The sequence below is a fragment of the Sphaerisporangium sp. NPDC051011 genome (genome assembly GCF_040653595.1).
Taxonomy (GTDB): domain Bacteria; phylum Actinomycetota; class Actinomycetes; order Streptosporangiales; family Streptosporangiaceae; genus Sphaerisporangium.
Window position 1 is genome coordinate 56924 of the sequence record NZ_JBFAGG010000006.1, and the last position, 56718, is coordinate 113641.

The 56718-nt window shown below is 68.2% G+C and carries 53 protein-coding genes (1 of these 53 running past the window's edge); 29 read left to right on the plus strand and 24 right to left on the minus strand.

The window, feature by feature from the left end:
* Positions 1-252: 252 nt before the first annotated feature.
* Positions 253-714 carry a PPOX class F420-dependent oxidoreductase gene (locus tag AB0H21_RS15435; protein ID WP_358516651.1) on the minus strand — a complete coding sequence of 154 codons (462 nt, stop codon included), beginning with the start codon at positions 712-714 and terminating at the stop codon, positions 253-255.
* Between the two features lie 1143 nt (positions 715-1857).
* On the opposite strand from AB0H21_RS15435, the gene AB0H21_RS15440 reads away from it, so the two are divergent.
* From AB0H21_RS15440 to AB0H21_RS15490, 11 genes are all read left to right on the plus strand, one after another.
* Positions 1858-2025 carry a hypothetical protein gene (locus AB0H21_RS15440; RefSeq protein WP_358516652.1) on the plus strand — a complete coding sequence of 56 codons (168 nt, stop codon included), beginning with the start codon at positions 1858-1860 and terminating at the stop codon, positions 2023-2025.
* Positions 2022-3566 (plus strand): mannitol dehydrogenase family protein, encoded by a 1545-nt coding sequence (locus AB0H21_RS15445; RefSeq protein WP_358516653.1) that lies wholly within the window; start codon positions 2022-2024, stop codon positions 3564-3566. Before AB0H21_RS15440 ends, AB0H21_RS15445 begins: the two co-directional genes overlap by 4 nt.
* 170 nt (positions 3567-3736) lie before the next feature.
* Entirely contained in the window at positions 3737-5650 is a 1914-nt protein-coding gene (locus AB0H21_RS15450; protein WP_358516654.1) for a hypothetical protein, read from the plus strand.
* Positions 5651-5717: 67 nt separating this feature from the next.
* Positions 5718-5966, plus strand: coding sequence for a hypothetical protein (locus tag AB0H21_RS15455; RefSeq protein WP_358516655.1), 249 nt, complete (start codon positions 5718-5720; stop codon positions 5964-5966).
* A gap of 522 nt (positions 5967-6488) precedes the next feature.
* Positions 6489-7796 (plus strand): ABC transporter substrate-binding protein, encoded by a 1308-nt coding sequence (locus AB0H21_RS15460; protein WP_358516656.1) that lies wholly within the window; start codon positions 6489-6491, stop codon positions 7794-7796.
* Positions 7796-8719, plus strand: coding sequence for a sugar ABC transporter permease (locus AB0H21_RS15465; protein WP_358516657.1), 924 nt, complete (start codon positions 7796-7798; stop codon positions 8717-8719). The genes AB0H21_RS15460 and AB0H21_RS15465 overlap by 1 nt, the downstream gene beginning before the upstream one ends.
* A complete protein-coding gene (locus AB0H21_RS15470; RefSeq protein ID WP_358516658.1) occupies positions 8716-9537 on the plus strand; it encodes a carbohydrate ABC transporter permease in 822 nt (273 codons plus the stop codon). The genes AB0H21_RS15465 and AB0H21_RS15470 overlap by 4 nt, the downstream gene beginning before the upstream one ends.
* The gene (locus tag AB0H21_RS15475; RefSeq protein ID WP_358516659.1) at positions 9534-11033 is read left to right on the plus strand and encodes a glycoside hydrolase family 13 protein; all 1500 of its coding nucleotides are present in this window, start codon (positions 9534-9536) and stop codon (positions 11031-11033) included. Before AB0H21_RS15470 ends, AB0H21_RS15475 begins: the two co-directional genes overlap by 4 nt.
* 80 nt (positions 11034-11113) lie before the next feature.
* Complete coding sequence (locus tag AB0H21_RS15480; protein WP_358516660.1) at positions 11114-12145, plus strand: LacI family DNA-binding transcriptional regulator; 1032 nt, start codon at positions 11114-11116, stop codon at positions 12143-12145.
* 283 nt (positions 12146-12428) lie between these two features.
* Positions 12429-12623 (plus strand): hypothetical protein, encoded by a 195-nt coding sequence (locus AB0H21_RS15485; protein ID WP_358516661.1) that lies wholly within the window; start codon positions 12429-12431, stop codon positions 12621-12623.
* A gap of 133 nt (positions 12624-12756) precedes the next feature.
* Positions 12757-13323 (plus strand): DUF4240 domain-containing protein, encoded by a 567-nt coding sequence (locus AB0H21_RS15490; RefSeq protein WP_358516662.1) that lies wholly within the window; start codon positions 12757-12759, stop codon positions 13321-13323.
* Between the two features lie 70 nt (positions 13324-13393).
* Here the strand turns inward: AB0H21_RS15490 and AB0H21_RS15495 are convergent, their stop codons facing one another.
* Both AB0H21_RS15495 and AB0H21_RS15500 read right to left on the minus strand, forming a co-directional pair.
* Positions 13394-13993, minus strand: coding sequence for a hypothetical protein (locus tag AB0H21_RS15495; RefSeq protein ID WP_358516663.1), 600 nt, complete (start codon positions 13991-13993; stop codon positions 13394-13396).
* Positions 13994-14206: 213 nt separating this feature from the next.
* Positions 14207-15382, minus strand: coding sequence for a macrolide family glycosyltransferase (locus AB0H21_RS15500; protein WP_358516664.1), 1176 nt, complete (start codon positions 15380-15382; stop codon positions 14207-14209).
* A gap of 316 nt (positions 15383-15698) precedes the next feature.
* Here AB0H21_RS15500 and AB0H21_RS15505 point away from each other — a divergent pair, with 316 nt between their 5' ends.
* Together AB0H21_RS15505 and AB0H21_RS15510 are read left to right on the plus strand one after the other, a co-directional pair.
* A complete protein-coding gene (locus AB0H21_RS15505; RefSeq protein ID WP_358516665.1) occupies positions 15699-16265 on the plus strand; it encodes a DUF4240 domain-containing protein in 567 nt (188 codons plus the stop codon).
* Positions 16266-16441: 176 nt separating this feature from the next.
* Positions 16442-17212, plus strand: coding sequence for a class I SAM-dependent methyltransferase (locus AB0H21_RS15510; protein WP_358516666.1), 771 nt, complete (start codon positions 16442-16444; stop codon positions 17210-17212).
* Between the two features lie 62 nt (positions 17213-17274).
* Here AB0H21_RS15510 and AB0H21_RS15515 read toward each other — a convergent pair whose 3' ends face one another.
* The 10 genes from AB0H21_RS15515 to AB0H21_RS15560 all read right to left on the minus strand — a co-directional run bounded on the left by AB0H21_RS15515 (position 17275) and on the right by AB0H21_RS15560 (position 29546).
* Positions 17275-18885, minus strand: a complete 1611-nt coding sequence (locus tag AB0H21_RS15515) for a GMC family oxidoreductase N-terminal domain-containing protein (RefSeq protein ID WP_358516667.1) — start codon at positions 18883-18885, stop codon at positions 17275-17277.
* Between the two features lie 14 nt (positions 18886-18899).
* Positions 18900-20072 (minus strand): dihydrodipicolinate synthase family protein, encoded by a 1173-nt coding sequence (locus tag AB0H21_RS15520; RefSeq protein ID WP_358516669.1) that lies wholly within the window; start codon positions 20070-20072, stop codon positions 18900-18902.
* Positions 20069-21676, minus strand: a complete 1608-nt coding sequence (locus AB0H21_RS15525) for a CoA-transferase (RefSeq protein WP_358516670.1) — start codon at positions 21674-21676, stop codon at positions 20069-20071. Before AB0H21_RS15525 ends, AB0H21_RS15520 begins: the two co-directional genes overlap by 4 nt.
* The gene (locus AB0H21_RS15530; protein ID WP_358516672.1) at positions 21676-22455 is read right to left on the minus strand and encodes an SDR family oxidoreductase; all 780 of its coding nucleotides are present in this window, start codon (positions 22453-22455) and stop codon (positions 21676-21678) included. The genes AB0H21_RS15525 and AB0H21_RS15530 overlap by 1 nt, the downstream gene beginning before the upstream one ends.
* Complete coding sequence (locus tag AB0H21_RS15535; protein ID WP_358516674.1) at positions 22452-24011, minus strand: aldehyde dehydrogenase family protein; 1560 nt, start codon at positions 24009-24011, stop codon at positions 22452-22454. The genes AB0H21_RS15530 and AB0H21_RS15535 overlap by 4 nt, the downstream gene beginning before the upstream one ends.
* Positions 24012-24018: 7 nt before the next feature.
* Complete coding sequence (locus tag AB0H21_RS15540) at positions 24019-24768, minus strand: enoyl-CoA hydratase/isomerase family protein (protein WP_358516676.1); 750 nt, start codon at positions 24766-24768, stop codon at positions 24019-24021.
* The gene (locus AB0H21_RS15545; protein WP_358516678.1) at positions 24768-25766 is read right to left on the minus strand and encodes an ABC transporter permease; all 999 of its coding nucleotides are present in this window, start codon (positions 25764-25766) and stop codon (positions 24768-24770) included. The genes AB0H21_RS15540 and AB0H21_RS15545 overlap by 1 nt, the downstream gene beginning before the upstream one ends.
* 16 nt (positions 25767-25782) lie before the next feature.
* Complete coding sequence (locus AB0H21_RS15550; RefSeq protein ID WP_358516680.1) at positions 25783-27270, minus strand: sugar ABC transporter ATP-binding protein; 1488 nt, start codon at positions 27268-27270, stop codon at positions 25783-25785.
* Positions 27271-27310: 40 nt separating this feature from the next.
* Positions 27311-28387 carry a substrate-binding domain-containing protein gene (locus AB0H21_RS15555; protein WP_358516681.1) on the minus strand — a complete coding sequence of 359 codons (1077 nt, stop codon included), beginning with the start codon at positions 28385-28387 and terminating at the stop codon, positions 27311-27313.
* 121 nt (positions 28388-28508) lie between these two features.
* Positions 28509-29546, minus strand: coding sequence for a LacI family DNA-binding transcriptional regulator (locus AB0H21_RS15560; protein WP_358516683.1), 1038 nt, complete (start codon positions 29544-29546; stop codon positions 28509-28511).
* 436 nt (positions 29547-29982) lie between these two features.
* Between AB0H21_RS15560 and AB0H21_RS15565 the strand changes: the two genes are divergently transcribed.
* Complete coding sequence (locus AB0H21_RS15565; protein WP_358516685.1) at positions 29983-31059, plus strand: RNA polymerase subunit sigma-70; 1077 nt, start codon at positions 29983-29985, stop codon at positions 31057-31059.
* Between the two features lie 245 nt (positions 31060-31304).
* On the opposite strand, the gene AB0H21_RS15570 is transcribed toward AB0H21_RS15565, so the two are convergent.
* Positions 31305-31889: a dihydrofolate reductase family protein gene (locus tag AB0H21_RS15570; protein ID WP_358516687.1), complete on the minus strand. Its 585-nt coding sequence runs from the start codon at positions 31887-31889 to the stop codon at positions 31305-31307.
* Positions 31890-32529: 640 nt separating this feature from the next.
* Here AB0H21_RS15570 and AB0H21_RS15575 point away from each other — a divergent pair.
* Both AB0H21_RS15575 and AB0H21_RS15580 read left to right on the plus strand, forming a co-directional pair.
* The gene (locus AB0H21_RS15575; protein ID WP_358516689.1) at positions 32530-33087 is read left to right on the plus strand and encodes a MarR family transcriptional regulator; all 558 of its coding nucleotides are present in this window, start codon (positions 32530-32532) and stop codon (positions 33085-33087) included.
* Entirely contained in the window at positions 33084-33464 is a 381-nt protein-coding gene (locus AB0H21_RS15580; RefSeq protein ID WP_358516691.1) for a hypothetical protein, read from the plus strand. The genes AB0H21_RS15575 and AB0H21_RS15580 overlap by 4 nt, the downstream gene beginning before the upstream one ends.
* A 281-nt stretch (positions 33465-33745) precedes the next feature.
* Here AB0H21_RS15580 and AB0H21_RS15585 read toward each other — a convergent pair whose 3' ends face one another.
* From AB0H21_RS15585 to AB0H21_RS15595, 3 genes are all read right to left on the minus strand, one after another.
* Positions 33746-34663, minus strand: a complete 918-nt coding sequence (locus AB0H21_RS15585) for a hypothetical protein (RefSeq protein ID WP_358516693.1) — start codon at positions 34661-34663, stop codon at positions 33746-33748.
* A gap of 147 nt (positions 34664-34810) precedes the next feature.
* The gene (locus AB0H21_RS15590; RefSeq protein ID WP_358516695.1) at positions 34811-35062 is read right to left on the minus strand and encodes a hypothetical protein; all 252 of its coding nucleotides are present in this window, start codon (positions 35060-35062) and stop codon (positions 34811-34813) included.
* A 104-nt stretch (positions 35063-35166) separates the two neighbouring features.
* Positions 35167-36135 (minus strand): DUF5937 family protein, encoded by a 969-nt coding sequence (locus AB0H21_RS15595; protein ID WP_358516697.1) that lies wholly within the window; start codon positions 36133-36135, stop codon positions 35167-35169.
* A 498-nt stretch (positions 36136-36633) separates the two neighbouring features.
* On the opposite strand from AB0H21_RS15595, the gene AB0H21_RS15600 reads away from it, so the two are divergent.
* Positions 36634-38154 carry an AMP-binding protein gene (locus AB0H21_RS15600; protein ID WP_358516699.1) on the plus strand — a complete coding sequence of 507 codons (1521 nt, stop codon included), beginning with the start codon at positions 36634-36636 and terminating at the stop codon, positions 38152-38154.
* Positions 38155-38248: 94 nt separating this feature from the next.
* Entirely contained in the window at positions 38249-39292 is a 1044-nt protein-coding gene (locus AB0H21_RS15605) for a hypothetical protein (RefSeq protein ID WP_358516700.1), read from the plus strand.
* A gap of 214 nt (positions 39293-39506) precedes the next feature.
* Here the strand turns inward: AB0H21_RS15605 and AB0H21_RS15610 are convergent, their stop codons facing one another.
* On the minus strand, positions 39507-40310 hold the full coding sequence (locus AB0H21_RS15610; RefSeq protein ID WP_358516702.1) for an NPP1 family protein: 804 nt from the start codon (positions 40308-40310) through the stop codon (positions 39507-39509).
* Between the two features lie 316 nt (positions 40311-40626).
* On the opposite strand from AB0H21_RS15610, the gene AB0H21_RS15615 reads away from it, so the two are divergent.
* A complete protein-coding gene (locus tag AB0H21_RS15615) occupies positions 40627-40833 on the plus strand; it encodes a GNAT family N-acetyltransferase (RefSeq protein ID WP_358517298.1) in 207 nt (68 codons plus the stop codon).
* Here AB0H21_RS15615 and AB0H21_RS15620 read toward each other — a convergent pair.
* Both AB0H21_RS15620 and AB0H21_RS15625 read right to left on the minus strand, forming a co-directional pair.
* Positions 40741-41133: a PIN domain-containing protein gene (locus AB0H21_RS15620; RefSeq protein ID WP_358517300.1), complete on the minus strand. Its 393-nt coding sequence runs from the start codon at positions 41131-41133 to the stop codon at positions 40741-40743. The genes AB0H21_RS15615 and AB0H21_RS15620 overlap by 93 nt on opposite strands.
* Positions 41133-41396 (minus strand): CopG family transcriptional regulator, encoded by a 264-nt coding sequence (locus AB0H21_RS15625; RefSeq protein ID WP_358516704.1) that lies wholly within the window; start codon positions 41394-41396, stop codon positions 41133-41135. Before AB0H21_RS15625 ends, AB0H21_RS15620 begins: the two co-directional genes overlap by 1 nt.
* Before the next feature lie 241 nt (positions 41397-41637).
* Here AB0H21_RS15625 and AB0H21_RS15630 point away from each other — a divergent pair, with 241 nt between their 5' ends.
* Positions 41638-42063, plus strand: a complete 426-nt coding sequence (locus AB0H21_RS15630) for an Lsr2 family protein (protein ID WP_358516706.1) — start codon at positions 41638-41640, stop codon at positions 42061-42063.
* A gap of 998 nt (positions 42064-43061) precedes the next feature.
* Here the strand turns inward: AB0H21_RS15630 and AB0H21_RS15635 are convergent.
* Positions 43062-43931 carry a DUF6192 family protein gene (locus AB0H21_RS15635; RefSeq protein ID WP_358516708.1) on the minus strand — a complete coding sequence of 290 codons (870 nt, stop codon included), beginning with the start codon at positions 43929-43931 and terminating at the stop codon, positions 43062-43064.
* Positions 43932-44740: 809 nt separating this feature from the next.
* Between AB0H21_RS15635 and AB0H21_RS15640 the strand changes: the two genes are divergently transcribed.
* From AB0H21_RS15640 to AB0H21_RS15650, 3 genes are all read left to right on the plus strand, one after another.
* Positions 44741-45529 carry a GNAT family N-acetyltransferase gene (locus AB0H21_RS15640; protein ID WP_358516709.1) on the plus strand — a complete coding sequence of 263 codons (789 nt, stop codon included), beginning with the start codon at positions 44741-44743 and terminating at the stop codon, positions 45527-45529.
* On the plus strand, positions 45513-46856 hold the full coding sequence (locus AB0H21_RS15645; RefSeq protein WP_358516711.1) for a M20/M25/M40 family metallo-hydrolase: 1344 nt from the start codon (positions 45513-45515) through the stop codon (positions 46854-46856). Before AB0H21_RS15640 ends, AB0H21_RS15645 begins: the two co-directional genes overlap by 17 nt.
* A 402-nt stretch (positions 46857-47258) precedes the next feature.
* On the plus strand, positions 47259-48062 hold the full coding sequence (locus AB0H21_RS15650; protein ID WP_358516713.1) for a DMT family transporter: 804 nt from the start codon (positions 47259-47261) through the stop codon (positions 48060-48062).
* A 118-nt stretch (positions 48063-48180) separates the two neighbouring features.
* On the opposite strand, the gene AB0H21_RS15655 is transcribed toward AB0H21_RS15650, so the two are convergent.
* A complete protein-coding gene (locus AB0H21_RS15655; RefSeq protein ID WP_358516714.1) occupies positions 48181-48621 on the minus strand; it encodes a glycosyltransferase in 441 nt (146 codons plus the stop codon).
* Between the two features lie 83 nt (positions 48622-48704).
* Between AB0H21_RS15655 and fxlM the strand changes: the two genes are divergently transcribed.
* Together fxlM and AB0H21_RS15665 are read left to right on the plus strand one after the other, a co-directional pair.
* The gene (gene fxlM, locus AB0H21_RS15660; protein WP_358516716.1) at positions 48705-49913 is read left to right on the plus strand and encodes a methyltransferase, FxLD system; all 1209 of its coding nucleotides are present in this window, start codon (positions 48705-48707) and stop codon (positions 49911-49913) included.
* 86 nt (positions 49914-49999) lie between these two features.
* Complete coding sequence (locus AB0H21_RS15665) at positions 50000-50140, plus strand: hypothetical protein (protein WP_358516718.1); 141 nt, start codon at positions 50000-50002, stop codon at positions 50138-50140.
* A gap of 189 nt (positions 50141-50329) precedes the next feature.
* Here AB0H21_RS15665 and AB0H21_RS15670 read toward each other — a convergent pair whose 3' ends face one another.
* Both AB0H21_RS15670 and AB0H21_RS15675 read right to left on the minus strand, forming a co-directional pair.
* Complete coding sequence (locus AB0H21_RS15670; RefSeq protein WP_358516719.1) at positions 50330-50947, minus strand: hypothetical protein; 618 nt, start codon at positions 50945-50947, stop codon at positions 50330-50332.
* Between the two features lie 388 nt (positions 50948-51335).
* The gene (locus tag AB0H21_RS15675) at positions 51336-52709 is read right to left on the minus strand and encodes an XRE family transcriptional regulator (protein ID WP_358516721.1); all 1374 of its coding nucleotides are present in this window, start codon (positions 52707-52709) and stop codon (positions 51336-51338) included.
* Positions 52710-53271: 562 nt separating this feature from the next.
* Between AB0H21_RS15675 and AB0H21_RS15680 the strand changes: the two genes are divergently transcribed.
* The 4 genes from AB0H21_RS15680 to AB0H21_RS15695 all read left to right on the plus strand — a co-directional run.
* Positions 53272-54411 (plus strand): sugar-transfer associated ATP-grasp domain-containing protein, encoded by a 1140-nt coding sequence (locus tag AB0H21_RS15680; protein WP_358516723.1) that lies wholly within the window; start codon positions 53272-53274, stop codon positions 54409-54411.
* Positions 54408-55298: a hypothetical protein gene (locus AB0H21_RS15685; RefSeq protein ID WP_358516725.1), complete on the plus strand. Its 891-nt coding sequence runs from the start codon at positions 54408-54410 to the stop codon at positions 55296-55298. The genes AB0H21_RS15680 and AB0H21_RS15685 overlap by 4 nt, the downstream gene beginning before the upstream one ends.
* A gap of 92 nt (positions 55299-55390) precedes the next feature.
* On the plus strand, positions 55391-56020 hold the full coding sequence (locus AB0H21_RS15690; RefSeq protein ID WP_358516726.1) for a 2OG-Fe(II) oxygenase: 630 nt from the start codon (positions 55391-55393) through the stop codon (positions 56018-56020).
* A 43-nt stretch (positions 56021-56063) separates the two neighbouring features.
* On the plus strand, positions 56064-56718 hold the 5' portion of the coding sequence (locus AB0H21_RS15695; protein WP_358516728.1) for a phosphotransferase. Its footprint extends 308 nt past the window's final position; 655 of the gene's 963 nt are visible here — the first part of the coding sequence; its start codon is at positions 56064-56066; the stop codon falls past the right edge of the window.

Sequence of the window (56718 nt, forward strand, 5' to 3'; positions counted from 1 at the left end):
TACTCATAGGAAAGTTTCCTATAAGTTTTTCGGATCGTAGAGCCCGCCGTGCGCGGCGTCAATGCACGATCACGCATCGACGCCTCCGTCCAAGATCCCTGCCTCGACGGGAAGCCTTCGCCTACGCTCCCGCCGAGCGGGATCCGGGGGAACCCGTCATCGGGGGCGCCCCGGGGGACCCGTAAGACCTCCCCGGTAAGGACACGCGCTACCTCCCGCGGGAGGGCGCGCCCGCGTCCCGCGGGGAACCGGTCAGGCCAGGCGTGCCGGGAAGCCGCCCGTGGCGATCGGGCCCCAGCTCACCGGGGTCACGCGCAGCAGCGACTTACCCTGGCGCTCCATGGCCGCGCGGTACTCGTCCCAGTCCGGGTGCTCGCCCGCGATCACCCGGTAGTACTCCACCAGCGGCTCCAGCGCCTCCGGCATGTCCAGAACCTCGCAGGTGCCGTCGATCTGCACCCAGGCCCCGCCGAAGTCATCGGAGAGGATCACCACGCTGACGTTCGGGTCGCGGCGCGCGTTCACGGCCTTGGCGCGCTCAGGATAGGTGGACACCACGACGCGGCCCTCGCCGTCCACCCCGCAGGTGACCGGCGACGCCTGCACGCCGCCGTCCCGCCGACGCGTGATCAGGATCGCCTGGTGACGGTCGCGCGCGAAGTCGAGAAGCTGCTCACGGCCGACCACGTCCGTGGTCGCGATCTTCGGACTCATGCCCTCACTGTACGACGTCCCCCCACACCGCCCCGCGTGCCCGCCACCTCGCGCAGGCAGGTGGTGGTCGGCGGCGCTCGCCCACGGGGTGAACAACGCTACATCCGCGCTGATCATGACCTCGCTGCCGGCCCCCGGCGCGGCGATCGACACCGTGAACGGCTCAGCCATGGGCCGGCCTGGATGGATCGTCTACGGCACGGTGGTCCTCGTCGGGTTCGCGCTCATCCGCCGTCGTGCCCTCGTCACCGGTCGCCAACCCCGAACCCCAGCCGGCGCTTCTCGGAGTTCTTGGATCGAGCCGCTTGACCATGCCGTTGGGGCATAGAACAGACTACCGGCGTGAACTTTGCTGATGGAAATCGCCTGAACCGCGGCCCGCGTGGGCCCCTCTCAACGCCGCGTGCGCGGCCATCTCCGACCCCTGGTCCCACGTGATCGACCTGATCAGCTGGGAGGGCACGTCCTTGACCGTGTCGATCAACGCGCCGCACACCATGTCGGACGTTCGCCCGAACGGAAGCGGGACAATCAGAGCGAAACGGCTCCTGTGTTCTCACCAATGACGAGGTCCCCCTCCCAAAGTCCGGGAATCTGCCGATCTGCCACCTCGGCAGGCCGGTCGTCGATGGAGCACATCCCGACAATCCGGACTCCCGGCGATCTCTTACGGCCGCGGGGCTTTCGCTGTGCACGACCCGACCACAACTCGACGCCGAGCCGTCCCTGCTCCCCCTTGGGCAAGGCGTACATCCAGGTGTAAATCGCCTCGTGCGACACCGTGTCCGCCGCCGCTTCGCAGGCCCGCTCGTACTTGAGACGCCCGGCGATCTGATCGAGGGACCATTATTCGCCAGATTCAAGGCGAAGCACCGCGAAATCTCCTCCCGGTCGGCCATCGTCAGCGAGCGACGCCGCTTCCCCACGGACCACTCCCTCACGGATCTGTCCGTCGAGACCGCCAAGGTCAAAGCCCAACGAGGGCAGGACGCCTACTCCTCCAGGTAAGTCCCTGACCCGCCGAACTTCCGAAAGGTCCGATTGCCTTCACCGCTTGGGATCAAACTCCGCGGTCTCGATCAACTATGGCGACGTGCAGGACAACGTGGACGGAGCCCCCTCGCGAATCTCCTCACGGCGACCGTGGCGCGCACCAAGCCGCGGTTCCTCACGAGCTTCGCCGACGCCCGGGGGCAGGTTCTCGCCATCCTCTCGGCGGCCTCGACCATTGCGATCCTTCCCGTCGTGGCGGCGGGCTGGATCGCGCAGAAACAACGTGTCCGTGGACTCGCGATGGGAGCGATCAAATGACACAGCAGAACCAGAAGACGAAAACCTCGCCCCTGTCGCAAAGCGCGCTGGCGGAGGTCGCGGCGTCACACCCGGAGGTGGAGCTGCCCGGATACGATCGCGCCTCGGTCCGCGCCGGGATCGTCCACTTCGGTGTCGGAGGCTTCCACCGCGCGCACCAGGCCCTGGTCGTCGACGAGCTGCTCAAAAAGGGCGCGGGTCAGGAATGGGGCATCGTCGGCGTGGGCGTGCTGCCGGGGGACGTCGCCATGCGCGACGCTCTCTCGGCGCAGGACGGCCTGTACACCCTGGTGCGGAAGCACCCCGATGGACGCGTGGACGCTCGCGTGATCGGCAGCATCATCGACTACCTGTTCGCGCCGGACGACCCGGAAAGGGTGATCGAGCTTCTCGCGGATCCGGGGGTCCGCATCGTCTCGCTCACCATCACGGAGGGTGGGTACAGCTTCGACCAGGTCACCGGCGCGTTCGACTCGTCGACGCCCGCCATCCAGGCCGACCTTGCGCCGGGCGCGGTCCCGCAGACGGTCTTCGGGCTGGTGCTCGAAGCGCTCGCGCGTCGTCGCGAGCGTGGCATCGGGCCCTTCACGATCATGTCCTGCGACAACATCCAGGGGAACGGGGACAAGGCCCGGACCGTGTTCTCGGCCTTCGCGTCGCTCCGCGATCCCGAGATCGGGCGCTGGGTGATCGACCAGGTCGCCTTCCCCAACTCCATGGTCGACCGCATCACGCCTGTCACCACCGACGAGGATCGCCGGCTCGTGGAGCACGAGTTCGGTATCGCCGATCGGTGGCCGGTCGTCGCCGAGCCCTTCTTCCAGTGGGTGCTCGAAGATCGATTCCCCGGGGGGCGTCCGCCGTTCGACACGGCCGGCGTGCAACTGGTCGAGGACGTCGAGCCCTATGAGCTGATGAAGCTCCGGCTGCTCAACGCGAGCCATCAGGGCATGGCGTACTTCGGGTACCTCAGTGGTCATCGGTACGCGCACGAGGCGACGGCGGACCCCGCGATCGAGTCCTTCCTCCGGGACTATATGGACCGGGAGGCGACGCCGACGCTCCGTCCTGTTCCCGGCGTCGACCTCGATGCCTACAAGACGACCCTCATCGAGCGCTTCGCCAATCCCGCGATCCGGGACACGCTGGCCCGGTTGTGCGCCGAATCCAGCGACCGCATCCCGAAGTGGCTGCTCCCCGTGATCAGGGAGCAGTTGCGCGCAGGCGGCGATATTCGTCGCTCCGCGGCGATCGTCGCCAGCTGGGCCCGGTACGCCGAGGGGGTGGACGAGCAAGGCGAGCCCATCGACGTGGTCGATCGCGATGCGGACGAGCTGGTCCGCATCGCGCGCACACAGCGCGAGAACCCGATCGCCTTCATCGCGAACAGGAAGTACTTCGGCGATCTCGCCGAGGATGATCGCTTCCGCGAGGCCTATCTCGAGGCCCTGGAATCGCTCATCGAACGAGGTGCGGCGGCGACCGTCCGTGCACTCGTGGAAGACGGGTCCCGAGGCGAGAACGCGAGTATCGGCGACTGAGCGGTGACCCGCCGGATCCGACCGACCCCACGGACCCGTGCGGTACTGCGAATAGTACCGCAGCTTTTGGCAGGTCCTAAGAGAAGTAGGCAGGTAAAACGTCACTGACACCTTGCGTGTCGGTAAGCGGCTAGTTGTTTCAACTAGCAGTTGACCCAGGAAGGTAAATCATGGAACGGGTAGAAGAGCGTATTCCTGCGGAGGCGGGAGGAGCTTTTGCGAAGAGCAAGGTCCTCTCGGTGAAGAATCCTGCGTCTGTGCTGGTCATCGCATTGATTCTCTGCCTTGTCGGCGGGGTGGGAGCAAGCTTGATCAAGACGGTGGGGAATTCTGTCACCGTAAAGCAAATAAGCTGGGAAACGCCGTCGGGCCATCTGCTGGCCGGTCAACTCTTTATCCCCAAAAATGCAACGGCCGACACTCCCGCGCCCGCAGTCGTGGCGGCTCATGGTGGGAGCCTCAACAGCGAATATCCGGATCAGTACTATATTGAGTTGTCTCGCAGAGGGTATGTGGTCTATTCCATCGACATGTACGGTCATGGACGTTCAGAGGCCACGGAACCTCAATACATGTACAACGGCCTTTACGAGGGTGTTCAATATCTGGCCACGTTGCCTTACGTGAATCAATCCGGTATCGGCATCACCGGAAACTCAAATGGTGCGTTCGCCGTAGACATGGCAGTGATGCTGGACAGTGCAGCCGAGAAACCGCTGATCACTTCCGCATTGTATGTGGTCAATGATCCTACAATGGTCGAAGGCCAGGCGTTCGGTGCATTTCTTCAAGAATCGAACAAGAAATATTTCAATGTGTTCGGCAGCCGGGATGTCGGGCTCATCACGGCACAGTACGACGTGACGTTCAACCGCGTTGTGCGTGAGGACGGAACAGTCAGTGCTCCCCGCGATTATCTACACCAGCACGTTGTCCAGTCTTTCTTGAACTTCGGCAAGGACCCCAGTGGGCTTGAAGAGCGGGACAGCCATACTATTTACAAGGAAAATATCGGTGGCAGAGAGGCCATCAGAGTCCTCTACGATGAGCCGATAATCCATCCTTGGAGTCTTATGGATTCAGGCGTGGCAAGCGATAGCCTTGAGTTCTTCGACAAATCCTTGCCGGCCCCCGAACCCATCGCCTATGACAATCAGATCTGGCAGTGGAAAACGTTCTTCAGCGTTATCGGTATTATTGGCCTGTTCATGTTCTTGGTAAGCTTCATTCTCGTCATGCTGAGAACCAAAGCCTTTAGGGTATTGAAGGCGGAGGGGCCGGTACAGATCAGAGAGGTTGGCCTCGGGGGAAAGATCTGGTTGTGGACAGGGATGTCTGTGGCTGCGCTGTTCGGCGGGATCTCCTTTGAGATCGTCTACTGGGTATCCGCCATTCACAAGCCGAGCTTCTTCACTCAGGGGGCATCGTTCTCCATGGGCGCATGGGCGCTGGCCTGCGCTCTTTTCATACTCCTCATCTTGTTCGTGAACTATCGCACATACGCCAAGAAAAATGGTCTTGACCTGCGGGAACAGGGCGTTGTTCTTGCGAAGGGTACGGTTTGGAAGACCGTATCGCTTGGCGTGCTCGCGACTGCGTCCACATACGCCATCGTTTTTCTCGTTGACTATTTCTTTAGAACCGACTTCCACTTCTGGACGGTTCTATGGTTTAACACCTTCCAGGCCGACAAGATTCTTGAATCCCTAAAGTACCTACCCTTCCTTCTGGTCTTCTATATTACCCTTTCCATCGCCACCAATGTCTTCAACTACATTCGCATCGGCAAAAGGGAGTGGGTCAACCTCCTGATAAATGTGGTTTTCAACACCCTCGGTGCACTTTTGCTCGTTGCCTTTGTGTACATCTTCTTTGTTGTCACCGGGAATACGCCTTTGGACGAAATGGGCATTGCCGTCTTTACTCCGGTCAACGCGGCAATCATTGTGATTGCCATTGTTCCCATTGCAACGATCATCACTCGGCTGGTCTACAAGGCAACCCGCAACCCGTATCTCCCGGCCATCGCGGTGTCTATCATCGTGACCGTCATGACATGCACCAGAGCCTTGACTTTGTTGTGAATGGGCTCTTCGCAGTTGTCGGTGTAGTTGGGGTGCGCGGCGTTCGCCGGGTAGGGGTCACGCCCAAGTGACGGCCCTGCCGGTCGCCTTCGGCGCGATCGGGCTGTCGCTGTGGGTCGGCCTCATCGGGTCCCGCTCGATGCCGCTGGTCAAGGCGCTCCTCCCCACCGGTGCGACGACGCAGCTGAGCATCAACGCCTGGAACGGCGGTGTGCCGCTCGGCGGGAACCCCTCGTTTGCGCTTCCCACGCTCGGCTGGATCCTCGTGGCACTGATCATGGTAAGGCTGACCTTCCACTGGGAACCCCGTCGATGAGTGAAGGACACGATGCGGCGCCAACGTGGGGTCCCCGCCTCGCTGGGCTTCCCCCGGGGCGTGGACACCCGGTTTCATGCGGCCGGTTCGGTCACCCGGTCAATCGTCACCCGGGAGTAGACGAGGACGAAATCGGCGCCGCCGAGGGTGACCTTGTCACCGAAGTTGGTGATCGACACGGCGGCGTTCTGGCGGGTGAAGGCGGTCGTGAGGCAGGGCAGGTAGCCCTCGCGGTCGGTCCGGTCCGCCGATGCCGGCGGCCGCGGGGATCCCCAGATCCCGAAGGCGGCGGCGGTGTCGCGGCCGTCGCGGATCTGGAAGCCGCCGTCCAGGCGGGTTGTTTAACGCTACAATCGATCGCTCATGATCAACCTCACGAGTTAACCCTGTCAAGAGGTGAGCTCCACGGCGGTGGCGCATAACTCCTGGGTAACGCTGCCAAGCTCGCTCTTGACGGGCCAGCCCATCTCCAGGTTTCTTGTTTTAGCGCTAAAACAGCGTGTAGGGATCAAGGAGATCACCATGCGGAACCCCCCAGCGTCCAGGCGACTGTTGGCCGCCGGCGTCGTGGCCTTGGGCCTGGCGGCAGCGGGCTGCGGCAGCCCCTCTGCCCCGGCCGCCGACGGCGCCCCCACCCCCACCCCCGCGCAGGATCGCGGCCCGATCACCCTGGCGTCCTCCAAGGACACCACCGGCACCGTACAGGCGCAGCTGGACCGCTGGAACACCGACCACCCGGCGGAGAAGGTCACGCTCGTCGAGCTGCCCGAGAGCGCCGACCAGCAGCGCCAGCTGTTCATCCAGAACGCCCAGACCAAGTCCGACGCCTACACCGTCCTCAACATGGATGTGGTGTGGACGGCGGAGTTCGCCGCCAACCGGTGGATCGACGAACTGCCCGCCGACAAGGTCCCGACCGGGAAGATGATCCCCGCGGTCGTCGAGACGGGCACGTACTTCAACAAGCTCTACGCCGTCCCCTACAACACCAACGGCGGCCTGCTGTTCTACCGCAAGGATCTCCTGGACGCCGCGCACGTCCAGCCGCCGACCACCTGGGCGGAGATGAAGGACGCCTGCGCCAAGGTCAAGGCGCTGCCCCAGGGCAAGGACCTGTCGTGCTACGCGGGCCAGTTCGACAAGTACGAGGGCCTGACCGTCAACTTCGCCGAGGCCGTGGACTCGGCCGGAGGCTCCATCGTCGACGCCGAAGGCAAGCCGACGGTCGACACCGACGAGGCCCGGAAGGGGCTGGCGTTCCTGGCCGACTCCTTCAAGGACGGCACGATCGCCAAGTCCGCCATCTCCTTCAAGGAGGAGGAGGGCCGCCGCGATTTCCAGGCCGGCAAGCTGATCTTCCACCGGCAGTGGCCGTATCAGTGGGATCTGGCCAACAAGAGCGACGGCTCCAGCAAGGTGGCGGGCAAGTTCGGCGTCGCGCCACTGCCCGGCCTCACCGGCCCCGGCAAGTCGAGCTTGGGCGGGCTGAACCTGGCCGTCAGCGCGTTCGCCAAGCACAAGGCGACCGCGCTGGACTTCATCAGCTTCTTCGCCAGTGAGGACAACGCCCGCAAGAACCTGGAGGCCTCCTCGGCCGCCCCACCCTACGCCGACCTCTACACCGACTCCGAACTGGTGAAGAAGTACCCCTACCTGCCGGTGCTACGCGACTCCATCAACACTGCCGCGCCCCGGCCGCGGGTCGTCGCCTACGGCGACTTCACCGCCGTCATCCAGGAGAACGCCTACGCGGCGATCAGCGGCACCAAGCCGGTGGACCAGGCGCTGACCGACATGCAGGCCGGTCTGCTCAAGGTGGTCTCGAAGTAGTGACGCACACCCTGCCGCGTCCTGTGCCCGGCCTGTCCCGGAACAAGCGCAGGGCGCGGGAGGGACGACTGGCCCTGCTGTTCGTCTCTCCCTCGCTGATCGCGCTGCTCCTGGTCGTCGGCTATCCCATCCTGGCCGCACTGCGCATGTCGTTCGAGGTGTCCAGCACCCGCATCGACCCGGCCACCGGATTCAAGGTCACCAGCACCCAGTTCGGCCTGGCCAACTACGCGGTCGCCGACGGCCGCTTCCTGAACGCCCTGTGGAACACCACCACCTTCACCGTCGTGTCGGTCGCGATCGAGGTCGTCATCGGCGTCGCGATGGCACTGATCATGAGCCAGGATCTGCGCGGACGGGGTCTGATCCGCGCCTCCATCTTGGTGCCCTGGGCCATCCCCACCGCGGTGTCGGCGCTGCTGTGGCGGTGGATCTTCGCGCCGAGCGGCGTCGCGAACGCGGTGCTGTCCGCCGACGTGGTGTGGACCGGTAACGGGTTCTCCTCCTGGGTCGCGGTGGTGGTGGCCGACACCTGGAAGACGGCCCCGTTCATCGGCCTGCTCGTCCTGGCCGGCCTCCAGGCGATTCCACGGGAGGTCTACGAGGCCGCCCGGGTCGACGGATCCAAGCCGTTCACCACGTTCTGGCGGATCACCGTGCCGATGGTGCGGCCGGTACTCGCTGTCGCGGTGCTCTTCCGGATCCTGGACGTCCTGAGAATGTTCGACCTGCCATATGTGCTGGTCGGTCCGCGCAAGGATTCGGTGGAGACACTGTCGATGCTCGCCTACGACGAGATGAGCAACCTGCGCTTCGGTCCCGCCTCGGCCTACGCCGCCATCTTGTTCGTTTACGTCGTTGCCGTCGCCTTCGCGTTCGTCCGGTTGTTCGGCGCGGACGTGACCCGCCGGGGGGCCTCATGAACCGTCAGCGTCTCTTGCGGCCCACGGGCGCCGTCGCGCTCGTGGCCTACTGCCTGGCGCCCTTCGCCTGGATGGTGATCTCCAGCCTGCGCCGGCCGGCCGACCAGTTCTCCAACAGCCCGATCCCCTCCCCGGCCTCGCTGGAGAACTACCGGGCGGCCTTCGACCCCTCCAACGGATTCGCAAAGGCTCTGCTCAACAGCGTCGTCGTCGCGGGCATCACCACGATCGCGGTCCTCGTCATGGCCGTGCTGACCTCTTATGCGATCGCCCGCCTGGAGTTCCGGTTCAAAGGACTGATCCTGGCGACGATCATCGGCACCGCCATGTTCCCCGGCATCACCATCCTGGTCCCGATGCTCGAGGCGTTCATCTCGGTGGGCTGGATCAACACCTACCAGGCGATGATCCTGCCCACGATCAGCTTCACGCTGCCGCTGGCGATCTGGACCCTCACCGCCTTCTTCCGTCAGATGCCCATGGAGCTGGAGAAGGCCGCCCAAGTGGACGGATGCGGCCCGTTCCAGGCGTTCTACCGGATCATCCTGCCGCTGGCGGCGCCCGGTGTGTTCACCACGGCGATCTTGACGTTCATCGCCGCGTGGAACGAATTCATGATCGCCGCCAGCGTCGTCAACCGCAAGGACAACATGACCGCCAACGTCATCCTCTCCCTTTTCACCGGCCAGTACGGATTCGACCAGCCGTTCGGCACCCAGATGGCCGCCGGGACGGTGCTGACCCTTCCCCTGGTCGTCCTCGTCTTGATCTGCCAGCGGCGCATCGTGGACGGCCTGACCGCAGGAGGAGTCAAGTGAGCCCCTGGTGGACCAACGCCGTCATCTACCAGGTCTACCTGCGCAGCTTCGCCGACTCCGACGGCGACGGCATCGGCGACCTGGACGGCGTCCGCAGCAGACTGCCCTACCTGCACGACCTGGGCGTCGATGGCATCTGGCTGACCCCCTTCTACACCTCGCCCATGAACGACGGCGGCTACGACATCACCGACCACCGCGACGTCGACCCCGTCTTCGGAACGCTGGCCGACTTCGACGCCCTGCTGGCCGACGCCCACGCCCTGAACCTGCGCATCATCATCGACCTGGTTCCCAACCACACCTCCGACACCCATCCCTGGTTCCACTCCCACGACCGGCGCAAGCGCTACATCTTCCGGCCCGGCCGCGATGGCGGCCCGCCCAACGACTGGGAGTCGGTGTTCGGCGGCCCCGCATGGAGCCCGGCCCCCGACGGCGACGACTGGTACCTGCACCTGTTCGACGCCACGCAGCCCGACCTCGACTGGCACAACCCCGAGGTCGCGGACGAGTACGCCGACATCCTGCGATACTGGCTCGATCGCGGCGTCGACGGGGTCCGCATCGACGTCGCTCACGGCCTCTTCAAGGCCGACGGCCTGCCCGACGTCGGATACGCCGGCCAGGACCATCGCCTGGACGTCCTGCCGTTTTTCGACCAGGACGGCGTCCATGACGTCTACCGTCGCTGGCGCAAGATCCTCGACTCCTATCCCGGGGACCGGATCGGCGTCGCCGAGGCCTGGGCGCCCACCGCCGATCGGCTGGCGCTCTACACCCGGCCCGACGAACTCCACCAGGCCTTCAACTTCCCGTTCCTGCTCGCCCCCTGGCAGGCCCCCGCTGTGCGCGCGGTCGTCGACCGGTCGCTCGCCGCCGGCTCCTCGCCCACCTGGGTGCTGTCCAACCACGACGTGCAGCGGCACCGCACTCGCCTGGGATCAGCGGCCCGCGCCCAGGCCGCCACCTTGTTCATGCTCGCCCTGCCCGGTTCGGCCTACCTCTATCAAGGCGAGGAACTGGGCCTGCCCGAAGTCCTCGACCTGCCCGACGAGGCGCTCCAGGACCCGACCTTCCGTCGCAGCGACGGAGCCGACCGAGGCCGCGACGGGTGCCGCATCCCGCTCCCATGGACCGCGCAGGCACCGGCGTTCGGATTCAGCCAGGCCGGGAGGCCGTGGCTGCCGATGCCCGCGGACTGGGCCGAGCTTTCCGTGCAGGCCCAGCAGCGCCGCACCGACTCGACCCTCGCCCTGTATCGCCATGCCCTGCGGCTCAGACGTTCCTTCGCCGGAGAGCTGGCCTGGCATGACGCGCCGGAAGGAATGCTCGTTTTCTCCCGGTCATCGCTGACGTGCACGACCAATTTCAGCGACCGTGACATTGCGATCACCGCGCCGGGCAGTCCGGTCCTGTCCAGCGCTCCACTGCCGCCGATCCGTGATGACGGGACCGTGCTCATTCCTAAGGAGACCTGCGTGTGGTGGCAATAGGATGCTTGTCCGCGCTTGGTTCTCCATCGTCGGCAGCGTGAGTTCGCGCTCGGTTCTCCGTTGGGAAAGGAAGATCGGTGGTGTCAGGCCGTAATCAGCCGGTTACACTCGCTGATGTCGCGGCCCGTGCCCAGGTGTCGGCGCAGACCGTCTCCAACGTGCTGCACAGGCCCGACCGGGTCCTGCCGAAGACCCGTAAGAAGGTCGAGGCGGCGATCAAGGAACTGGGTTACCAGCCCAACCGCGCCGCCCGGGCCCTGCGGGCCAACACCTCGCACATCATCGGGTTCCGGATCGAGCCCACCTCCACCGGGGCGGTCGGCTCGATCCACGACCGCTTCCTCCATGCTCTCGCCGAGGCCGCCCGCCCTTCCGGCCATCACATCCAGCTGTTCACCGCCGACGCCGCCGACGCCGAGGCGGCGACCGCGTCGCAACTGTGGCGAGCCGGAGCGGTCGACGCGGTGGTGCTCTACGACATCGTCGCCGACGACCCCCGGCCCGGGCTCCTGCTGGACAAGGATGTCCCCTTCGTCTCCTTCGGCCGGACCCTCCTCCGTCCCACCACCTACTCCTGGGTCGACGTCGACGACGAGAACGGCATCCACCAGGCGGTCGACCACCTCGTCTCCCAAGGGCACCGCAGAATCGGCTACATCGGCTGGCCCGAGCACCTGGCCGTCGGCGTGCGCCGTGCCCGCGGCTGGCACGACGCCATGCGCCTGAACGCACTGCCGACCGACCTCGACGCCCGCGCCGACGACACCATCGCCGCAGGCAGGCAGGCCGCCGCCAGCCTCCTCAGCACCCCCGACCCCCCCACCGCGATCATCGCCGCCACCGACACCATCGCCGTCGGCATCCACCACGAGGCCCTGCACCGAGACCTGCGTCCCGGAAAGGACCTGGCCATCATCGGATTCGACGACACACCCACGGCCTACGCCATGGCCCTCTCCAGCATCGGCCAGCCCGTCGCAGACGTCGCCCGCGCCATCATGAACCTGCTCCTCGAACTCCTCAACGCACCCCAGGCCCCGCCCACTCAGGGCAGGCTCCTCGCCCCCCACCTCATCATCCGCGACTCCAGCAGCCGACCATGCCGGCTCTGAGACCACCCATGCGCGCCCCGGGAGCAGCAGTCACCTGCCGGGTGGTGCCGAAGCGTGCTTCGCATGCTCCGGCACCACCCGACGGCAACCAGCCCGAGGGCAGGGCGACACCAGATTGAGCAGACAAAGCGATGTCCTTATCACCCCTCATTGTCCGACTTTGAATGGCGTGTTACCTTCGCAATAGCAGCTCACTAAAAGGGGTGTTATGTCGGCGAGGTGGGAAGCAGACGCTTCCGCGTCATTCAAGCGACGACTGGGAAAATCAGCCGCCGAGTTGGGCATGACCGACAATAATCCGTCATGTCCAGACCTGTGGGAGCTCGACAATGGCGACATCGCGGTCATAGGAAGAGGCCTGACGGCAGAGTACGCCCACCGTCTCCCCCCGGACGTGAGCATCGGACAGGATGAGGCACTGGTCGTCCTCCCCCGCAAGATGTTGATCGCCGCAAAGGAGGACATCCCCAATGCGTGACCTGCCTCGCTGGTCGACAACCTGTACGTGAAGGCGGCGCCGGCGATCGACCCGCCGTCCACGCCGCATCACGTCGCGGTCCGTCCGTCGCGCGGCGCCGAAAATGTCGGTGCGGACCGCGAGACTTCTCCGCATGGACATCGACGGGTACTGGGCCCTCATCGAAGGCGCCCGCGCGCGCACAGAGGATCTCGACGAGCGTGCCGAGTGGCTGGTCGAGCAACTCGCCCGGCGCACCCCAGCGGAGATCATTGAGTTCGAACTGCGCCACGCGGAGGTGAGGAAGGCCGCCGACACCTGGCCGATGTGGGGCGCCGCCATGCTCCTCAACGATGGCTGGTGCTCCGACGACGTCTTCTGGTACTTCCAGGCGTGGGTGATCGGCCTCGGTCGGCAGGTGTACGAGCGAGCCACCGCCGACCCCGAAACTCTCCTCGACGCGCCCGAGGTCCGGCGCCTGGCGTCCGGCGGCGACGATGCCGAGCCGCCCGAATGGGAGATTCTCGACTACGCGGCCAACTACGCATATGAGCGGGTGACAGGTGAGGAGCATGGCCTCTGGCGTGCTCTGGACGAGCGCGGCATCAACCTTCCGACCAGCCCCGCACCCGCCGACGACGGCATCGAGGGAGGCCAGGCCGAGCACGCCCGCCACCTTCCCCGGCTCTGCGCGGCCTTCCCCTTAGCCGCCCCCGCGTGAAGCGTCCAGTCGGTGAACGACTTCCGCCGCCGGGGCCGCACATGGCATGTCCCTGGCCTCACGCTGGCGATCAGTGGGCCACGTCGACGGACGTGGGAATGCTCCACGGTCCGCAGTCGGAGCCGAAGGTGCCCCGGTCGCAGCCCTGGACGATGAAGGCGAACCTGTTGACCTCGTGGCCGTTGGTCGTCGAGCAGGTGCCCCCGCCGCAGTACGGCGACATGATGTACTGGCCGCTCCACGGCGTCAGCCGTCCGGTCTTGACCTGGGTGGCGGCGCCGCCGTCCTTGCTCCAGCGGACGTTGAAGAAGTCCCAGTCACGGCCCAGGCCGCTCCACTTGAAGACGATGTCGTTGCCCTTCTGGTAGACGCGCACCAGGGTGCCGTTGCCTAGCGCGGGCGACCAGACGATCTTGCCGTTCTGGAAGCGCTGCCAGGACCCCCTCTTGTCCGGGTAGCCGAACTCCTTGGTGGTCGGGCAGCCGTACACGCTGGTCTGGCCGCCGATCGAGCGCCAATAGTCGCCGATGAGGCTGCCCCGCGGCGCCACCAGGGCGGCGTTGCACGGGGCGCCGGCGGCCGAGGCCTGCGCGGCGGCGGGAACGGCGACGGCGGCGGTCGTCACGACGACCGCGGCGAGGCCGAGCAGGGAGCGGGAGACGCGGTTCATCGGGCCGGTCCTTTCGGGAGAGGTTCGCTGCCGTGACTCATGTGTACGTCGACCCGCTTGCACACCGGTTTCGATGCCTTGACGCCGGCTGAACGGTGGCCTGCGCGCGGCGGACGGGGCCCGCGGGGAAGGCGACCTTGCCCCGCGGACCCACTCAATAGGCCCGCCCAATAGGCCGCTCAGCAGGGCCGCTCGCCCGCTCGCTCGGCTCGCTCAGCGGAGGAACGACTCCACGGCGTCGGCCGCGCGGCCGACGCCGCCGTGTGCTCGTACCGTCGCGCGGATCTCGGCCAGCCTGGTGGCGACCTCGGCCGACCCCGCGACCGCTTCGACCGCCGCGCGCAGCGTCGCGGCGATGACCTCGCCGGCGGGCAGGTGCCTGCCGGCGCCGAGTTCCTCCAGGATCGCGGCGTTGCCGAACTGGTCCACGGCCTGAGGGATCGCCACGGTCGGCACCCCGAACCACAGCGCCTCCGTGCAGCCGCCCATCCCCGCGTGGGTGACGAACGCCGAGGAGGCGGCGAGCACGGCGAGCTGCGGCACGGTGCGGTGCACCTCGAACCCCGGCGGGATCGTCCCGAGCTCCGCCAGGTCGATGTGCGCGCCCACGGCCATCACCACGTGCCAGTCCGAACCCGCGAAGGCGTCGAGACAGGCCCGATAGATGGTGAGCTGGTCGGTATAGGCGGTGCCGAACGACACGAGCAGCACCCGCCGGCCGTTCTCCGGCGGCGTCCAGCTCGTGTCCGCCAGGCGCGCGGGGTCGAGGCACGGCCCCACGAACCGCACGTTCGGCGACACCCGCCCGGCGTTGGGCTGCATCGCCTGCGGGATGAGGGACAGGACGTGCTCGGGGCGCGCCAGCCAGTCCCAGGCGTCCCGCTCGATGCCGTTCTCGCGCAGCCACGCCGTGTACGCCGCATGGTAGCTCCTGCCCGGCTCGGACGTCCGGATCGCGTGCAGGGTCTCGGCCATGTCCTCCTCGTAGCCGTCCCAGGCCACGAGCGTCGGCGAGAGCTGCACGGCCGGGATGCCGTACCGCACGCCCAGCACGGGTGCGGGCAGCCCGCCGATGTCGTACAGCAGCAGGCCGGGCCGGTCGCCGTCGTAGCGGTCGATGAGGCGCGGCAGCACCGCGATGGCCTCGTCGAGGAAGACCCGCATGGCCGTGGCGGGGTCGTCCGGCCAGCTCCGGTCGCCGAGCGGCAGCAGCGACGGGTGGGAGACGATCTCGGCGCCGGTGGGCTCGACCAGCCCGGCCAAGGGCTCCCCGACCGCGTAGCTCACGCGGTGGCCGCGGGCCACGAGTTCCTTGATGAGGGCCAGTGAGGGGTAGATGTGACTCGGCGCCGTGCAGCCGATCATGGCGATGTGTTCGCGCGTACGCATGATGTCCTCGTCGGATTCTCGAGATTTCACAAGAAGGCGTTCCGACGGCGCGCAGGAGTTGCCCCGCGAGAGGGAATGACTCAGAAGGGGCCGCCCGGCGGCGGGCAGGCCCGGCAGTCGCGCCGCCTCAGGCGGCGCGCATCCGAATCGAGTCGATCACGCCTCGGATCCTAGCCCATCTCGCCGGCGATCCGCGGGGCCCGCGACGCGCCGGCCCGGCCGCCGAGATCGGCGGCGTCCGTCCACGCCGCACACGTCGCGGTCCGTCCGTCGCACGGCGCCGAAAATGTCGGTGCGGACCGCGAGACTTCTCCGCATGGACATCGACGGGTACTGGGCCCTCATCGAAGGCGCCCGTGCGCACACAGAAGATCTCGACGAGCGTGCCGAGTGGCTGGTCGAGCAACTCGCCCGGCGCACCCCGGCGCAGATCATCGAGTTCGAACTGCGTCACGCGGAGGTGAGGAAGGCCGCCGACACCTGGCCGATGTGGGGCGCCGCCATGCTCCTCAACGATGGCTGGTGCTCCGACGACGTCTTCTGGTACTTCCAGGCCTGGGTGATCGGCCTCGGCCAGCAGGTGTACGAGCGAGCCACCGCCGCTCCCGACACCCTCCTCGACGCGCCCGAGGTCCGGCACCTGGCGTCCGGCTGCGACGATGCCGAGCCGCCCGAATGGGAGATCCTCGACTACGTGGCCAACGACGCGTACGAACGGGTGACAGGTGAGGAGTATGGCCTCTGGCGTGTTCTGGAGGAGCGCGGCATCGACCTTCCGCGCAACCCCGCACCCGCCGACGACGGAATCGAGGGAGGCCAGGCTGAGCACGCGCGCTACCTTCCCCGGCTCTGCGCGGCCTTCCCCTTCGCCGCCCCCGCGTGAAGCGTCCGGTCGATGACCAACTTCCACGGCCAGGGCCGCACATGGCATGTCCGCCCGTGCCGAGTAGCCACAACGGGGAGGTCGCCGTGTTTCGTCGTGGGGCATGGCCGTACGTCCAGGATGGGCTCGCTGATCCTCGTGACGGGGCCGAACGCGGGCGCGGTGGTGACGCCGCGGTGGATGATGGCCTGGTGCTGAACTACGACCTCGAAGCGCCCACGTACGACCGCACGCGCGGTGGTGACGCCCGGGCGGCGAGCGCCGCCGAGGCTGTGGGGAGCCTGCTGCCTCCCGGCGTCGAGTCATTGGCCGATCTGGCCTGCGGCACCGGCATCGTGACGGCCCGGTTCCCGGCGCGCCGGGTCGTCGGCGTCGACCTCTCCCCTGGCATGGCCCGCATCGCGTCCGGCCGCCTGCCCGGCCGCGTCACCGTCGCCGACGTCACGCGCGTCCCCCTGGCCGACGCGTCCGTGGACGCCGTGGTGATGATCTGGCTGCTCCACCTGCTGGACGAGACGGCGTCCACGGCGGCGCTCTCGGAGGCGGCCCGCGTCCTACGCCCCGGCGGCGCCCTGATCACCACGGTGGACAAGGACGCCGCGTACTTCGCCACCCCCTGCGACACCGCCGACCTCATCGTCCCGGTACGCGCCCGCAACCCGGCCCCTCGGTCCGACGCCGCCTCCCGGGTGACCGGCCTGGTCGCGGCCCTGAACCTGGAGCCGGCCGGTGAGACCACATTCCCGGGCAACGGCCAGGGCCTCTCCCCCCGGGCCTGGGCAGCCTCCCTGCTCGCCCGCCGCCCCGCCTGGACGAAGGCCGCCGACGCCGGCACGCTGACGGAGCTGTGCGACCGCCTCCGGACCCTGCCCGACCAGGAGACGCCCCGGCCGGACCCGGTGTACCGGCTGGTCAGGTTCACGAAGACGGCGAACCGGACGGTCTGAGATCGGAGACACCCGGTCCGAGGTACAACTTGTCGCGTTCCCGGTGACCCACCGGGCCGAGGTCAGGCCAAGGGAGTGCCGAGGATGAGGGCCGCTCCCCTCTCGCCGATCATCATGGAGGGGGCCTGCGTGTTGCCGCTGATGATGTTCGGCATGATCGAGGAATCGACGACGCGGAGACCGGCGAGGCCGTGGACGCGGAGTTCGGGGTCCACGACGGCGAGGTCGTCGACGCCCATCTTGCACGTCCCCACCGGGTGGTAGTCGGTCTTGGCCCACCTGCGGATGTAGGCCCGGATCTCCTCGTCGGTCTCGACGGACGAGCCGGGGAGCTTCTCGTCCTTGAGGAGGCCGTCGAAGGCCGGAGCGGCGAAGACCTCGCGCATCCGGTGGAAGCCTTCCACGGCCACGTCCCGGTCGTACGGGTCGGCGAGGTAGTTCGGGTCGACGGCCGGGAGGACCGAGGGGTCCTTGGACACGAGGGTGACCGAGCCCCGGCTGCGGGGGCGGACGTTGCAGGCCAGCAGGGTCACACCGTGGCCGGGAATCCGTTCCGCCGAGTGCGAGCCGTCCTTCCAGACGACGTAGGCGGGCAGGAAGTGCAGTTGGATGTCCGGGGAGACCACGTCGGCGGCGCTGCTGACGAAGGCGCCCACCTCGGTGATCGTCGCGGTGGCCGGGCCGGTCCGGTACAGGCCGTACTGGATCACGTGCCGCAGCGCCCGGTCCCAGCGGTCCTGGCCGCTGTAGCTGACCGGCTGGGCGCACTCGCGGGTGATGTACACCTCAAGCTGGTCGTGCAGGTTCTTGCCGACCCCGGGAAGATCGTGGACGACGTTGACACCGACGGCGCGCAGTTCGTCGGCCGGGCCGATGCCCGACCGCAGCAGCAGCCACGGCGAGTTGATCGCGCCGGCGCTCAGAACGACCTCGGCGTCGGCGTACACCGTCTCCCGCCGGCCTTTGCGCTCGTAGGTCAGCCCGATGGCGCGGCCGTTCTCGACGATCAGGCGGCCGACCTGGGCGTGGGTGAGGACGGTGAGGTTCGGCCGGTCCAGGACGGGGCGCAGGAACGCCGACGACGCGCTCTCCCGCCGCGCCCTACGCTGGGTCACCTGGTGGTAGAACACCCCGTCCTGGCGTTCCCCGTTGGGGTCGGCGGTGTAGAGGATGCCGGTCTCCTGGGCCGCCCGCAGGAACGCCGCGGACATGGGGTTGTGCTGGACCTGATCGCTGACGTGCAGTTCGCCGCCGGTTCCGTGGTAGGCGTCGGCGAGCCGCTCGTTGTCCTCGTGCGCCCGGAAATACGGCAGGACGTCGTCGTACCCCCAGCCCTTGTTGCCGAGGTCGCGCCACGCGTCGTAGTCCGCCCGGTTGCCCCGGACGTACAGCATCGCGTTGATCGAGGTGCTGCCGCCCAGGACCCGGCCCTGCGGCAGGAAGATCCGCCTGTTGTCGAGGTGCCTCTGCGGAACGGTGTCGAACATCCAGTTGACCTTCGTCCCCATCAGCTTGGAGAAGCCCGCGGGGATGCGCAGGAGAGGCGACCGGTCGCCGCCACCGGCCTCCAGCAGGAGGACACGCGCGCTCGGGTCGGCGCTGAGCCGGTTGGCCAGGACACAGCCGGCCGCGCCTGCTCCCACGATGACATAGGTGTAGGTGGTGCGTGACATGGTGCGTGGTCCTCTCAGGACTCGAACCCGGCGACCGCGAGGAAGGAGCGCATCCGGCGCACCGCGAGCGGCGGGTCGGCCAGCGCGCCCGCCCGGTCGGCGAGGGCGAACAGCGTGCTCAGGTGGGGAACCGACCGGAACGTCTGGGCGCCACCGACCATGTGGAAGTGATCCTGGTGGCCGTTCAGCCAGGCCAGGAACACCACGCCGGTCTTGTACGCCGACGTCGGGGCGGCGAACAGGTGCCGGGCGAGCGGCACGGTGGGTTCCAGCAGCGCCGTGTATCCGGCCTCGTCCCCGGCGTCGAGCCGGGCGAGCGCCGCCCGCGCCGGTGCGGCTATCGCGTCGAACACGCCGAGGAGCGCGCCGCTGTGGCCGTGCTCGTCCCCCCGGATCAGCTCGGTGTAGTGGAAGTCGTCGCCGGTGAGCATGGACACCCCGGGCGGGAAACGCCGCCGGAGCGCGACCTCGCGTGCCGCGTCGAGCAGAGAGATCTTGATTCCCGTGATCCGATCGGCGTGCTCGGCGATGATGCCGAGCATGGTCTCGGCGGCCCGGTCGAGATCGGCGTCGCCCCAGTAGGTCCTCATGGCGGGGTCGAACGCCTCGCCGAGCCAGTGCAGCAGCACCGGCCCGTCGACCTGCCTCAGGACGGCTCCGTACACCTCGCGGTAGTCGTCGGCGTCCCGCGCGGTGGCGGCGAGCTGACGGCTTCCCATGATCACCGGAGTGCCGCCGGACTGCCGGATCCAGCCCGCCTGCTCGACGTAGGCGTCGGCGAGGTCGTTGAGCGTCCAGCGATGGCCCAGAGCGAGTTGGCCCGGGTCGAGCTGGTCGGTCATCGCGCCGCACACGAGCGCGCCGCCGACGGTGCGCGCCTCGGCGCCGGACCGGGCGATCAGTTCGCGGGCCGCGGGCCAGTCGAGGCCGCCGCCGCGCTGCGCGGTGTCCATGGCGTCGGCGACGCCCAGCCCGAGGGACCACAGGTGCCGCCGGAACGCCAGGGTGGCGTCCCAGTCGAGGCCCTGCGGGTCCGCCAGCGGATCGGCCACGACGTGGGCCGCGGCGTACGCGGTGCGGGTCACGGGGGCGCCCGCGGTGAGGTCGTGGACCGGGGAACGTTCGGCCAGGACGTGGGTGCGCGTCCCGCCGCCGGCGGCCGGGAGCACGATGCGCAGGCGGTTCACGGTGCCACCGGCACGGCGGCGTCCCGGCCGCGCCAGCCGGCGCCCAGCGGACGGTCCTCGAAGATCGCCGCGTCCATGACGCGCAGGGAGCCGGACACCGACACCCGGTCGCCGAGCAGGTCCAGGACGTCCTTCCGCGGATCCACGCCCGGCGCGACCTCGATCAGCACCAGCCCGTCCGGGCCGAGCTCGAAGACGGCCCGTTCAGTGACGTAAAGGACGCGCTGGCCCCGGCGTCGGGCCTCGGCGGCGCTGAACGTCACCTGCTCGACCTTCTTGACGAACTTGCGGTGCCTGCCCTCCGCGCGGAGTTCGAGCCGCCCCTCCCCGGGCACGGCCTGAAGGCCGCCCGCGGTGAAGGTGCCGCAGAACACGACGGTGGAGGCGTTCTGGGAGATGTTCACGAAACCGCCGGTGCCGATGATCCTGCCGCCGAACTTGGACACGTTGACGTTGCCGTCCTGGTCGACCTCGGCGAATCCGAGGAAGCAGATATCCAGCCCGCCTCCGTCGTAGAAGTCGAACTGCGAGGGCTGTTCCAGGATCGCGACGGGGTTGGTGGCGACGCCGAAGATGACTCCCCGGGCCGGGACGCCCCCGACGAGTCCCTGTTCGATGGTCAGGGTGAAGTGGTCGACCCAGCCCTCCTCGGCGGCGACGGCCGCGACCCCGTCGGCGATCCCGACACCGAGGTTGACGACGTCGCCGTCCACGATCTCGCGCAGCGCCCGCCGTGCGACGACCTTGCGCTGGTCGAGCGGGAAGGGCGGCAGGGACGACAGGGCGGCCTTCGCCGCGCCGGCGAACGCCGGGTTGTACTCATGGGTCACCACCTGCTTCTGCGCCGGATTGACGACCACGACGTCCACGCACAGTCCGGGTACGACGACGTCGCGCGGGTCGAGCGACCCCCGCTGGGCGGCGTACTTCACCTGGGCGATGACCACGCCCCCGCAGTTGCGCGTGGCCTGGGCGATGGCGAGCATTTCCAGGCGGGCGGCCTCCTGCTCGCAGGTGATGTTGCCGTCCTCGTCGGCCGTGGTGCCGCGGATGAAGCAGACGTCGATCGCCAGGGACGGGTAGAACAGCCATTCCCGCCCGTGCAGGCTCACGACCTGGACGAGTTCCTCGGTGGTGCGGTCGTTCAGCCTGCCGCCCTCCAGCCGGGGGTCGCAGAAGGTGCCGATGCCGACATGGGTGAGGACTCCGGGGCGACCGGCCGCGATGTCGCGGAACAGTTGGCTCATCACGCCCTGGGGGAAGTTGTACGCCTCGAACTCCCCGGCGGCGGCCATGGCGCTCGTCGCCGGCGCCATGCCCCAGTTGCCGGCGATGATCCGGCGGGCCAGGCCGCGGTGAGCGAGGTGGTCCATGCCGCCGCCCTCGCGGTCGCCGATGCCGGTGGTGTGCACGAGGGTCAGCCCGGCCGGGGATCCCTCGGTGCGAAACCGGTTTCCCAAGGCTTTCAGCAGAGCGTCGGGTTCGAGCAGGCCACCACCCGAACCCCCGATCGCCACGGTGTCGCCGCCGTCGATCAGCGCGACGGCCTCCCGCGCGGTGAGGAACTCCGGCCGTCCACGGCGGGTCCTGGTCAGGGTTGCCATCAGGCCATCACTCCCCCGCCGTTGAGGTGCAGCACCTGACCCTGGTAGAGCGCGGCGTCGTCGGAGGCGAGGAACGCCACGGTCGGCGCGATCTCCTCGGGCGTCGCCAGCCGTCCGATGACGAGGTCGCCGGTGCGTTCGCGCTTCCACTCCTCGGTCGCCCACGGTGCGATGAACGGGGTGTCCACCGGTCCGGGGGCTATCGCGTTGACCCGGATCGCGGGGCCGACCTCGCGGGCCAGCGCCCGGGTCAGCCCGGCCACCCCCGCCTTGGCCGCGCAGTAGGCGACGTAGTCGCGCGCGCCCTTGAACGCGAGCTGGGACGACACGTTGACGATGGCCCCGGCGCCGCGTTCGAGCATGGAGCCGAGGACGTGACGGCAGCACAGGAAGACACCGTCGAGGTCCACGGCGAGGGTCCTGCGCCACTCGTCGAGGGAGAGCTCGGCCAGTCGTCCGGGCGCCATGAACCCGGCGTTGTTCACCAGGACGTCGACCGGCCCCACCGCGGAGCCGATCTCGTCGACCATCGCGGCGACCGCGTCCTCGTCGGTGACGTCGGCCTCGACGGCGTACGCGGCCGTCCCCGCCTCGCGGAGCCGGGCCACCCGTGCGCCGGCCTCGCCCTTCTGGCCGAGATGGTGGACGACGACCGAGGCTCCGCAGGCCGCGAACACGTCGACGATCGCGGTGCCCAGGCCGCCGAGCGCGCCCGTCACGAGCACGGTCCGGCCGCGCAGCGACGGGTACGTGGTGGTCGTTGGCGACACCTGGTTCATGCGGCGTACCAGTCCTTTCGTCCGGCTCGGTTGATCTGCACGGTCTTGGTCTCGGTGAAGAACTCCATGCCCTCGCGGCCGAACTCGGCGTTGTAGCCGCTGTCACGGCGTCCGCCGAGCGGGATCTCGGGGAACGCGTCGGTGGATCCGTTGATCCACACGGTTCCGGTGCGCAGCCTGAGGGTGAGGTCCATCGCCTCGCGGACGTCGTTGCTCCACACCGAGGCGGCCAGGCCGTACACCGAGGCGTTGGCGCGCGCCACGGCTTCGTCCAGCGAGGAGTACGGCTGCACCACGGTCACCGGGCCGAACAGTTCCTCCCTTGCCGCGGTGGACCGGTCGTCGTCCGTCCACAGCACCGTCGGGTCGAGGAAGGGCCGCGCCCGGGTGCCGCCGGGTTCGGGCCTCCGGCCGCCGGACAACACCCGTACACCCTCCGCGCGGGAGGTCTCGATCGCCGAGAGCACCCCGTCGAAGTGCTGCTGGGAGACCAGCGGCCCCATCTGGGTGGACTCCGACCACGGGTCGCCGAGGACGAGCCGGGCGGCGCGTCCGGCGAGCCGTTCGCCCAGTTCCTCGGCGACGGCCGCGTCGGCGAGGATCCGCGATCCCGCCACGCACACCTGGCCCTGGTTGAAGAACGCGGCGAAGGTCAGGCCCTCCACCACTTCGTCGAGGTCGGCGTGCGCGGTCACCAGGACGGGCGTCTTCCCGCCCGCCTCCAGGGCGACGCGCTTGAGCCGCTGGGAACCGGCGTGCGCGGCGATGTGCCTGCCGGTCGCGGTGGAGCCGGTGAAGCTGACCACGTCGACGTCGCGGTGGGCGACGAGCGCGGCCCCCGCCTGGCCCTCGCCGAGGATGACCGAGACCGCGCCGGGCTCCAGCCCGGCCTCCAGCAGCAGGGAGACAGTGACGAGCGAGGTGAGGGGGGTCAGCGGGCTCGGCTTGACGACCACCGAGCAGCCGGCGGCCAGCGCGGGCGGGAGCTTCTGCCCGAGGATGCCGAGCGGGAAGTTCCACGGCACGATCAGGGCCGCCACCCCGGCGGGCTCGCGTACGGTGAACGCGAACACCGAGTCGCCGATGTCGCGCACCGTCCGGCCGTTGAGGTCGCGGGCGAGGCCGCCGAAGTACTCGAAGGCGTTCGCGGCGGCGGCGACCTCGCCGCGTGCCTCGCGGATCGGCTTGCCCGTCTCCAGTACGAGCAGGTCGGCCAGTTCGGCGGCGTGCTCCTCGATGAGCAGCGCCGTCCGGGCAAGCACCCGGGCGCGGTCACGGCCGGAGGCCCGGCCCCACGTGCCGGTGTCGAACGCGGCGCGGGCCCGCGCCACGGCGGCGTCGACCACCGAGATCGAGTCGCCGCCCGCGCGGAACGCGGGCCGCCCGGTCGCCGGGCTGATCCGGGCCGTGCCCTCTCCCTCGGGAGCGACGGCGACGCCGCCGATCAACGAGCCGAGGACGGGCGGGCCCTCTCCCGAGGAGACGACGGCACGATCCAGCAACGGGGTAAGGCCGCGATGGGCCCTGTGGTCCTCGTGGGGTTCGGCGGTGGTCACGTGACCCTCACTTCGTCGTGGGCTTGCGCTGGAAGAAGGCCTGCTTACGTGCGCGCGAGGCGTCCGACAGGCTGAAGAAGGCGGCGAACGTCGGCTCGGCGGGCACCCGGGTCGCGTATCCGGCCAGGGTGTCCTTCACGACGCGCAGGGCGAGCGGGTCGCAGGCGATCACCGCCTCGACCAGCTCCTCGGCCGCCGTCTCGAGGCGGTCTCCGGTGACGGCCTCGGTGACCAGGCCGATCCGCGCGGCCTCGGCCCCGGAGATCGGCGTCGCGGTCAGGAACAGTCTGCGCGCGTGGGCCAGTCCGACGGTGTCCACCAGCCGGGCGATGCCGCCCCACGCGGTCAGGTTCCCCAGCCGGGCCTCGGGGTAGCCGAGCGCGGCGTCCTCGGTGGTGACCCGGAGGTCACAGGCGAGCGCCAGTTCGAGGCCGCCGCCGAGCGCGCTGCGCTCGATCAGCGCGATGGTCGGAACGTGAAGCGCCGCCAGCCGCGCGAAGGTGGCCGTGCCGAGCCGGGACAGCCGGTCCGCGCGGTCCGGACCGGGGTCGGCCCAGTCGGAGATGTCGGCGCCCGCGCAGAAGAACCCGTTACCGCCGCGCACGACCACACAGCGGACCGCGGGGTCGGTCTCGACCGCGCCGAGAGCGTCGCCCAAGGATTCGAGCATGGCCTGGTCGAGTGAGTTGCGTTTGGCGTACCGGTCCAGGGTCAGCATCGCCCGGCCGCGCCGGTCGACGTCGAGGAGTACGGGCATCAGCGCCGTCCCCGGGCGAGCTGGTCGACCAGCAGCGCGATGATGATCGCCGCGCCGACCGCGACCTGCTGGTAGAACGCCTGGACGTTGAGCGTGGTCAGGCCCGCGGTCAGCGTCGCGATGATGATCGCGCCGAACGCCGCGCCGGACATGCTGCCTTCCCCTCCGGCGAGCTTGGTGCCGCCCATGACGGTGGCGGCGATCGCGGTGAGCAGCAGGTCGGCCCCGAGGGTCGGGTCGGCCGCGCCGAGGCGGGCGACCAGGATGGTCCCCGCCAGCCCGGCCGTCGCGCCGGACAGAACGTACGCGGATGCGGTGAAACGCTTCACGTTGATCCCGGCGAGCCTGGCCACCTCGGCGTTGCCGCCGACGGCCGTCAGGTGCTCGCCGAACACCGTCCGGCGCAGGCACACCGCGGCGACGACGGTGAGCAGCACGAACAGCAGGACCGGGATCGGAATGCCGAGGACGCGGCCGGCGAGCAGGTCCTGGAAGGCGGCCGGGATGTCGTAGACCGCCTGGCCGCCCGCGATGATCAGCGCGAGCCCGGCGTAGATGCTCATCGTCCCGAGCGTGATGATGAACGGCGTGATCTTGGTCATGGTGATGAGAAACCCGTTGGCCAGTCCGGCCAGGGCGCCGACGGCGATGCCTCCGAGGATCGCCACCGGCGCGGGCACCGCGTGCGACAGCAGCCCGCTGACCACCGCGGCCATCGCGACCGTCGAGCCGATGGACAGGTCGATACCCCCGGTGATCAGGACGAAGGTCTGGCCGAGGGCGAGCACGCCGACCACCGACGACTGCAGCAGAACGTTGATCAGATTGCCGCCGTCGAGGAACAACGGCCGGGCCAGCCCGAAGCCGAGCACGAGGACGACGATGACGCCGACCAGTCCGGCCTGACGGGCGACCGCGGCGACGTCGACGCGCGGGCCCGCGGCGGCGAGACCGGGCCCGTTCAGCGACTCCCGATCGAGAGTGGCGTGGTTGCTCATGGTTCTCCTTGGATCCTCAGGTCGCCGCGGCGTGGTGGACGATGGCTTCTTCCGACATGGCTGACCGGTCGAGCTCGGCGACGATGCGCCCGCGGCGCATCACCAGCACGCGGTCGCTCATCCCGAGCACTTCGAGGAGGTCCGAGGAGACCATCACGATGGCCTTGCCTTCGTCGGCCAGTTCCCGCATGAGGGCGTGGATCTCGCCCTTCGCGCCCACGTCGATGCCCCGCGTCGGCTCGTCGAAGATGAAGATGTCGCTGGAGGTCTTCAGCCAGCGGGCCAGGACGACCTTCTGCTGGGTGCCGCCGCTCAGCTTGCCGACCGGGTAGTCGGGGCTGATGTTCGCGTTGAGCCGCTTCAGCAGCGCCCGCGTCTGCTCGCGCTGCTCGCGCCGGTCCAGCATTCCGTGACGGCGCGGCGGCCTGATCAGCATCGCGTTGGACGCCGCGCTCATGTGCAGGACGAGCCCCTGGTGCTTGCGGTCCTCCGGGAGGAAGGCGATCCCCGCCCTGACGGCCTCGGCCGGCGAACCGATGGTGATCCGCTCGCCGCGGATCCACACGGTGCCGCCCGTCGCCCGGTCCGCTCCGATGAGGGCCCGCACCAGTTCGGTGCGTCCCGCGCCGACCATGCCCGCGAGGCCGACGATCTCGCCGCGCCGCACCGACAGCGAGCAGTCGCTGACCCCCGCGGTGCTGGAGAGGCCCTCGACCCGCAGGACTTCCTCGCCCGGGTCGCCCGGATCGCCTCGCACGCCGACCGCGGCGACGTCACGGCCGACCATCAGCTTGACCAGCTCGGACTCGTCGGCGATCTGCCCGCGGGTGCGGGTGCCGACCAGTTCGCCGTCCCGCAGGACGGTGACCCGGTCGGACAGCTCCATGACCTCCGCGAGCCGGTGCGAGACGTAGATGATCGCCCGGCCCTCGGCGCGAAGCCGCCGGAGCAGCTCGAACAGCCGCTCGCTCTCCTGCGTGGTCAGGGACGCGGTCGGCTCGTCCAGGATGATCAGGCGCGCGCCGACGGCCAGCGCCCGGGCTATCTCGACGAGTTGCTGCTGCGCGACGCTGAGCTTGTGCACGGGGACGTCGATCCGGGCGTCGAACCCGAGCCGGGCCAGGGACCGCGCCGCGCGCAGCCGCGCCTCGCCCCGGTCGACGAACCCGGCGCGGGACTTCTCCCGTCCGAGCACGATGTTCTGGACGGCGGTGAACTGCGGGACCAGGCTGAGTTCCTGGTGCACCATCGCGAGCCCCGCGGCGAGCGCGTCGCTCGGCTGGGCGAACTCGCGCCGTTCCCCCTCGAACCACACCTCGCCGCTGTCGGGCCGCTGAACTCCGAACAGCGTCTTGAGCAGCGTCGACTTGCCGGCGCCGTTCTCGCCCAGCAGGGCGTGGATCTCACCGGGGTAGGCGGTCAGGTCGACCTCGTGCAGAGCCCTGACGCTGGGGAAGGACTTGCTCAGCTTCTTGATCTCCAGCACGGGCGGGTCGGTGGTCATCTCATCACCTCGGTAGCGGTGTGGTTCTCGAGGGGGCCGGTCACTTGTAGAGCGTCGTGATGACCTGGCCGGACTCGTCGTAGAACCGGCCGACGTTGTCCTTGGTGATCGTCTGAGCCGGCGCGACCACCCACGGGGCGATCTTCTTGCCCTCCAGCAGGCCGACGGCCGACTCGACCGCCCAGTAGCCCTCGTAATAGGGCAGCGGGCTGACCGTGGCGGCCATCGAACCGCCGCGGACCGCCGAAACGGCCTCCGGCACCCCGTCCGTCCCGATCACGGCGATGTTCTTGCCCGACTCCTTGACCGCCTTGGCCACGCCGATCGCCATCGTGTCGTTGTTGGCGTAGATCCCCTTGAGGTTCGGGTTCTGCTGGATGACCTGCTGCGCGGCCGAGTACGACACGTTCGCGTCCCAGTTGCCCGGCACACTGGCGACCAGCTTGAGGTTCGAGTGCTTGGCGACGCCCTCCTTAAAGCCCTTGATCCGCAGGATCGCGGCGCTGGACCCCGACTGGCCCTCGATCTGGGCGACCTCGCCCCCGCCGGGAGAGAGCTTGGCCAGCTCGTCGGCGGCCTGCGAGCCGTCCAGCTCGTGGTCGGGGCCGACGTAGACGGTCGCCGGGACCCGGGCGTCATCCACGTTGACGATGGGCGCGCCCTGCTGGCGCATCTGGTTGAGCGCCGGAGAGAGGTTGGACGTGCTCTCGGGGGCCACCACGTAGGCGTCGAACTTCTGCCCGATCAGCGTCTGGGCGATCGTGAGCTGCTCCGCCTGGGCCTTCTCGCTGCTCGCCGCCTGGACGGTCACCTCCACGCCGTACTTGGCGGCCGCGGCCTTGGCACCCTTCTCGATGCCCTGCCAGTACTGGTTGGTGAGCGCCTTGAGGATCACGGCGACCCGGTACTTCTTGGCGGGGGTGAACTCACCGAGCGACGAGGCGAGCTTCACGCCGTCAAGCGACTCCACGCCGCCCTGGTCACTGGTGTAGGTGTAGGTCCGGCCGGCGGACTCGCCCGTGGAGTTCGGAGATTCCGTGGAGTTCGCGGGGCTGCAAGCGGTGAGGCCCAGCGCGAGCGCCGAGGACGCAAGCGCGATGACTTTTTGCTTTCTCATGACTCAGCACTTTCTTGGGACTTGCCGTGGGGAAACCGGTTTCTTACGGGCCAGGACCGCTTGAGGCGAACCGGGGGGTGTGTTTTGGATCTTTGAGATGTACTTATGGGTGTCTTTGACTCTACGAACAGCCGCAGGAGCCTCGGACAATGAGCTGGGGAGCCAGGACGTGCCGTTCCGGCGGCTTGCGGGCGCCGCGGCTCTCGCCCGGATGCCGGCCGATGCGCTCGGCGAGCAGGCCCGCCGCGACCGCGCCCACCTGCCGGGCCCTGCTGTCCACGGTCGTCAGGGATACGCCCGGGATCCGGCCCACCCAGATGTCGTCGAAGCCGATCAGGGCGATGTCATCGGGGATCCGGAGGCCCAGCGTGTGGGCGGCCGTCATGAGCCCGAGCGCCAAGGTGTCATTGGCCGCGAAGACCGCGCTCGGGCGGGGCAGGTCGCGTAGCAGGTCGAACGCGGCCTCGGTCGCCTCGGCGAGCTCACTGGTCCTGGCGAGATGGACGGCACTGTCGGCCTCGCGGTAGACGCTGCGGAACCCCTCGAACCGCTGCCGGAACGCCAGGACGTCCAGCGGCCCGCTCAGGAACACCGCCCGGCCGAACCCGTGCCCCCGCAGGTGCTCCGCGGCCATCCGGCCGCCCAGCCGGTTGTCGATCACCACGGTGTCGACGAGCGGCCTGGCCAGCTCGCGGCTGGCGACGATCACGTTGATCCCTGCGTTGACGAGCCTCTGCACGCTCCCGTCTCGCATGGTCGCCGAGGCGACGATCGCCCCGTCCACGCGGCGCTGGATCATCGTGCGTACGACATCGGCCTCCTTGTCGCTGTTCTCCGCGCTGGTGCCGAGCAGCAGGGTGTAGCCCGCCGGATCGATCACTTCCTCGACTCCGGCGACCAGCTCCGGATAGAACGGGTTGGTGATGCTGGCGACGACGACGCCGATGGCGTACGATCGCTGGCTGGACAAGCCCTGGGCCAGCGCGTTGGGATAGTAGTTGAGTTCCTTGATCGCGTTCTCGATCTTCTCCCGCGTCTTCTCCGAGACGTAGTAGTCGGTCGTGCTCAGGAACTTGGACACGGTCGCCTTGGACACGCCGGCGAGCAACGCGACGTCCTTGATGGTCGTCCGTGGCGTGACAGGAAACCGGTTTACCATGCAGATAGGGTGCGCTGGGTCACTCCGCAGGTCAATGTGTTTCCGAAGTGTTTCCGAAATCGAGATTCGGACACCTCCCCGCCACACCCGCCCACCGATCACCCGCCGAGCCGACGAGGCTCCCCGTCACCGGCCGGCGCACCCGGGACCTACGGACTCGACCAGCCGACTACGCGAAGCCACTCTCCCCGACCAGAGACCTCCCGCAGGTTCGAGACTCGTTGTTCACGAAGCGGCCACCGCGAGCAGCACCTTCAGGGTGCGACGGCCACGCGCAGCGAGGCGAGGGTGTGCCCGACCCGAACACGTCCCCTGGATCGACCCGACCCATCCGGCCTGACGAACGGCCCGGTGTCAGCGGCTTCACCGCTCAGAAATCCTCCGCCACGTCGTCAGTTCTGGTAGCCCCTCGCCACCCGCGGAAGGATTGACGACCATGACCGACGTCAGACTGCTAGGCGACGACGAGGCCGCGTTCATCGCGGCGGCCCGCTCAACTGACGCGGCACAGTTCGCGCTCATCACGGAGCGCTACCGGCGTGAGCTGCAGGTGCACTGCTACCGGATGCTCGCGAACTACGAGGACGCCCAGGACATGACGCAGGAGACGTTCCTGCGGGTGTGGAACAAGCGGGAGTCGTTCAAGGGCCACGCTGCGCTGCGGACCTGGCTGTACCGGATCGCGACGAACGCCTGCCTCGACTTCCTGGAGAAGCGCAACGACCGCACACCCGTGCCTGCCGAGCTGCCGGGCGCGGGCTCGGAAGTGCGCTACCTGCAGCCCTACCCGGATCTGATGCTCCCGGAGGACCCGCAGGAATCGGTGGTGGCGCGGGAGACGATCGAGCTGGCGTTCATCGTCGCCGTCCAGCACCTGCCGCCGCGGCAGCGGGCGGTGTTCATCTTGCGCGACGTCCTCGGCTGGCCGGCGTCGAAGGCCGCCAACGCCCTCGAGCTGACCGTCGCATCGGTGACCAGCGCACTGCAGCGGGCGCGCGTGACGATGCGCGAGCAGCTGCCCGACCGCCGCCTCGACTGGCGGAGCCCTGCCACGCACGAGCTGTCGGATGACGAGCGCGGCGTGGTGAAGTCGTATATGGACGCCCATGAGCGCAACGACCTCGACGGGCTGATGGCCCTGCTGCGCGACGACCTGCGCTTCACGATGCTGCCCGAGCCGGGCACCGTGATCATCACGGCCAAGGACGCGGTGGACGGCTGGGTCTCCAATGGGCTCTTCCAGCGCGGCTACGACGACTGGCGCTGCATCGCCACGACGCTCAATCGCATGCCTGCCGCCGTGCTGTACCTCCGCACCCCCGACGACCCGGAATACCGTTTGTTCACCATCGCGGTCCTGCACATCGTCGACGGGAAGATCGCCGAGCTTACCGGATTCGACGCCACCGACAAACCATGGCTGAGCCTGCCCCCGACACTGTCATCAGACAAAGGCCCCATCGTCGACGAGTCCAGCGCACGGGCCGCCGTCACCGAAGTCACCGCCGAATGAGCACCCCGACCAGCTGAACACCAACGCGGCAACGCGAACACCACCGCCCCGCCGGCGTTGCCGGCGGGGCATCTTCATGCCCGAAGATCATCGTCACGATCAACGACGCCGTCGCCCTCATCTCCACTGCTCACTTGGAACGCGAGGAAGGGCCCGGGGAAGGGTCCCCTCATCGCCGAGGGTCACGGTGAGCACGCCAGGAAGGATTTCGACCTGGCCTTACGAGCCGAGCATTTGGCCCGTGCTCATCGCCTCGTCTCGTATCGGGTCAGCACCACGCCGCCGGGAAATCTCCGCGTCTCGACCAGGTTCAGGTTCACCCAGCTGTCCAGCGCGGTGAAGAACGGCGTGCCACCACCCACCAGGACCGGCACGGTGACCAGCGCGTACTCGTCGATCAGCCCGGCCCGCATGGCCGCCCCGGCGAGCGTCGCGCCGCCGATGCCCATCGGGCCGCCGTCTACGGCCTTGAGCCGGGTGATCTCGGCGACCGCGTCGCCGGTGACCAGGCGGGTGTTCCAATCGACCTTGTCGATCGTCGATGAGAACACCACCTTCGGCGTGTCCCGCCAGTTCCGCGCGAACTCGATCTCCGCCGGGGTGGCGTTGGGCCGCTGGTCGCCGGTCGGCCAGTAGGAGCTCATCGTCTCCCACAGCTTGCGCCCGTACAGCGACATCTCGCTCGCCCGCTCCTGGTCGAGCCACCACTGGAACAGCTCGGCGCTCGGCGATGAGTCCGGTCCCTCCCCCCCACCCCAGCCGATGTCGTCGCCGGTCGCGGCGATGTAGCCGTCCAGGGTCACGTTCATGCCGAAGATCAGTTTCCGCATCGTGCCAGCCTTCCGTGATTCGATCTCACACGTACAGACGGGCGCGGCGCGGAAACCTAATCGGTGCGCGATCTGCGTCCGCAGGTAGTCCTCGCGTTCCGGACTCAGCACGGCGTACTCGGCGGGCTCGAGCACCGCCGACCGGATCTCGATTTCACCCTCGCAAACGCCTGGTCACACAGCTACAGCGCCGGGCCCTCTCACCGCGCTGGAGATCGCCAAGCAGTTCCCGGCGCTGGGCATCTCGCTCGGCGACCAACGGCCGCACATGCGCCGCAAGATCCGCGAGTACCTACCTCTCTACCAGCGCCGACGCAGCTAAGCGGCGCGCGCTCCAGCGCCGCGGCGTACTCGCCGAGGACGCCGTCGTAGGCGGGCGGCAGCCGGGTGGGGCGGGCGCCCGGACGGCGCTTCGTGATCTCGGAAGCGGATCCGGGCACCTGCGAGGAGTCGGAGTGCGCAATCTCGGAAGTCACACCTGGGAGTCTGCTTCCGAGATTGTGAAGTGCAGGGTGAACGTTGCCAAGCGGCGGTCACGCTGGCGACGCGTCGGCGGACGGCCCTTGTCGACCCGCACGAGCGTGAGTGCTAGGCACGGATTCGCTAAGTATAGAAGTACGTACTATTCTCCTCCTTCATAATGAAGGATGTAGATATCTATGAGAGCGACTCTGACGGCCTCCTCTACGACCCTCGGGTCAGGGCCGCGATGACCCAGCTCGCCGACAGCGACGAAGACCTGCTCACCTTCGAAGCGGGCGCCGCCGTCCGCACCGCCAACCATGCCGTCGAACGCATGCGCGCCCACGGCGCTCAGGGACGAGGGGTCAGCGCGGGCGCGCTCGACCTGCTGATCCGCCTCAACAACAGCGAGCACGGCATCAGCATCGGCGAGCTGGCCCGCACCGCCGGGGTCAGCTCCCGCAACGCCACCGGCTTGGTCGACACGCTGGAGCACAACGGATTGGTCCGCCGGGTCCCCGACCCGACGGATCGACGTTCGGTTCTGGCCGAGATCACACCCGCCGGGCGAGCGTGGATGGAGGCGTTCCGCAAGCCGTCGCAACTTGCCATGCGGGCGATGTTCCACAGGTTCACACCTGAAGAACTGGTCGTTCTGCGCGACCTGTGCCTGCGGCTGGCCGCCAACCAGCATCACCTCGCCGATCACCTGCGCCAGATCGGACAACAGCCATGAACACGACAGCTCAGGAACAAACCCGTCGCACCGTGCGCGGCTATCACGAGGCGCGCTTCCGCGGCGAGGTGTCCGCAGCGGCAGCGCACCTGGGAGAGCCGTTCCGCTTCCAGAGCCCGTTCATCACCTCCGACGATCGGACGGGCCATCTGGCTACCTTGCCGGGGTTTGTATCCATCGTGACCGGCGTCGAGCTGATCAGCGAGCTGTACGGCGAAGCGGAGGCCACGCTCGTGTACGACGTGCACACCGCGACGCCGGTCGGGACTCAGCGCACGGCCGAGCACTTCCGGCTGGACGGCGACAAGATCGTGTCGATCATGCTGTTGTTCGACGCCTCGCCCTGGCAGCCGATGAAGACCCAGATCGAGCTATGAAACGACGCACCCCAGGGCCCGTGCCAAAGTTGGCGAGTTTGGCGTCGGTGCACCCGCGACGGCGGCTCGCGGGTGGTTGGGGTGTCGGTGTGCTCCAGGGCAGCCGAAGAAGATTCCGCCCACGGGTCGCGGTCCCTGCCTGCCTGGTTCACGCTGCATTGGCGTCCTCGCCGAGATCGAGGTTGACCTCCATGTCGTCCAGCCAGCAGCTCGCGGGCCTTGTTGTGCATGGTGTCCCCCGGCTGCGACTCGACATCGTCACCAAGGTCTGTCCGGGGTTTCTATCCGTCCTCACGCCAGATCCGGAGACGGCCCGCTTCCTTCAGCCGCTGCCGCCGGGCGATCACGTATCCGCCGGTCACGAGAAGGTCGAGCAGAGCGGCCGGAATCCAATAGGTGCCCGTCCGGTTCAGCTCCTCCTCGGAAACCCCGGCGATCAACGCCCCGGCGAACGCCCCCACCGAGACGTACGCGGCGACCGCGTGAACGACGAGAAGGCGACTCAGCCGAACGGCCCTGGTCACCATGCGGACGCCGACCCCGTGGCAGACCGACCAGACGGCCGCGCAGGAGGCCACGAGCGTGCAGCCGGCGATGAGCCATCCACCCAGGGGATTCATCCCCACGAAAACGGTCGGCCCCAACGCGAACACCATCGAGAAGGGCAGGAGGGCCGCCACCGTCGCCGCGCGCAACCGAACGTTGTCGTCATCCAACTCGTCCGCGAAACTCCGCGCCCGAGCCCGCCGCCGCCTCCTCTCCTCCCAGGTCGGGTGCTTTCCCCGCACGGCGCCGACCCCCCACCAGAGCAGGCTTGTCACCGCGCCGACCGCGGCCAGACCCAGGATCGAATGGCCGTCCACACGCGGCCCGCCGATACCGAAGAACGAGGCCACCCGGTCACCACCGAGCTCCATCAGCCAACCCCCGACGCGCTGGACCGCGAATAACCCCACGAGGGCGACGATCGCCAGCAGGCAACCCTTGGCCGTGAGCTTCTCCTCATCACCGGGCCCTTCGGAGGTCGGCGGCTTCCCGGCTTGATGAATCGGCGGCTTCCCGGGATGAAGGAGCAGATCGGCGACAGTGGCCCGCAGGTCGGCGTGCACCGTCCCCGAGTCGATTCGGTCAGCGGCGGCCAGGGCCGTACGAGAGGCGTCCGCGTCCCTCTGGTGCGCGTGGATCAACGCCTGAAGCAACAGCGGGAAAGAATCCCCCGGTCGCTCGGCCGCCAGCCGATCCGCATATGCCCGCGCCCACGAAGAACGCCCTTCCTCACAGCGTTTCACCACGTGGGCGAAAGCCTCGTCCTCACTTACCAACGGGACCCTGCCCTGCGCGGGTCATCATGACGCCCGTGCGAACGACTCGGGCCCGGCCACGCCGAATCCATGCGCCCGCCGCGCCACCTGAAGGACCATGCCTCCATATTTGTAGATCGACAGGTTGTTCCGGTCTGTTTCCGCGCAAGAGGTCACGACATGCCACTCCGCGCTCGCGTAGGAACCTTGGAGGAGCCTGCCGGTGCCCTCGTGTCCTTCGCCGCCTTCGCCATCGGTTTCGTGGCCCGCCGGATCGGCGCGTTCGTCGCCGGCCACTACGGCGACCGGATCGGCCGCAAGAAAGTGCTCGTCGCGACGCTGCTCATCGCACCGCTCCGCGCTGACGTCGACGCGGTCATTCCGGCCAAGCGAGCGGGACGTCAGCCGGCGTCGCTGAGCAGCGCGTCGCCAACGCGGGTGCGCTGGTACTGCACCACGGGCCCCCGCCGCGTGCGGGTCACCAGATCGGCGTCGAGCAGCACGCTCAGGTGGTACGACACCGTGGACGGGGCAAGCTGGTGGCGCCGGCTCAGCTCGGTGGTCGAGCGGGATATGCCCAGATCGCGCAGGATCGCGGCGCGGCTGGTCCCGATCAGTCCCGACAGCGCCGTGTCGGCCTTCGATTCGGCGGCGGTCCCGCCCGCCGGGTAGGCGATGAACGCGTCCAGCGGGTCGCACACCTGCACCTGCAGGTTGGGCCATCCGAGCGCCGACGGCGACAGGACCAGCTCGCTGTCGCTCAGATCGCTCGCCCCGTCGTACGGCTTGACGATGCGCATCTCCTCTGGGGCCCAGTCGAGCTCGGGATGCAGGGTCTCCAGCACATGGCCGACCCCGTGGGTGGCCATCAGGTGCGCCCGTCTCGCCACGTCCGCGGCCAGCCGTTCCTCGATCGCCTTCTGGTGGTCGGCGAGCGCGATCAGCCAGAAACGGCGAAGGCCGTCGGCGGCCCGCTGGGCGAAGCTGCCGTCCTCCAGGACACGGCGGACGCGGTCCGGCATGCCCCCGTTCGGGTAACGCTCCTCTAACAACTGTTCCGCCGTCTTCTCGACGGGGGTTTGGCTGACTGCGTCCAGTTGGGCGGACAGCACGCGCTTCCACGAGCCCACGCCGGGCCGCGGCGTCAGCATGTCCAGGACGTAGCCCTGCGAGCCGTGCGGCATCACGGCCGCGATCAGCGCGACATCGGGGTCGCGTAACGCGTACCGGGCGGAGGCGTCCGCCATGCCGAGGACCGGGTGGCGCCGATTGGCGGCGGCCAGGCGCAGCCAGGCGGTGATCTCGAACGCCGGTGAGGGCGCGATCCTGGTGCGGGCAAGACCGGAAACGTTGAATTTAACGGTAATCATGAGGCACTGTAAATCACTTTCGAGCCTGATCGAATGTGTACCGGGCCGCCGATCGCGGTGATTCACTGTGAAAGCGACACGACCACCCGCGACATGGACGACCTTACCGGGGCCGGCCTGCGCAAAGATTGCCGAAACCATTCCCGCACGGGGACTCAAGGAGCCTTGTGAGCTCGCCACAGGGTTCCCGTTCCTCCCCGGACGATGGCACTTCACTCGCCAGGCCGAAGAGCGTTCCATTCCACATCCCGAAGATCTGCCTTTCCCGGAGCGGACCAGCCGGGGACGGCGATCGGAGGCCGTAGACCGCCACGCTCACTCGACGCGTGGCACGAGACACCGACAATTCAGAAAGGAGGGAATCCAATGGTCAAGCACTACTTCAAGTACGCGCTCAGCACGCTCACCGCTGCCATGTTCGTCTTCAGCACGTGATCCACCAGTCGCCCGGGGCCGTTCGCTGAGCGGCCCCGGGCGCCGAGAACGGAGGTTCAGCCGATGTTCGCCAGCGCCGTACACCAACTCCGGTACGCCGCCGGGCTGCTGCGTGGCGACCGGATGCCCGTCGAGAGCCTGGCCCACATCGCCCGCGACCTCGTGGCGACGGTCAGGCAGTTCGGCGAGCCCGGCGATGATGCGGCCCTGTTGCCCGGCCGGCAGGGCGCCACCGACCCGGAGGTACGCCGCACCGTGCTGACCCGGGGGCTGCGTCTGACCGCACGGCGTGCCGCCACCCGCACCGCGTACTACCAGACGATGTTCGCCAACCTCGGCATGCGTCCGCAGGACCTGACCCTGGACTCCTGGACCGCGCTCCCGGTCACCCCGAAGGCGGCGCTGCGCGGCATGCCCGCGGCCTTCGTGTCCGTCGGCATCGAGCCCGCGCTGCTCGCGCTCACGACCGGCACAAGCGGCACCCCGACGCACGTCTGGCTCAGCCGGCGTGAGGTGGACATGATGGTGGCGCTGAACACCATCTCGGCGGTGCTCGGTGAGCGCCTGCGCCCCGGGGACGTCCTCGCCTACGCCGGGTCCTCACGCGGCACCATTCCCGTGCTCTGCGTCAGCACGGCGGTGATGGCGGTCGGCGCCACGTTCATGCAGCTCGGCACCCTTGACCCGGAGGTCGCCCTTGAGCGGCTGGCCGCTCCGCTGACGCTACCCGGCCCTGCGCGCCAGATCACCCACCTGACCGCGAACACCTCCTACCTCGCCGCACTCGTCTCCGCGGCGGAGCGGGGCGGCTGGCGTGCGGCCGACTTCGGGCTGCGGTCACTCCAGGTCGGCGGCGAGGTGCTCAGCGACGCGCTGCGCCTGCGCGCGCGACAGGTGTTCGGCGTCGAACCCGAAATCGGTTATGTCCTGACCGAGTCGATGCCGGCCGGCGCGCGGCTCTGCTCCGCCCGCCACCTGCACCACACCACCGAGTTCGCCCACGTGGAGGTCCTCGACCCGGTGACGTACCGGCCGGTGGCGCCGGGCGAGATCGGGACGATCGTCGTCACCCCGTTAGTGCCGTACCGCGAATGCACGCTTTTGATGCGTTACGTCACCGGCGACCTCGTCCGCCGCCTCGCCACACCACCCACCTGCGAACTGGCCCCCGCCCCGGCCACCACCGACATCGCCGCCGCGGCCGCAAGCACCGACGTCACCACCGTCGCCGCGACCTCGGACATCCTGGGCCGCTACGCCGGACCGCTGTCCCTGGACGTGCCACACCGCCAGGTCCTCGAAGTCCTGGACGCCGAACCGGACGTCGCCCTCCCCGCGAGATACGCCCTCACCCCCGAACCGACCGGCCCCGTCCTGCACGTCCTAGCCGAGCACCGCTCCCCCCGGCTACTCGCCCGCCTGGAGGAAGCCGCCGCCACCCGCGGCCTCCCCCTCAGCGGAATAGTCCTCCACGATGACCTGGCCGACATGCCCGCCACCCCGCCCCTGCGCGCCGACCTCCGAGAACACTCCTTCGACCACCACCCCACACCCGCGGCCGCCCTCCTCGGAGCCCACCCATGACCGGCACCCCACGGCCGCGAACCGACGCCCAAGAGCACGCGCCCGACCGGCATCCCACGGCCGCGGCAGCACCGACAATCCTCGGAGCGCGCCCATGACCGGCCCCTCGCCGATCCTCTCCGCGGCCCTCGTCGCCCTGGTCGCCGTGATGATCACGGCCGCCGCGGCCTACTGCGCGCGCTTCCGCCTGCCCCGCCCTCCGGTCGGCACCTACACCTACCCCGACATGGTCGTCATCTTCGTCGTCGTGGTGCTGGCGCCGCTGACCTACCTCAATCTCCCCGGCCCCGTGGTCGCGGGGGTGTTCGGGCTGGTCCTGCTGTTCGCGGCCCAACTCGCCCTCGCTCCCCTCGTCGGGGGCCGTCCGGCGTGGGCCGTGTCGGTGGCGCTCTGCCTGGCCACCGGAGCGGCGGCACTCACCGGCGCGGCCCTCGCGGTGACCGTCCTCACCGATGTCCTGCTGGCGGCGGGAGTCATCGCGGTCACCAGCCTCTGGGCGCAGAGCGGCATGCGTGCCGGTCACGTCGCGCTGTTGTCGGCACTGCTCACCGGCTACGACCTGATCGCCACGGTGTCCACCACGATCATGACCCGGTTCTTCACCGAAGTACGCGGCCTGCCGTTCGCGCCCCTGTTCACCCTCAGCGACGGGCCCACGCCGGTCGCCATGGGGCTCGGCGACCTGATGATGCTGGTGCTGTTCCCCCTCGTCGCGCACCGCTCCTTCGGCCGAGCCGCGGGCGTGGTCGCCGCGCTGGCCGGTGTCACCGTCACCGCCATAGTCTCCGCGCTGTTCGTCTGGGGCGTCCTCACCGAAGGTCTGCCGTTGCTGACCGTCCTTGGACCCGTCGTCGTCGCGCAGTACCTGCTGTGGCGCGCCACCGGCCGCCACGAGCGTCGCACCTCGGAACGGGAAACACCGGCCACCGCCGATCCCACCCCCGATGCGACACTGACGGCCGCGCTGACCGCACCGCCCCGGGACGACCCCTGGGTGGCCGTGCACAAGGGCCGCATCGTCGGCACAGGGCCGACGCCAGGCCTGGCCCGCCGCTCAGCCCGGGAGAACGGATGCGCGGCGTTGCCGGCCGTCCACGCCGGCGGCGACCTGACCCCGGCCAAGCCCGCCTCCACCTGAGTCCGGACCTACCGGCCGCGATCGCGCCAAGGAATATCAGCGCTTAACTCGGAGCGACCATCGCTGCCTCCGCCGTCGGGGTGCCGCTCCGGCGGGTTCGTCGCCGGAGCGGCGCATCAGGTACGCGCACGGGTTTCACGTCGTCGCGGCCTCGCGGGTCGGCTGCGCGCCTGTGCGTGGAGAGGCTGACGAAAGCCGGAACCTATGGGGGTCGTCAGGCCCGAGGGTTGAAGGGGATGCCACTTGGCTTGGCGCTTGCGAGCAGGTCCGCGAACCTCCCGTCAGTGATCTTGATGGTCGCGTCGCCGAAGTCCGCGTTCATCAGCCTGTCGCGCAGCGAGGTGCTGGGCCAGCCGTTCCAGTCCACGAGCGGCGGATAGCGCCAGTCGTGGTAGTGGTTCTCCGGCGGGTCGTCATTGCCGTTGGCGAGCCGGAAGAAGTGCGTGGACAGCCCGTCCTTGTGGTAGACGATCTTGGGGTGCGAACCGTCGAAGCGCACCTGCGAGCGCGTGTAGGTCACGACGCTGCTGTGCTGCGTGGTCGACACGTACTCCACCTGGTTCGACGCCTGGTTGATCCAGGAGATGACGTGCTCCCAGTCGTGACGGTGGCCGCCGAGGCTGATGAGGGGCAGCGCCTGGTCCTTCTCGAAGTAGCTGGCGTACACGACGGCGCACCAGCCGTTGTCGCACTTGGACCGGGCGTAGGTCTGCGAGTTGTCCAGGTCCGACTGGTCACGGCAGTTGCCGTTGACCGCACCGGTCGGTTTCAGCCCCGGGGCGAGGGTCCCGTCCGGACCGATGGCGGGGGTGGCGTAGCAGCCGTCGCCGTCGTAGTCGTAGGCCGGCGAGAACGACAGCTCGTACTCTCCAGCCGACTGGGGAAGGTTGCGGGGCGGATCGGCGTAGGCCGCCGACGCCGGGATCACGACCCCCAGAACGGTGGCGCCGAGCACGATCCCGAACCGGGAGAGCTTGCGCTTGGAGAACGTTGGGGAAGACGTGCTCCTCTCTGACACGGTCGCTGACTTCGATGCCCTCGCGGTGGACGTGAATGACGACAGTTTTCGCATTCTTCCGCTTTCTCGAAGGACTGGCTCCATGACGTGGATCGCATCGACGTGGAGGGGTGGTAGAGCGATCGGCGGCGTTCTCCGGCCAATGTGAGCACCCCTCACATTTCCACGGAACCACAGGACCGACGCTTGATCAAGGTCCGCCAACCAGATGACACCGACATATATCGGCGACGGCCGAAAGGTGGCCCACGAGCGAACCCCATGAACCGCCTCCCGGCACAGCCGGCTTGCCGTAGCCGACCCCGGGCCAGGCAGGATCAGCCGCGCCCGCGACCACACCCCGTTCCTGCACACTGTCGCCGGCAACCGCAACGCCATCCGCCGCTACGAGTACCTCGGATTCCGGCTGGCGCTGCCGGCGATGACGACATCAGACCTTCACGGCGCGCAGGCGACGCTGGCTGATCTTTTCGATGTCATCGACGTCAGAGGTCAACACGGTGACCGGTGCGGGAAGGCGTAGAGCAGTAGCGCACACCATGGCGTCGATGGCGTACTTGTGGCCATGCAATCCGGCCTGGGCGAGCAGTGCGGCACCATCGCGAGCGATGTCCTTCGTCACCGGCTCGACGGTCAGGCGCGACAATGTCCATTCGTAGCGAGCACGATTGAGCTTCGGGTGGGAGACCTCGACGAGGGTCGCCGCGCTGACCACTACGCGAACGTCTTCCTCCTCTGCCGCAGCCAGCCATTCCGTGAGCTCAGAAACTTGCAGTACCGCCTTGGACAGCCCTTCAGAGTCGAGGACGAGCGTTCCCGGCATCATGCGGCAGATGTGCCGGCAGAGCCCCGCTCAGGCAGGTCGCTCCGCAGGAGTGCGCGCTTTGCTTCGACTCCCGCGCGATCCACCGGACCGTGCTGGGATTCGGCCGCACTGATGAGCTCACGCAAGTTGTCTCGCTCGACCTGCCGGGACAGCGCCTCGGAGACATAGGCAGAAAAGCTGGCCTTACCGATACGAGCCTGCACGACAGCGGCAAGATCCTCCGGGATCGTGACGCTGAATTTCCTCGTTCCACCACTCATGCCACCAACAATAGCATCGGTAGGATTGATGGTAGGATGATCAATCTCCTACCCGCCACCTTCACCCGCCGCACCCGCGCCAGATGAGGCCATGCGGACCCTGCCAGTCGACGTCGGCGACTTCCGGCGCGCCTCGGCATGTGGTGGGCGCTTCGACCGAGTCAATCACGCGATCACTTCTCGAACACCAGTATGATGCCACGGTCCAGACAGACGGTGATCCACCTGGAAAGGGCTGCACGTGGCGCAGAAGGTGATACTGGTTGACGACCTCGACCACTCCGAGGGCGACGACGTGGCGAGACGGGAGTTCCCGCTGCTGAACCGGACCTTCGCCATCGACCTGTCCGATGCCAACCAGCAGCGGCTGAGCGAGGCTCTCGCGTTCATCGAAGAGGTCCTGGCGAGCTCCCGCGAGGTGAAGCAGGCGTCGCGGTCGAAGAAGGCCGCCGACCCCTCCCCCCGATTGCAGGGCTACACACTCACCGACGTTCGCGAATGGGCACGCGAGCAAGGGCTGGAGGTACCCGCACGTGGAAAGGTCGCCGACGAGGTCCTCGAAAAGTTCATCGCCGCCCACCCCGACGCAAGCTCCACACACTCGGCGCCGGACGAACAGCCAGGCGAAGAAGCAGAGAACGGCACGAAGCCGAACACCGACACCTGAGCCGGAGGCCAGCTTGAATGGCGGCCCTCGGCTCGGAGTCGCACCCGACCGGGCGGCCGTCACACTGAACCCGCCCGGCTCCGGTGCTCGTGCGCGGCCGGAGGCGACAACCCGTTCCGATCAGCCGAAAGTGGCCATCAGCGCTCTCGCGACGCGGCGACGCCCTCGGCCGGGCCCGCCACTCGGCCCGAGAGAACGGATGCCCGGCTACTCGACCTGTAGCGAGCAGCCGCCCCGCCCCGCGTAGCCAGCCCGGGGCGGGCACCCCTCCCCCGTTGAGTTCACCCCGGAAACAACCAGGACCGGCGAGCGGAGCCCGAAGGCTCAGATTCGGAAGCTCGCCGGTCCCAGGGTTGAAAACTCCTCCACAGAGAGAGGACCCCCATCGTAACCCAGCGCCCGACGGTGCGCTTCGCCGCTGCATACAGCGTATATGGCTATAGCGTCAACCTCGGCGAGGTCGACGCTCTGTGCCGAACCTGCGGCTCAGGCCGGTGAAAGGATGTCCCTCGCGTCATCCACCACGAGTTGTAGATGGCGACGGAGCATACGAAGCTGCCTCGTCCGGGACTGCTTGGCGTGAGGTATGACCGTACCCGTGAGCACTCGATAGCTGCGCGTTGCCTCCGCACGAAGACGCATGATCTCATATGCTTCGGCTAGCTCAGGAAGATAGGCAGTACGGTAACGGTGGCCTCGCGGGCTGTACGAAAATACCGCGTTGCTTTCCTTTAACTCCGCGAGAGATTCCCGCAGAAAACTCAGGCCACTCCGCACCTGATGCGGAGTAAGGTTTGTCACCTGTAGGATTTCACTAAAAGTCAGCCCTCGGGTTCTTGCAGATTGCAGAGCGTCGAAGACACTGCGAGCTGCAACCTCAGGGCGGACGTGCGCTGTCATGCTCTTGCATCTCCCCCCAGACGGAAGATCGTGTCAGCGGATGTGTGTCGCGCCTGGACTGTCAATTTGACGCCGATATACAAGATCGCCACTGCTTCTCACGACCCGCCTTCGAGAAGTCTTATGAGGTCCTTGTCGAAGTCCAATCTCCCGGTATCCAAGACGTGCTCGATCCAGTCGACGGCCGCCCTAACCCGGTTAATCCCTTCTCGAATGGAAATCTTGGAGTCGTCCGACAGTTCAGCGAGATGGAGCCCCGGCAGAGTCCTGCCCACGCCACTTGCAAACGCGGAGCACAGTCCTAGCACGGTAAGCACTTCCTGCTGCTCATTCACCCGCCGGACATCAGGACGTTTCTTGGTCTCGTCATGAGCATGCCGAATACTGCTCGTTTGCGCCCTGTTGAATGTCTCTCGCACGTGTGGCCTGTCGACTGCTCGCCTGACCACTTCTGGTCTTTGCATGACCCGGTCCAGCACCTCGACCGCCACACGGTCGTCCTTGATTAGATCCTCGACGTGTCGGATCGCCTCCTCCGCCGTTTCGGGCGTGTCAGGCTTCCAACCGAGCGCGCGATTGGCAGCATCGCAAGTCCAGCGCCGCTCGCCTGTCCTCTGGTAGACGGGTGGGTCATTGATCATGTTGAAGCGGTCAGGCTGGTAGGACAGGATCCGGTGCACCGTCCACGACGCATGCTCATTGCGCCGTTCCTTCGGCCATGAGCCAGAGACCAGTCGATACTCTTCTAGGCGGGGGAGTTCAAGCCCCACCTCCTCCGCGTACAACCCAAGAAGTTTGTAAGCCTTTGCTGGTAGCCGCTTCCCCGGCGGAGGCAATGGCACGATCTCCAGGGCGACATCCCCCACGCCGAACTGGGACAAGGTCTCGCCGCCCACGAACTCCCGTCCGCGGCGGACCTGATCGTCCCACTTCTCGGGGCCGTACTCGGTAACCAGGCTCGCGGTCATAGCGACCTCCTGAGGAGCCTCCTTGACAGATCCACTCTATTACCACGTGAGAGAAATGTCCGTGTTGGGGCTCGCCGTGGCTCGTCTCCTGGCCGAAATGTCCGACCTGCAGCGAGGCTCCGAGGACTGGCCAGCTCTTCGCTGGCCGCCCGCGAGGCCAGCGGACGCGCCCTCGAGTTCGACATCCAGTAGCTGGAGGATGACGACGGGGAGGCGTCGGAGTCTCTCCTCACTGTGCCGTGTCGCCTGGTCACGCTGGCGGCACGCCACCTGCCTCCCGCGCGGGGCCGGACGGGCTCTCCTGACCTCGATGCGACCGGGCTGCTGCTGATGGGCCGCCTGGCCCTGCCGCTGATGTTGTCGTTCGTCCAACCCTCAACCGGTGCGGCCGGATTGCTCTGCCTTCCCGTCGTGTGCCCCTCGGCCGGGTAGTGCTACCTGTGGCAGAACCACTATTCGCGATCCGGACGTCGTCCGCTGGTGCATCCCGCACTGGCACGGTCGGCTCCGTCCACTGCGGGCACGGTGACGGGATGAGGGTGTCGCGGGTGATTTCTCCGGCTATACCTACCAATATAATCGGATATTGTGCGATCATGTCGGCCATGCGCAATGCTTTACTTCGACCGCCGTCGATCTGACCCGCCCGCCGATGAGCCGACCGCCGACGCGCTGCGACGCGAGCACCACGCCCGCGAGGTGCCGCTCCGGCCACGCCCAGGGCAAGATCGTCATCGAGGTCGCCCCGTGAGCGGGCGAACCGGCGGGCACAGCGGCGTTTCGCTCACCTGCCCGACGGAGGAGAACCCGTGAGCGCATCCATCGCCGGTCACCGTGAGACCGCCGGGCCCGAGCCGGACCGCGTCGTGGCCACCGGCGCCCCGCTGGACGCGGCCGAGACCGGTTCGCCGCACCCGCTCGACAATCCGGCCCGATCCTCGCTGACCGGGCCGCACGCGCACTTCGCCGAGCGGCGCGGCAATATTCTTCGTTACCCTGTCGACGTGTCGTCGTTCGTGGCCCTCCCCGAGGTCCCGACCGCGCAGGACTGGGCCGACATCGCCACGCTGGCCGACCCGGACGGGTTCGTCCCGCTGATCGGCGTCGCCGTCCCGCCCCCAGCCGGATGGGAGGTCCAGATCCATGGTGCCGGCGTGCAGATGGTCGACGACGGCATCGCCGCCGTCGCGGACGAGGAGGCGATCCGGCTCACGGTGGCCGACGTACCGGACATGCTCGCCCTGACCCAGCGCACCAAGCCCGGCCCGTTCCTGCCGCGCACCATCGAGCTCGGCACCTACCTGGGCATCCGCCGCCACGGCGAGCTGGTCGCCATGGCCGGTGAACGGCTTCACCCGCCCGGCTGGACCGAGATCAGCGCCGTCTGCACCGATGCCGCCCACCGCGGGCAGGGCCTGGCGACGCGGCTCGTGCGCGCGGTCGCCGCCGGCATCCGAGCCCGCGGCGAAACCCCATTCCTGCACGCCGCCGCCGACAACACGAACGCCATCCGCCTGTACGAGTCGCTCGGATTCCGGCTGCGCCAAACCGTGACGTTCAAGACCGCCCGGGTCCCCGACGATGTCGCCGTCGGCTGAGCGGACGGCCGCCGACCTCAGCGTCGATGCGGCCGTCGCCGAAGTGGTCACGCTCACCAGCGAGCTGATCGCGATCGACACCACCAACACCGGCGACCCGTCGATCCTCGGCACCGAGCGCGCCGCCGCCGAGTACGTCGCCGAGAAGCTCGCCGAGGTCGGCTACGACACCACCTACCTGCAGTCGGACGCACCCGGCCGCGGCAACGTCATCGCCCGGCTCCCCGGCGCCGACGCGTCGCGCGGGGCGCTGCTCGTGCACGGCCATCTGGACGTCGTCCCCGCGGACGCGGCGGAGTGGTCGGTGCACCCGTTCTCCGGCGAGGTCCGCGACGGTTATGTGTGGGGCCGCGGCGCGGTCGACATGAAGGACATGGTCGCGATGACCCTCGCCGTCGCCCGCGCGTTCAAGCGCGACGGCATCGTCCCGCCCCGTGACCTGATCTTCGCCTTCGTGTCCGACGAGGAAGCCGGCGGATTCCACGGCGCCCGCTGGCTCGTCGACAACCACCCCGATCTGTTCGAGGGCGCCACCGAAGCGATCAGCGAGGTCGGTGGCTTCTCCATCACACTCACCGGGGGCGTCCGCGCGTATCTCGTCGAAACCGCCGAAAAGGGCGCCATGTGGCTGCGGCTCAAGGTCACCGGCACCGCCGGGCACGGGTCGATGCTGCACACCGACAACCCTGTCGCCAAGCTCGCCGCCGCGATCGCCCGGCTCGAACAGCACCGCTTCCCTCTCGTGCTCACCGACCCGGTCCGGGACTTCCTGCACGGCGTCGGCGAGTTGACCGGCGTGCCCTTCGACGAGTCCGACCCCGAGGCGGCGGTCGCCCGGCTGGGCAACCTGTCGCGGCTCATCGGCGCCACCCTGCGCGACACCGCCAACGTCACCATGTTCAACGCCGGCTACAAAGCCAACGTCGTCCCGTCCGTCGCCCACGCCACCGTCGACGGGCGCATGCTCCCCGGCCGCGAAGCCGCCTTCGAAGCCGCGCTCACCGAAATCCTCGGGCCCGACGTCGAACTCGACTGGGACAGTCTCCCGCCGGTCCAGACGACCTTCGACGGAACGCTCGTCGACGCGATGACGGCAGCGATCACCGCGGAGGACCCTGGCGCGCGGCTGCTGCCCTACATGCTCTCCGCCGGCACCGACGCGAAATCGTTCCAGCGGCTCGGCATCCGCAACTTCGGCTTCGCCCCGCTCAAGCTGCCCCCGGACCTGGACTTCACCGCCCTGTTCCACGGCGTCGACGAACGCGTCCCCATAGACGCCCTACACTTCGGCACCCGCACCCTCCACCGCCTGCTACGCGACTGCTAAGCGAAGCCCTGACCGCAAATGATCAAAGAGTCCGGCCCCCTGCATTCCCTCGCCGACATCGACCGCTGCGCACCTGCGGGCTCAGGCGGGTCACACCGAGAACGGGAGTCGTAACCACCTGCGGCGACTGCCGTGCCGACAGCCATCGCCACAAGCGCGGCGGCGCGCTCGACTACCTGATGGGCGAGCCGTGGATGCTCATGACCGGCGGGGGCCAGATCACCGGGGTGTTCGCCGGATACGCGATCCCCGCACCTCACGTGCTGTTGGCACCGATCACCGCGGTTGAGCAGCCCGCGGCGGGCGACCACGGTCGACATTAGTCCCGCGTTTCTCCCCTGGCCGCCTCTATGAGGTGTTCCTGCCATGACGCCATGTCTTCATTCATCGGAAGGAGGTGTCATGACCGTGCTCGCGGCCGGCATCGCGCTGCTGAGTTCGCTGTTCTTCGCGCTGGGAGCGGCGCTGCAGCAGCACGAGGCGGCCCGCGCCGCCCAGCCGCGCCTGAGCGTGCTCCTTCGCAGGCCTCGCTGGCTGCTCGCCGGAGCGTCGATCGCCGTCGGCAGCGGGCTGCACATCTCCGCGCTGAGCGTCGGGCCACTGACCGTGGTTCAGCCGATGGGAGTGGCCAGCCTCCTGTTCGCCCTGGCGGTCGCCGCCGCACTGCACGGCCGCAAACCCTCGTGGAGCGAGCTCGCCGCAGCCTGCGTGGTGGGAATCGGACTGACCGGGCTCATCCTGCTCGTCCCCACCTCCAGCCACACCCCCGCTCTCAACAGCAGAGACGCGGTCACGATGCTCTTGGGAGCCGCGCTCGCGGCCCTGGCCTGCTTCGCCATCGCCAAGCGCTTGGCGGGCGCCGGCCGTACCGCACTGCTCGCGATCGGCGCGGGCGTCATGTACGGCGCGGTCGCGACGCTCACCCGCGTCCTGGCTGGAGGGACAGGCTGGGACCTGTGGCTCCTGACCATCCTGCCGTTCCCCGCCCTGGCGGCGTTGTTGCTGCTGCAGCGCGCTTACGCAATCGGTCACTTCGCCGTGGCGTACGCCACCGTGCAGGTGGCCGATCCGCTCACCGCGATCGCCTGCGGCGCGCTGCTCCTGGGCGAACCACTGCCGACGAACACGAGGGCCGCCGTAGCAGCGGTCCTGCTGGCCGCCGCCGGAACCTTCGCCCTCGCCCGAACCACCCCCATGAGCCGATGAGCATCCCGACTCCCCCCGCGAACTCCGCCCTCGAGGAGCTGTGTGATCTCGTCATGTAGGGCCATCGCTGTCCTCAAGGTCGGTGGGCGTCTGCTGGTCAGCGTAGTGACAAGGCAGGTCAAGTGATCTGCACGTTCAACGCGGCGGCTGTGGCGCTGAGCGGGAAGCGAGCGGCGTTACGCCGCCCCGTGGCGCGCAGCTCGTCCAGCATGGTCGGGTCTGTTTCCAATCGGGTGAGGATCTTGGCTAGGGCTGTGGCGTCGGTCAGCTCGACGCCCAGTGCGGACTCGCCCAAGACCTCGATCAGGCCGGGCACCGGTCGGTAGAGTACGGGCAGCCCGCACGCCTGCGCTTCGATGGCGACCAGGCCGAAAGCTTCCAGAGTGGTGGACGGCATGAGCAGCAGGTCGTGGTCGGCGAAGGCTTGCCAGAGCTTCGGGCGGGGCAGCCAGCCGAGGTAGGTCAGGTGACAGCCGGCGCGTACCAGGTCGGCCGCGCCTGCGGCGTACTCGCTGAGCGGAGCGGCGACGCTCAGATGAACGTCGCCGACAACGGCCAAACGGCGCGGTTAACCCTGGAGGAGCCTGCCAACAGCCAGCATCGACCAGTTGTCCATCACAGCGAAGAAGAGGGGACCCAACCTTGGCCACCGACAACGACGTCGAGGGTGTCGCCGCGCTACGTGCCTCCATGGTGCGTGAACTCCGCGACCAGGGGGCGATCCAGTCCGAGCTCGTGGCGGCCGCCTTCACCGCCGTGCCACGCCATCTGTTCACGCCGGGCGAGCCGCTGAAGGTCGCCTACGCCACGGACAACGCGCCGATCGTCAAGCGCGACGACAACGGCCTGACCCTCAGCTCCGTATCCGCCCCCCATCTCCAGGCCACCATGCTGGAAGCGGCCGAGATCAAACCCGGCATGCGCGTGTGCGAGGTTGGGAGCGGAGGCTACAACGCAGCCTTGCTGGCCGAGCTCGTCGGCGACGGCGGACATGTAACCACGGTGGACATCGACCCCGACATCGTCGAGCGCGCCCGCACCTTGCTCAACGAGGCCGGCTACCACCACGTCAACGTGCTCCAGGCCGACGCGGAGGAAGGCGTCCCCAACGCTGCTCCGTTCGACCGGATCATCGTCACGGCCGGGAGCTGGGACATCCCGCCCGCGTGGATCGACCAGCTTGCCCACGATGGCCGGATCGTCGTCCCGCTCCGGCTGAAGGGGACGACCCGCTGGATCGCGTTCGACCGCGACAGCGAAGGCGGCCTGGTGAGCCGCAGCTACGGGTTGTGCGTCTTCGTGCCGTTCCAGGGGTCCGGTTCCCACACTGAGCGGAATGTCACGATCGACAACGGGGTGGTGCTGCGCCTCGACGACGAGAACCTTAAGGAAGATGCGGAGGCGCTGCGCCGGGCGTTGCACCTGCCGAGGATCGAACGCTGGTCCGGGGCCGCGTTCGACATGCCCGACGAGCTGATGCTGTTCCTGCTCACCAACGACCCGAACATGGCGATGCTGCACGCCGACCAGGAGGCCATCGACCACGGCTTGCTCGCACGCCCGCCACTCAAGGGCGTGCCCGCCTTGATCAGCGGCGACAGCTTCGCCTACCGGGCCGCGCGACCGAACGACGACATGGGCAGCGGATACGAGAGCGGCGTCTACGCCCACGGGCCCTCGGCCGAGGACCTCGCCGCCCGGTACGTAGAACTGCTGCGCCAGTGGGCGGACAAGTACCACCGACGCGGCGCCGCGTCCATCCAGTACATCCCCAAGCCCGCCACCCCGCCGGCCCCCTCCAGCGGGGTCATCACCAAACGGCACGGGACCGTCGTCGTCACCTGGCCATAGACCGCCGGGCTCCCCCGGGTGAGGCCAAAGGATCTGCCCAGGGGAGCACCGGGGAACCCACCCGCCCCAACGAAGGAGGGACCTTCATGCCCGCCCGCTCTACCGGAGGTGCGGCAACGCTCGCACCGCCCGCGCTGGAACCCCAGGACACCGAAGGCTGGGACGCCGACTGGCACGCCGAGCTGGACGGCGTCAGCCCGTGCGGACTTCCCAGCCGTCGAGACTGAACGTCTGCCCGCGGTTGAACGCCTGGATCCCAGCGCGGACGTAAGTGACGATCTCTTCGGGGAGTTGCGTAGGCCCGCCACTGGCGGTCGTATTCGGCGACTGCTGCCAGGGGGGCAGGCCAGTAGCCCTGCGAAGTGGACCCGGGAGGCGCTCGGACGGGCGTTCGCCCGGGTTTCGCGTTTCAACGCCTAGCTGAAGAACACGAACGGCTCCACCGGTGGCTTGACTGGGACGCGCATCTCCCAATGCCCAGGGCCGTTCATTGTCTCTCCAGTCGGCCGGCCGCACGGGCACGTCCATGGGTCGGTGTCGTCGATCTCGGCAATTGGCGGCCAGAAGCGGAAAAGGATCTCCGTCGTCTGCGGCCTCTTTCGATCCTTCGGCCAGTGCTCGATGTGGAACCTGTGCGGCTTGTGCGCATGCAGCAGCAGCGGAAGCCCGGAGATCGCAGTGCGCGTCTCACCGACCACTCCCTGAGCCTGCACCCGGTAGGTGCCGGTCAACGTGATGGAGCCGAACAGGCTCGCGTTGTGTGCCTCGCCCTCCAGCGTGGCGGCAATCTCCCCGGGGTGGGCGGGGGCGAGCTGTCGGTGCGACGCCTCATTGGCAACCCGGTCTCGGGCGGCTTCGATCTGAGTCAGGCGGGCCGCCTCATCGGCGGACTTGGTTGCTGCGGCGGCCGAGATGGCCGCTGATTTCTCGGAGGCCTCGGCAACCTCTCTCGCCTTCCGGTTCTGTCGCAAGGCGAATCCTGAGACGCCGAGAGCGAGAACGGAGACGGTGAATGCTGGCCAGTCGAAGCTCATGGGGGTGAGACGCTCGATACAGGCGAGTGGTTCACCTTCCCGCGGTTCCTCCGGTCGCCATGGCGAGTAGGCCTTTCCGGTGTGGGCACTGGTCGAGAGTGCCAGTGGCCGAGTCGTTGGGGTCACGAGCGTCTATGACGAGGCGTCCCCGCTGCTATGGCGGGACGAGGCAGAGAGGGCAGAGGCGTCTCTATTCTTGGCCACCACCGTCACCGACCCCGCCTACCGCCAGCGTCGACCTGGCTGCCTCATCGCCTACTACTGTGACGTCCAGGGCTGGACGGTAGTGCGGACGTCGAGCACCACGGCGTCACCGCCTACGCGCTACAACGGTGCGCAGATCCACAGCCGGGCCTGGCCGCGCTCGGGATGGCGTTCACCTGACCACTCAGTGAATCCCATTGGGCTCATCGCTGATCCGCGGGACGGGTACGAGCGGAGCCAGGCTCCTCACCCGCTCTGCCAGTTCCCGAGCCTCGGCTCCAGGGGCGCCGATCCCAAATAGGTCCTGATTCAAGGCGCGGAGCCGCAGCCGAGTCGTCTCCCTCAAGGCGTCCGGTTCGACTGTGGACAGGACGTTCAACGCCAGCGCTGCGCCATCCGAGTACTGGCCTCGCGCAACCTCGCCCCGCGCCAGCAGCAACGTCGCTGTCGCCCACCCCGGACGACCAACAGGGACGTGCTGAAGGGAAGCAGCAGCGTGGGCTCGGGCTTGCTCGTGGTCGCTGAGCAGGAGAGCGGCTTCCGATAGATGCAACTCCAGTTCGGCCAAGTCGAATCCGAACCGTCCCGGCTGTTCGCCGTGAGAGTCCGCGGCCATCTCGTCCTGCGCTGCCGCAGCCGTCGCAATGGCGTCCTGACGCTGCCCAAGCAACGCCTGAGATCGCAACTGCGCCCATGCGAGGATCTGGGCCCTCCGCAGTGGCGTGTCAGCGTACTCCAGCGCCTGTCGCGCCAGATCGAGCGCCTCAGCCGGCCGGTCCTGCGTGTAGGCCGTCATGGCCTGCGCGCCAAGCGACCAGCACACCAGCTCGTTTTGGCCCACCGCTGTCCCCAAGCGGGCGGCGGTGGCAAAGTGGATCCCTGCGGCCGGATAGTCCGCCAAGTGGAACGCCAGGTTTCCCACCAGCGCCGACAACCAGCCAGCCAGGCGCCGGAGCTCTCGCCGGTCCACGTCCGTTTGAGGTTGGCGCAGCATGCGCCCCACCAAGGCGCGCGTCCGGTGAACCTCCAGGGCGAGCAGGCCCGGTGTGAAACGCGAGTAGTGCAGCGCGTAGTACCCCACTGCCGAACCCAAATGCTCACGCGCTAGCGCTCCGCCGCCGGGGCCTTCCACTTCAAGGGCGAGTTCGATTGATTCCCGCAGAGCTTCCAGAGCCGCGTCCGCCATTGTTGCCTGCCTCTTCGTCGCCACCGTCAGGTCAGACCCCCGATGGGCAACGTACCTGCTGTCATCGCTGGAGGACAGGACGCTGGCACTCCGGGAGAGATGTCTCAACCCGAGCTGATTAGGACTCACCCCGTACAGCCGACACAACACGCCGCCGTACTCGGGACCAGGGTCGCCCTTGCCGTGCTCCCACTTGCACAGCATTGACGAGTTCAACGCAGGCTCGGCCAGCCCGTCCGCCTCGTACAGCCTCAAGATCGCGGCGAGGCATTGAGGTCTGGACCAGCCGTAGGCCAGCCTCCACGCCTCCAACGGCAACATCTCGGGTTGCAGGTCAGCGAGGATCGCCCGAACCGTCTGCTCGACGCTCATTCCTCCACGTTGGCAGGCGAAGCGGATTTCCTGGGCTCGGCGTTGCAGCTCGGCCCGTCGTGCTCGGCTCATCGTGGCCATGACGACCTCCGGCGCGAAAAAGATGCACCCAGAGTAGCGCCACCGGCACGTTCGGAACATTGTCTTCGGGTAGCAATGTTCGGCCACAACGCTGGCATTGTCCCGTTCACACTCGGGGGCGGACCGTGATGGAGACACCCCAGCGGCCCCGGCTACAGCTGGGAGAGGGAGCACACCATGTCCATCACCACAGGCCCCCGAGTGCGCGACGAGGACCGTGGAAGGCGTCCGGGCGTTCATTCCCGCCGGCGCCCGACCCTGATCGAGCCCATCCCATGAGCGACGCGCTCAGCTGGGCCGTCTTCAAGCTCATGACGAGGCAGCCGAGGACCGCCGACGAAGCCATGCAAAAGGCCCTGGAGTTGGTGGAGCAGATCGAAGCCGAGGAGGTAGGGGAGCAGGGTGCGCATGCCGGACCGGTAGCTCCGCAGGGGAATCACAAGGACAGGCTCCACGCGAGTAAAACGAGGAGAACGCCGCCATGAAGTTCACTCTCCGCTCTCACATGCTCGACGAGTTCTTCCGCGCCCGGGTCGGCCCCAAGGTGACGGCTCCGCTGTGGGCAGTTCATCAGATCGGGGTCGCCAGGAACGTCTACCTCCCCCGGTTCCGCGCGGCCTCCGATCGCAAGCCGCTCGTCCGGATCGGAGCCGAACTGGCCGCCCTGACCGCCAAATGGCGCTGCCTGCCCTTCCACTACTTCCGGTACGAGCTGTACGACCGGTCCCTGAGCTTCGAGCAAGTCGCGGCCTACCTGCCCGACACGGTGTTTTACAGCCGCCTGCTGCCAGTGGTGAATCGGGCCGTCGAACTGCTGGACGACAAGGTCGCATGCAAGCGCATCCTCGCCGACGCCGGGATCCCCCAACCGCCCCTGCTGATGACAGGAGAGCGCAGCGGCCTGTGGCTCGACCGATCCGGTGACCGCGTCCCGACCGACTCCGCCTCGACGCTGGACGCCGCTCTGGACGGAGCCGGCGAAGTGGTGATCAAACCCGCCCGATACACCAGCGGCGGCGCGGGCGTCACGGTCGTGTGCAACGAGCACGGGATGCTGAGGCAGCAGGACGGGTCGCCGTTCAGCCTGGCTGCCTACGGTCAGGAATGGGGCGGCTGGCTCATCGAGGCGTTCGTCCACCAGCATCGGGAGCTGGCCGCCTTCAACCCGCACTCCCTCAACACCTTCAGGGCCATCACCGCCCTGGGCCCAGACGGTGCCCACGTCCTATACGTACTGATCAAGAGCAGTACGGGCGTCGATGCGGTGGACAACGCCTGCAACGGTGGCCTGTATGCCCGCGTCGACCCAGCCACCGGCACCGTCGATGAGATCGCGCACACCACCGCACTGGTCCGCCACCGTCGTCATCCGGTGACCGGCCTCGCCTTCGCCGAGCAGCGGATCACCACGATCAGCCAGGTTGTGGCCACGGCCGAGCGAGCCGCCGTTCACTTCCCCAAAACTCCGATCATCGGCTGGGACATCGCCGTGGACCAGGACGGGAGGGCCTTGATCATCGAGGGTAATAGCAGCCCCAGCCTCATGAACCTGCAACGCTCCCACGGCGGCCTTGCCGCCGCCCTCGGAAGATCCCTGATCGACGACCGGAGGCCGTCGTGACCCTGCCTTCGATATCCAACGCCGCCCTGCGCGCGGCTCGCGAAGCGATGTCGCCCCTGCTGGCCGAGTGGACCGCCAAGCCCGAACTGCACGCCTTGTGCATCCTGTCCTCCAGCGCCGAGAACCCGGACAACCCGACTCGCTTCGACCAAGAGTCGGACTTCGACGTCGCCATCGTCTTGGACGTCCCGATACGGGCCGGCGAGTGGCGACCCCATCTGGACGACACCTGTACGCTGATCGCCGATCGCATCCCTGACTGGGTTCCCGAGTTCGCGTTCTGGATCCAGGTCCCGTGGGGCTCCATGGAGGTCAACGCCCACCAGTTGATCTACCAGTACGAGTGCGACCCCAGAACCCGTTGGACCGGCGAGAAATGCGACGTCTTCCTGAACAAGAGCGACGTCTTATGCGACCGAGACGGCTCTTTTCAGGCCCTGGCACGCGATAAGGCCCAAGCTGCCCAGGCCCAGCTCGTCCGAGAGCGTGACAGACTCGCCAATCGCATCACCTGGGACGTACGGGAGATGTCGCTGCGCCAGGCCCGCAGGCTCGGCCCCGAGGCCGGCCACTTCCTGCTGAACCGCGCAGTCGACGAGGTGATCGACTGTGTTTACGCTACCGCCGGGCTGTTCGTCCCGAACAATAAGTGGAAGCTCCACCATCTCTCCAGCCGAGGGCTCATCGATGCCCGGCAAGCTGCGCTGCTGCGCGAGGCTCTGCGCTGCGATCCCGCCTGTTATGCCGACCTGGAACGCCGCGTCCAGGCCTTGGAGAATTTCTGCGCCCAGGCCGAGGGGCTGGCCACCAGCGGGGCGGACGCCCAAGAGGTCCGGCGACGCTACCAGCGCACGCTTCAGCTCAAGCCCGCGCCTGGCCGATCTTGACCGGGAGCCTCACCAGGCCCTCGACACCACCGGCCGCACCGGTCGCCCTGCGACACTCTGCCACCACAGCTCACCGGAGAGGTGACACCGCCATGACCTTGACACCGACGTGGAACACCCGCGCCCCCCTCTGCGTCGACAACGTCCTACCCAAAGCTCTGTGCCTGGAACTGCTCCGGCACTTCGACAGCAGCGTCCAACGGCCCCGCAGCTACCAGGGCATAGTGAACGAGTCGCTCCGCAAGTGCGAGTACGCCGCGGTCCCTCAACCGCTCGCCGACAGGGTCACCGACACCGTGACACCGCACCTCGACGGCTACTTCAAGGTCGAGACCCGCGCCGTTCCCGGTCAGCCCGCTCTGATCTACCGCTACGGGCTCGGTGTCGGCTTCGTCACCCACCACGACGAGGTCACCGCCGAGGAGACCGACCGTGCTGCGGCTAACGGCCAGCCCATCATCGGCGGCGACCTGACGACACTCCTATTCTTGAGTGGACCGGACGAGTACGGCGGCGGCGACCTGTATTTCATAGAGCCGCCCCTGGAGCTTCGCCCCGCCCGTGGGGCGCTCGTCGCCTTCCCCGCCACTCGCCAATACCTACACGGCGTTCGGCCCATCACCTCGGGCGCCCGATACACGCTGCTGATCCGCAGGGCGGTTTGCCGCCCAGGTCAACCGCAGCGGCCCGGCCCGAGCCATATCCTGCAACAGTCCAAGTAATCGCCCGCAGAACGCCAGAGCCGTCTCACGTTGGGGGTCATCCATGACCGAGCAGCCCGATCATCCCCCGCTCGGCGCCACCGCCGGTAGGCCCCCATGGGAGCGGCTGCCGTCCGCCTTCCGCGAGCTGGTCGACGACAGTCTCGACTCGCCAGTGGCGAGCGCGCAGGTCCAGCAGGGCGGCTTCACTCCAGGCGTAGCCGCCCGGCTGATCTTGACTAACGGTACGCGGGTGTTCGTCAAAGCACTCCCTGACGATCACCTGCTCGCCCACCGATACCGCGCTGAGGCAGCCACCTCGAAAGCACTGCCAACAGGGGTGCCCGCGCCGAGGCTGCGCCTGTACCGTGACGCCGAAGGCTGGGTACTTCTGGTCTTCGACGACGTGGAAGGCCGCCATCCCGATCTGTCGCCCGGCTCGCCAGACGTGCCCGCCGTGGCCGCCGCCGTGGAGGCCATGACCGAGTCGCTGACGCCGTGCCCCCTTCCGGACGTGCCGAGCGCCTCGACGATCTGCGTCCCGATGATCCACGGCTGGGACGAGCTGGCCGCCGACCCACCTGCGGACCTCGGCGCGTGGGAGCGGGACAACCTGCCGCTCCTGGTCGAACTGGAGGCGGCATGGGCCGCCCGCGCCGACGGCCCCGCCCTGGTACATGGCGACATCCGCCCCGACAACCTGCTCATAACCGCGCACG

Excerpts from the sequence above, each read along its gene's own strand:
- AB0H21_RS15435 (WP_358516651.1), bottom strand. The coding sequence starts at position 714 with ATGAGTCCGAAGATCGCGACCACGGACGTGGTCGGCCGTGAGCAGCTT.
- AB0H21_RS15445 (WP_358516653.1), top strand. The coding sequence starts at position 2,022 with ATGACACAGCAGAACCAGAAGACGAAAACCTCGCCCCTGTCGCAAAGC.
- AB0H21_RS15450 (WP_358516654.1), top strand. The coding sequence starts at position 3,737 with ATGGAACGGGTAGAAGAGCGTATTCCTGCGGAGGCGGGAGGAGCTTTT.
- AB0H21_RS15460 (WP_358516656.1), top strand. The coding sequence starts at position 6,489 with ATGCGGAACCCCCCAGCGTCCAGGCGACTGTTGGCCGCCGGCGTCGTG.
- AB0H21_RS15470 (WP_358516658.1), top strand. The coding sequence starts at position 8,716 with ATGAACCGTCAGCGTCTCTTGCGGCCCACGGGCGCCGTCGCGCTCGTG.
- AB0H21_RS15485 (WP_358516661.1), top strand. The coding sequence starts at position 12,429 with ATGACCGACAATAATCCGTCATGTCCAGACCTGTGGGAGCTCGACAAT.
- AB0H21_RS15490 (WP_358516662.1), top strand. The coding sequence starts at position 12,757 with ATGGACATCGACGGGTACTGGGCCCTCATCGAAGGCGCCCGCGCGCGC.
- AB0H21_RS15495 (WP_358516663.1), bottom strand. The coding sequence starts at position 13,993 with ATGAACCGCGTCTCCCGCTCCCTGCTCGGCCTCGCCGCGGTCGTCGTG.
- AB0H21_RS15500 (WP_358516664.1), bottom strand. The coding sequence starts at position 15,382 with ATGCGTACGCGCGAACACATCGCCATGATCGGCTGCACGGCGCCGAGT.
- AB0H21_RS15505 (WP_358516665.1), top strand. The coding sequence starts at position 15,699 with ATGGACATCGACGGGTACTGGGCCCTCATCGAAGGCGCCCGTGCGCAC.
- AB0H21_RS15515 (WP_358516667.1), bottom strand. The coding sequence starts at position 18,885 with ATGTCACGCACCACCTACACCTATGTCATCGTGGGAGCAGGCGCGGCC.
- AB0H21_RS15525 (WP_358516670.1), bottom strand. The coding sequence starts at position 21,676 with ATGGCAACCCTGACCAGGACCCGCCGTGGACGGCCGGAGTTCCTCACC.
- AB0H21_RS15530 (WP_358516672.1), bottom strand. The coding sequence starts at position 22,455 with ATGAACCAGGTGTCGCCAACGACCACCACGTACCCGTCGCTGCGCGGC.
- AB0H21_RS15540 (WP_358516676.1), bottom strand. The coding sequence starts at position 24,768 with ATGCCCGTACTCCTCGACGTCGACCGGCGCGGCCGGGCGATGCTGACC.
- AB0H21_RS15545 (WP_358516678.1), bottom strand. The coding sequence starts at position 25,766 with ATGAGCAACCACGCCACTCTCGATCGGGAGTCGCTGAACGGGCCCGGT.
- AB0H21_RS15550 (WP_358516680.1), bottom strand. The coding sequence starts at position 27,270 with ATGACCACCGACCCGCCCGTGCTGGAGATCAAGAAGCTGAGCAAGTCC.
- AB0H21_RS15555 (WP_358516681.1), bottom strand. The coding sequence starts at position 28,387 with ATGAGAAAGCAAAAAGTCATCGCGCTTGCGTCCTCGGCGCTCGCGCTG.
- AB0H21_RS15560 (WP_358516683.1), bottom strand. The coding sequence starts at position 29,546 with ATGGTAAACCGGTTTCCTGTCACGCCACGGACGACCATCAAGGACGTC.
- AB0H21_RS15565 (WP_358516685.1), top strand. The coding sequence starts at position 29,983 with ATGACCGACGTCAGACTGCTAGGCGACGACGAGGCCGCGTTCATCGCG.
- AB0H21_RS15570 (WP_358516687.1), bottom strand. The coding sequence starts at position 31,889 with ATGCGGAAACTGATCTTCGGCATGAACGTGACCCTGGACGGCTACATC.
- AB0H21_RS15575 (WP_358516689.1), top strand. The coding sequence starts at position 32,530 with ATGAAGGATGTAGATATCTATGAGAGCGACTCTGACGGCCTCCTCTAC.
- AB0H21_RS15580 (WP_358516691.1), top strand. The coding sequence starts at position 33,084 with ATGAACACGACAGCTCAGGAACAAACCCGTCGCACCGTGCGCGGCTAT.
- AB0H21_RS15595 (WP_358516697.1), bottom strand. The coding sequence starts at position 36,135 with ATGATTACCGTTAAATTCAACGTTTCCGGTCTTGCCCGCACCAGGATC.
- AB0H21_RS15600 (WP_358516699.1), top strand. The coding sequence starts at position 36,634 with ATGTTCGCCAGCGCCGTACACCAACTCCGGTACGCCGCCGGGCTGCTG.
- AB0H21_RS15605 (WP_358516700.1), top strand. The coding sequence starts at position 38,249 with ATGACCGGCCCCTCGCCGATCCTCTCCGCGGCCCTCGTCGCCCTGGTC.
- AB0H21_RS15620 (WP_358517300.1), bottom strand. The coding sequence starts at position 41,133 with ATGCCGGGAACGCTCGTCCTCGACTCTGAAGGGCTGTCCAAGGCGGTA.
- AB0H21_RS15625 (WP_358516704.1), bottom strand. The coding sequence starts at position 41,396 with ATGAGTGGTGGAACGAGGAAATTCAGCGTCACGATCCCGGAGGATCTT.
- AB0H21_RS15635 (WP_358516708.1), bottom strand. The coding sequence starts at position 43,931 with ATGACCGCGAGCCTGGTTACCGAGTACGGCCCCGAGAAGTGGGACGAT.
- AB0H21_RS15645 (WP_358516711.1), top strand. The coding sequence starts at position 45,513 with ATGTCGCCGTCGGCTGAGCGGACGGCCGCCGACCTCAGCGTCGATGCG.
- AB0H21_RS15650 (WP_358516713.1), top strand. The coding sequence starts at position 47,259 with ATGACCGTGCTCGCGGCCGGCATCGCGCTGCTGAGTTCGCTGTTCTTC.
- AB0H21_RS15665 (WP_358516718.1), top strand. The coding sequence starts at position 50,000 with ATGCCCGCCCGCTCTACCGGAGGTGCGGCAACGCTCGCACCGCCCGCG.
- AB0H21_RS15670 (WP_358516719.1), bottom strand. The coding sequence starts at position 50,947 with ATGAGCTTCGACTGGCCAGCATTCACCGTCTCCGTTCTCGCTCTCGGC.
- AB0H21_RS15675 (WP_358516721.1), bottom strand. The coding sequence starts at position 52,709 with ATGAGCGTCGAGCAGACGGTTCGGGCGATCCTCGCTGACCTGCAACCC.
- AB0H21_RS15680 (WP_358516723.1), top strand. The coding sequence starts at position 53,272 with ATGAAGTTCACTCTCCGCTCTCACATGCTCGACGAGTTCTTCCGCGCC.
- AB0H21_RS15690 (WP_358516726.1), top strand. The coding sequence starts at position 55,391 with ATGACCTTGACACCGACGTGGAACACCCGCGCCCCCCTCTGCGTCGAC.